Origin of the sequence: Inquilinus sp. YAF38 (genome assembly GCF_052113205.1) — a bacterium.
Lineage (GTDB): Bacteria > Pseudomonadota > Alphaproteobacteria > DSM-16000 > Inquilinaceae > Inquilinus.
The window spans coordinates 1-55678 of record NZ_JBFRCU010000020.1 but is presented as its reverse complement, the minus strand read 5'-3'; the positions used below and the strand labels follow the sequence as shown (position 1 = coordinate 55678).

General features: G+C 69.5%; 54 protein-coding genes (1 of these 54 cut by a window edge). 29 read left to right on the top strand and 25 right to left on the bottom strand.

Annotated features, from left to right (window positions below):
- Window positions 1–52, top strand: the 3' portion of a protein-coding gene (locus AB4Z01_RS11755; protein ID WP_441693650.1) for an ABC transporter substrate-binding protein. It extends 1046 nt beyond the left edge of the window; 52 of the gene's 1098 nt are visible here — the last part of the coding sequence; its start codon lies beyond the left edge, outside the window; its stop codon occupies window positions 50–52.
- On the opposite strand, the gene AB4Z01_RS11750 is transcribed toward AB4Z01_RS11755, so the two are convergent.
- A complete protein-coding gene (locus AB4Z01_RS11750; RefSeq protein ID WP_441693648.1) occupies window positions 49–960 on the bottom strand; it encodes a dihydrodipicolinate synthase family protein in 912 nt (303 codons plus the stop codon). The genes AB4Z01_RS11755 and AB4Z01_RS11750 overlap by 4 nt on opposite strands.
- Window positions 961–1285: 325 nt before the next feature.
- Here AB4Z01_RS11750 and AB4Z01_RS11745 point away from each other — a divergent pair, with 325 nt between their 5' ends.
- From AB4Z01_RS11745 to AB4Z01_RS11735, 3 genes are all read left to right on the top strand, one after another.
- Window positions 1286–1588: a hypothetical protein gene (locus AB4Z01_RS11745; protein ID WP_429232007.1), complete on the top strand. Its 303-nt coding sequence runs from the start codon at window positions 1286–1288 to the stop codon at window positions 1586–1588.
- A gap of 207 nt (window positions 1589–1795) precedes the next feature.
- Window positions 1796–3814 carry a 4-alpha-glucanotransferase gene (gene malQ / locus AB4Z01_RS11740; protein WP_441693646.1) on the top strand — a complete coding sequence of 673 codons (2019 nt, stop codon included), beginning with the start codon at window positions 1796–1798 and terminating at the stop codon, window positions 3812–3814.
- A 252-nt stretch (window positions 3815–4066) separates the two neighbouring features.
- On the top strand, window positions 4067–4996 hold the full coding sequence (locus tag AB4Z01_RS11735; protein ID WP_441693644.1) for a hypothetical protein: 930 nt from the start codon (window positions 4067–4069) through the stop codon (window positions 4994–4996).
- Between the two features lie 315 nt (window positions 4997–5311).
- On the opposite strand, the gene AB4Z01_RS11730 is transcribed toward AB4Z01_RS11735, so the two are convergent.
- From AB4Z01_RS11730 to AB4Z01_RS11720, 3 genes are all read right to left on the bottom strand, one after another.
- Window positions 5312–5878, bottom strand: a complete 567-nt coding sequence (locus AB4Z01_RS11730; protein ID WP_441693643.1) for a type 1 glutamine amidotransferase domain-containing protein — start codon at window positions 5876–5878, stop codon at window positions 5312–5314.
- A gap of 79 nt (window positions 5879–5957) precedes the next feature.
- Complete coding sequence (locus AB4Z01_RS11725) at window positions 5958–7532, bottom strand: 5-guanidino-2-oxopentanoate decarboxylase (protein WP_441693641.1); 1575 nt, start codon at window positions 7530–7532, stop codon at window positions 5958–5960.
- A 111-nt stretch (window positions 7533–7643) separates the two neighbouring features.
- Window positions 7644–8933: an MFS transporter gene (locus tag AB4Z01_RS11720; protein WP_441693639.1), complete on the bottom strand. Its 1290-nt coding sequence runs from the start codon at window positions 8931–8933 to the stop codon at window positions 7644–7646.
- Window positions 8934–9051: 118 nt separating this feature from the next.
- On the opposite strand from AB4Z01_RS11720, the gene AB4Z01_RS11715 reads away from it, so the two are divergent.
- Window positions 9052–9669: a TetR/AcrR family transcriptional regulator gene (locus AB4Z01_RS11715; protein ID WP_441693637.1), complete on the top strand. Its 618-nt coding sequence runs from the start codon at window positions 9052–9054 to the stop codon at window positions 9667–9669.
- 6 nt (window positions 9670–9675) lie between these two features.
- On the opposite strand, the gene AB4Z01_RS11710 is transcribed toward AB4Z01_RS11715, so the two are convergent.
- The gene (locus AB4Z01_RS11710) at window positions 9676–10221 is read right to left on the bottom strand and encodes a DinB family protein (protein ID WP_441693635.1); all 546 of its coding nucleotides are present in this window, start codon (window positions 10219–10221) and stop codon (window positions 9676–9678) included.
- A gap of 170 nt (window positions 10222–10391) precedes the next feature.
- Between AB4Z01_RS11710 and AB4Z01_RS11705 the strand changes: the two genes are divergently transcribed.
- Entirely contained in the window at window positions 10392–10847 is a 456-nt protein-coding gene (locus AB4Z01_RS11705) for a thiol-disulfide oxidoreductase DCC family protein (RefSeq protein ID WP_441693633.1), read from the top strand.
- 22 nt (window positions 10848–10869) lie between these two features.
- Here AB4Z01_RS11705 and AB4Z01_RS11700 read toward each other — a convergent pair whose 3' ends face one another.
- The 8 genes from AB4Z01_RS11700 to AB4Z01_RS11665 form a co-directional block, all read right to left on the bottom strand.
- Window positions 10870–11712: an alpha/beta hydrolase gene (locus AB4Z01_RS11700; RefSeq protein WP_441693631.1), complete on the bottom strand. Its 843-nt coding sequence runs from the start codon at window positions 11710–11712 to the stop codon at window positions 10870–10872.
- A gap of 5 nt (window positions 11713–11717) precedes the next feature.
- Window positions 11718–12134, bottom strand: a complete 417-nt coding sequence (locus tag AB4Z01_RS11695; RefSeq protein WP_441693712.1) for a RidA family protein — start codon at window positions 12132–12134, stop codon at window positions 11718–11720.
- A 2-nt stretch (window positions 12135–12136) separates the two neighbouring features.
- Window positions 12137–12604 carry an acyl-CoA thioesterase gene (locus tag AB4Z01_RS11690; protein WP_441693629.1) on the bottom strand — a complete coding sequence of 156 codons (468 nt, stop codon included), beginning with the start codon at window positions 12602–12604 and terminating at the stop codon, window positions 12137–12139.
- Window positions 12601–14241, bottom strand: a complete 1641-nt coding sequence (locus tag AB4Z01_RS11685) for a benzoate-CoA ligase family protein (protein ID WP_441693627.1) — start codon at window positions 14239–14241, stop codon at window positions 12601–12603. Before AB4Z01_RS11685 ends, AB4Z01_RS11690 begins: the two co-directional genes overlap by 4 nt.
- Before the next feature lie 25 nt (window positions 14242–14266).
- Entirely contained in the window at window positions 14267–15436 is a 1170-nt protein-coding gene (locus AB4Z01_RS11680; RefSeq protein WP_441693625.1) for an acyl-CoA dehydrogenase family protein, read from the bottom strand.
- A gap of 3 nt (window positions 15437–15439) precedes the next feature.
- Window positions 15440–16270, bottom strand: a complete 831-nt coding sequence (locus AB4Z01_RS11675) for an enoyl-CoA hydratase family protein (protein WP_441693623.1) — start codon at window positions 16268–16270, stop codon at window positions 15440–15442.
- A 153-nt stretch (window positions 16271–16423) separates the two neighbouring features.
- On the bottom strand, window positions 16424–17197 hold the full coding sequence (locus AB4Z01_RS11670; RefSeq protein WP_441693621.1) for an SDR family NAD(P)-dependent oxidoreductase: 774 nt from the start codon (window positions 17195–17197) through the stop codon (window positions 16424–16426).
- Between the two features lie 191 nt (window positions 17198–17388).
- The gene (locus AB4Z01_RS11665) at window positions 17389–18027 is read right to left on the bottom strand and encodes a TetR/AcrR family transcriptional regulator (protein WP_441693619.1); all 639 of its coding nucleotides are present in this window, start codon (window positions 18025–18027) and stop codon (window positions 17389–17391) included.
- Between the two features lie 93 nt (window positions 18028–18120).
- Here AB4Z01_RS11665 and AB4Z01_RS11660 point away from each other — a divergent pair, with 93 nt between their 5' ends.
- The 3 genes from AB4Z01_RS11660 to AB4Z01_RS11650 are packed head-to-tail and all read left to right on the top strand — an operon-like array spanning window position 18121 to window position 21062.
- On the top strand, window positions 18121–19122 hold the full coding sequence (locus tag AB4Z01_RS11660) for an efflux RND transporter periplasmic adaptor subunit (protein WP_441693617.1): 1002 nt from the start codon (window positions 18121–18123) through the stop codon (window positions 19120–19122).
- A 3-nt stretch (window positions 19123–19125) separates the two neighbouring features.
- Window positions 19126–20373: an ABC transporter permease gene (locus AB4Z01_RS11655; RefSeq protein ID WP_441693615.1), complete on the top strand. Its 1248-nt coding sequence runs from the start codon at window positions 19126–19128 to the stop codon at window positions 20371–20373.
- A complete protein-coding gene (locus AB4Z01_RS11650; protein WP_441693613.1) occupies window positions 20370–21062 on the top strand; it encodes an ABC transporter ATP-binding protein in 693 nt (230 codons plus the stop codon). The genes AB4Z01_RS11655 and AB4Z01_RS11650 overlap by 4 nt, the downstream gene beginning before the upstream one ends.
- Window positions 21063–21140: 78 nt before the next feature.
- Here the strand turns inward: AB4Z01_RS11650 and AB4Z01_RS11645 are convergent, their stop codons facing one another.
- A complete protein-coding gene (locus AB4Z01_RS11645) occupies window positions 21141–21491 on the bottom strand; it encodes a winged helix-turn-helix transcriptional regulator (RefSeq protein WP_441693611.1) in 351 nt (116 codons plus the stop codon).
- Between the two features lie 104 nt (window positions 21492–21595).
- Here AB4Z01_RS11645 and AB4Z01_RS11640 point away from each other — a divergent pair, with 104 nt between their 5' ends.
- From AB4Z01_RS11640 to AB4Z01_RS11630, 3 genes are all read left to right on the top strand, one after another.
- Window positions 21596–22345, top strand: coding sequence for an SDR family NAD(P)-dependent oxidoreductase (locus tag AB4Z01_RS11640; protein ID WP_441693609.1), 750 nt, complete (start codon window positions 21596–21598; stop codon window positions 22343–22345).
- Between the two features lie 332 nt (window positions 22346–22677).
- Window positions 22678–24864, top strand: a complete 2187-nt coding sequence (locus AB4Z01_RS11635) for a hypothetical protein (protein ID WP_441693607.1) — start codon at window positions 22678–22680, stop codon at window positions 24862–24864.
- A 5-nt stretch (window positions 24865–24869) separates the two neighbouring features.
- Window positions 24870–26912: a glycoside hydrolase family 5 protein gene (locus AB4Z01_RS11630; RefSeq protein WP_441693605.1), complete on the top strand. Its 2043-nt coding sequence runs from the start codon at window positions 24870–24872 to the stop codon at window positions 26910–26912.
- 21 nt (window positions 26913–26933) lie between these two features.
- On the opposite strand, the gene AB4Z01_RS11625 is transcribed toward AB4Z01_RS11630, so the two are convergent.
- Complete coding sequence (locus tag AB4Z01_RS11625; RefSeq protein WP_441693603.1) at window positions 26934–27506, bottom strand: TetR/AcrR family transcriptional regulator; 573 nt, start codon at window positions 27504–27506, stop codon at window positions 26934–26936.
- A 101-nt stretch (window positions 27507–27607) separates the two neighbouring features.
- Between AB4Z01_RS11625 and AB4Z01_RS11620 the strand changes: the two genes are divergently transcribed.
- From AB4Z01_RS11620 to mctP, 6 genes are all read left to right on the top strand, one after another.
- Complete coding sequence (locus AB4Z01_RS11620; protein WP_441693601.1) at window positions 27608–28423, top strand: oxidoreductase; 816 nt, start codon at window positions 27608–27610, stop codon at window positions 28421–28423.
- A gap of 65 nt (window positions 28424–28488) precedes the next feature.
- Entirely contained in the window at window positions 28489–29490 is a 1002-nt protein-coding gene (locus AB4Z01_RS11615) for an NADP-dependent oxidoreductase (protein WP_441693599.1), read from the top strand.
- A gap of 86 nt (window positions 29491–29576) precedes the next feature.
- Window positions 29577–30503, top strand: coding sequence for an ABC transporter ATP-binding protein (locus AB4Z01_RS11610; protein WP_441693598.1), 927 nt, complete (start codon window positions 29577–29579; stop codon window positions 30501–30503).
- Window positions 30500–31261 carry an ABC transporter permease gene (locus tag AB4Z01_RS11605; protein ID WP_441693596.1) on the top strand — a complete coding sequence of 254 codons (762 nt, stop codon included), beginning with the start codon at window positions 30500–30502 and terminating at the stop codon, window positions 31259–31261. The genes AB4Z01_RS11610 and AB4Z01_RS11605 overlap by 4 nt, the downstream gene beginning before the upstream one ends.
- 112 nt (window positions 31262–31373) lie before the next feature.
- Window positions 31374–31571, top strand: a complete 198-nt coding sequence (locus AB4Z01_RS11600; protein WP_441320272.1) for a DUF3311 domain-containing protein — start codon at window positions 31374–31376, stop codon at window positions 31569–31571.
- Complete coding sequence (gene mctP / locus AB4Z01_RS11595; protein ID WP_441693594.1) at window positions 31561–33036, top strand: monocarboxylate uptake permease MctP; 1476 nt, start codon at window positions 31561–31563, stop codon at window positions 33034–33036. The genes AB4Z01_RS11600 and mctP overlap by 11 nt, the downstream gene beginning before the upstream one ends.
- 18 nt (window positions 33037–33054) lie before the next feature.
- Here mctP and AB4Z01_RS11590 read toward each other — a convergent pair whose 3' ends face one another.
- Window positions 33055–33558, bottom strand: a complete 504-nt coding sequence (locus tag AB4Z01_RS11590; RefSeq protein ID WP_441693592.1) for a MarR family winged helix-turn-helix transcriptional regulator — start codon at window positions 33556–33558, stop codon at window positions 33055–33057.
- Between the two features lie 114 nt (window positions 33559–33672).
- Here AB4Z01_RS11590 and AB4Z01_RS11585 point away from each other — a divergent pair, with 114 nt between their 5' ends.
- The 3 genes from AB4Z01_RS11585 (at window position 33673) to AB4Z01_RS11575 (ending at window position 37707) form a co-directional block, all read left to right on the top strand.
- Window positions 33673–34914 carry a dienelactone hydrolase family protein gene (locus tag AB4Z01_RS11585; RefSeq protein WP_441693590.1) on the top strand — a complete coding sequence of 414 codons (1242 nt, stop codon included), beginning with the start codon at window positions 33673–33675 and terminating at the stop codon, window positions 34912–34914.
- 99 nt (window positions 34915–35013) lie between these two features.
- Window positions 35014–37020 (top strand): tetratricopeptide repeat protein, encoded by a 2007-nt coding sequence (locus tag AB4Z01_RS11580; protein ID WP_441693588.1) that lies wholly within the window; start codon window positions 35014–35016, stop codon window positions 37018–37020.
- A gap of 81 nt (window positions 37021–37101) precedes the next feature.
- Complete coding sequence (locus tag AB4Z01_RS11575) at window positions 37102–37707, top strand: hypothetical protein (protein ID WP_441693586.1); 606 nt, start codon at window positions 37102–37104, stop codon at window positions 37705–37707.
- Window positions 37708–37725: 18 nt separating this feature from the next.
- Here AB4Z01_RS11575 and AB4Z01_RS11570 read toward each other — a convergent pair whose 3' ends face one another.
- Complete coding sequence (locus tag AB4Z01_RS11570) at window positions 37726–38757, bottom strand: AI-2E family transporter (RefSeq protein ID WP_441693584.1); 1032 nt, start codon at window positions 38755–38757, stop codon at window positions 37726–37728.
- Window positions 38758–38900: 143 nt separating this feature from the next.
- On the opposite strand from AB4Z01_RS11570, the gene AB4Z01_RS11565 reads away from it, so the two are divergent.
- Window positions 38901–39314, top strand: a complete 414-nt coding sequence (locus AB4Z01_RS11565) for a hypothetical protein (RefSeq protein WP_441693582.1) — start codon at window positions 38901–38903, stop codon at window positions 39312–39314.
- Between the two features lie 136 nt (window positions 39315–39450).
- On the opposite strand, the gene uxaC is transcribed toward AB4Z01_RS11565, so the two are convergent.
- From uxaC to AB4Z01_RS11530, 7 genes are read right to left on the bottom strand one after another with little or no spacing between them, the layout of a single operon-like run.
- Window positions 39451–40854: a glucuronate isomerase gene (gene uxaC, locus AB4Z01_RS11560; protein WP_441693580.1), complete on the bottom strand. Its 1404-nt coding sequence runs from the start codon at window positions 40852–40854 to the stop codon at window positions 39451–39453.
- On the bottom strand, window positions 40851–41933 hold the full coding sequence (locus AB4Z01_RS11555; RefSeq protein WP_441693578.1) for a Gfo/Idh/MocA family protein: 1083 nt from the start codon (window positions 41931–41933) through the stop codon (window positions 40851–40853). Before AB4Z01_RS11555 ends, uxaC begins: the two co-directional genes overlap by 4 nt.
- Window positions 41934–41935: 2 nt before the next feature.
- Window positions 41936–42952 carry a Gfo/Idh/MocA family protein gene (locus tag AB4Z01_RS11550; RefSeq protein WP_441693576.1) on the bottom strand — a complete coding sequence of 339 codons (1017 nt, stop codon included), beginning with the start codon at window positions 42950–42952 and terminating at the stop codon, window positions 41936–41938.
- A gap of 13 nt (window positions 42953–42965) precedes the next feature.
- On the bottom strand, window positions 42966–43829 hold the full coding sequence (locus tag AB4Z01_RS11545; protein ID WP_441693574.1) for a carbohydrate ABC transporter permease: 864 nt from the start codon (window positions 43827–43829) through the stop codon (window positions 42966–42968).
- The gene (locus AB4Z01_RS11540) at window positions 43822–44754 is read right to left on the bottom strand and encodes a carbohydrate ABC transporter permease (protein WP_441693572.1); all 933 of its coding nucleotides are present in this window, start codon (window positions 44752–44754) and stop codon (window positions 43822–43824) included. Before AB4Z01_RS11540 ends, AB4Z01_RS11545 begins: the two co-directional genes overlap by 8 nt.
- A 4-nt stretch (window positions 44755–44758) precedes the next feature.
- A complete protein-coding gene (locus tag AB4Z01_RS11535) occupies window positions 44759–46054 on the bottom strand; it encodes an ABC transporter substrate-binding protein (protein ID WP_441693570.1) in 1296 nt (431 codons plus the stop codon).
- 58 nt (window positions 46055–46112) lie between these two features.
- Complete coding sequence (locus AB4Z01_RS11530; RefSeq protein WP_441693568.1) at window positions 46113–47411, bottom strand: ABC transporter substrate-binding protein; 1299 nt, start codon at window positions 47409–47411, stop codon at window positions 46113–46115.
- A 221-nt stretch (window positions 47412–47632) separates the two neighbouring features.
- Between AB4Z01_RS11530 and AB4Z01_RS11525 the strand changes: the two genes are divergently transcribed.
- The 7 genes from AB4Z01_RS11525 to AB4Z01_RS11495 all read left to right on the top strand — a co-directional run bounded on the left by AB4Z01_RS11525 (window position 47633) and on the right by AB4Z01_RS11495 (window position 55281).
- A complete protein-coding gene (locus tag AB4Z01_RS11525; RefSeq protein ID WP_441693566.1) occupies window positions 47633–48313 on the top strand; it encodes a TetR/AcrR family transcriptional regulator in 681 nt (226 codons plus the stop codon).
- A 111-nt stretch (window positions 48314–48424) separates the two neighbouring features.
- Window positions 48425–49576, top strand: a complete 1152-nt coding sequence (locus AB4Z01_RS11520) for a Gfo/Idh/MocA family protein (protein WP_441693565.1) — start codon at window positions 48425–48427, stop codon at window positions 49574–49576.
- A gap of 3 nt (window positions 49577–49579) precedes the next feature.
- On the top strand, window positions 49580–50749 hold the full coding sequence (locus AB4Z01_RS11515) for a dihydrodipicolinate synthase family protein (protein WP_441693563.1): 1170 nt from the start codon (window positions 49580–49582) through the stop codon (window positions 50747–50749).
- Between the two features lie 6 nt (window positions 50750–50755).
- Window positions 50756–52171, top strand: a complete 1416-nt coding sequence (locus tag AB4Z01_RS11510; RefSeq protein WP_441693561.1) for an enolase C-terminal domain-like protein — start codon at window positions 50756–50758, stop codon at window positions 52169–52171.
- Window positions 52172–52174: 3 nt separating this feature from the next.
- Window positions 52175–53005: a sugar phosphate isomerase/epimerase family protein gene (locus tag AB4Z01_RS11505; RefSeq protein WP_441693559.1), complete on the top strand. Its 831-nt coding sequence runs from the start codon at window positions 52175–52177 to the stop codon at window positions 53003–53005.
- A 33-nt stretch (window positions 53006–53038) separates the two neighbouring features.
- Window positions 53039–54268 carry a Gfo/Idh/MocA family oxidoreductase gene (locus AB4Z01_RS11500; protein WP_441693557.1) on the top strand — a complete coding sequence of 410 codons (1230 nt, stop codon included), beginning with the start codon at window positions 53039–53041 and terminating at the stop codon, window positions 54266–54268.
- A gap of 92 nt (window positions 54269–54360) precedes the next feature.
- Window positions 54361–55281, top strand: a complete 921-nt coding sequence (locus tag AB4Z01_RS11495; protein ID WP_441693555.1) for a DMT family transporter — start codon at window positions 54361–54363, stop codon at window positions 55279–55281.
- Window positions 55282–55496: 215 nt separating this feature from the next.
- Here AB4Z01_RS11495 and AB4Z01_RS11490 read toward each other — a convergent pair.
- Window positions 55497–55678: hypothetical protein (locus tag AB4Z01_RS11490; RefSeq protein WP_441693553.1), on the bottom strand; the 182-nt coding region annotated here is incomplete at its 5' end.

The window sequence follows — 55678 nt, the reverse complement described above, 5'->3', positions numbered from 1 at the left end:
CGATCGGGATCCGGCAGACCCCGATCGCCTCCGGCTCCTCCGCGCCGGCTAGACCCCGTACTTCGCCAGGTCCGGGCGCTTGGCCAGGGCGGTGCGGACGATGGTTTCGACCCGGTCGCGCTCGGCCCCCTGCAGTTCCAGCCGCGGCTGGCGCACCACGGTCGAGGTGCCGCGCACGATCGCCTCGGCCAACTTGACGTTCTGGACGAAGCGCAGCGACACGTCGAGGTGCAGCAGCGGCATGAACCAGCGGTAGATCTCGAGCGCCTCGGGGATCCGGCCGGCCGCGACCAGCTTGTGGATTGCCACCGTCTCGCGCGGGAAGGCGCAGACCAGGCCGGCGACCCAGCCGACCGCGCCCAGCATCAGGCTTTCCAGCGCCAGGTCGTCGACGCCGGTGAAGATGTCGTAGCGGTTGCCGACCGTATTCAGGATATCGGTGATGCGGCGGACGTCGCCCGAGGATTCCTTGATCGCGACGAAGTTCTTCTCGTCCGCCATCTCGGCGAACATCTCCGGCGTGACGTCGACCGAATAGGCGATCGGGTTGTTGTAGACCATGATCGGCAGGCCGGACGAGCGCGCCACGGTGCGGAAATGCTGGATCGTCTCGCGCCGGTCGGAGACGTAGCGCATCGCCGGCAGCAGCATCAGCCCGTCCATCCCGGCGGCCGCGGCCCGTTCCGCCAGCGCCGCCGCGGCCCGGGTCGAATCCTCGGCCACGGTCAGCAGCACCGGGCGGCCGCCCGCCGTTTCCTTGACCGCGCCGGCGATCGCCATCTTCTCGTCGGCGGTCAGGGTGCTGGCCTCGCCGATCGAGCCGCAGCAGATGATGCCGTCGACCCCGGCCTCGATCTGGAACGCGACATCCGCGCGCACCCCGGCCAGGTCGACCTCCTGCCGCGCATCCATCTTGGTGGTGATCGCCGTGTAGACCCCGGTCCAGCGCTGCCCCGCCATCGCTCTGCATCCCTTGTGTTTCCGCCGCCGATCCGCTTGCGGCCGACCCAGAATACCAATTGTATTTAATTTGTCGACAAACTTCGAAAAGGTGGCCGAGCCCCTCGCCGACTGCATTGCACCGCAGCATTTCCTGCAGATCTATGTTGCACCGCAATATCGTATGATTATTCTCATCAAGGTGCAGAGAGACGAGGCGACGCCCGATGGGCGGCTTGGTCCCGCCCTCTTTGGACCACATTTTACGGGCATTTGACCGGCCTTCCGACACGAGGCCGTGATCGAATGATCCGACCCAACAGGTGAAGGTTTACGGGAGCGATCCATGCCTGCCGTCAAGAATGTCCGCTACGTCACCAAGCGCGAACTGCCGACGATGGAAGACGCGCTGTATGCCGCCGAAGGGCTGACCGCCGACTTCGAGGAGCGGCTGCAGATCGCCGCCGAGCTGAGCGGCCAGTCGCTGGACGACGTGCGCGCCGCGGCCGACGCCCAGGCGGCGGAGATGGCGAAGAAGTCGACCCTGCGCATCACCTCGACCATCCGGTCGAACACCGGCAGCGCCGTGGTGGTGGAGCGCCGCCGCACCCGCAGCGTGGCGATGCCGCGCTCGCTGACCCTGGCCTGATCCGCCATATCGGGAGGCCGGGCCCTTCCGGGCCGCGGCCGATGGTTTCGATCCCGTGCTCCGCACGGCGCCAGGCGCCGCTGCGGACGCGGGATTTTGAGTCCGAGGGACCGTTTCCCCCGGCATAGCCTTTCCCATCCGAGATCCGGCTCCATATGATCACGGCCGTGCCATCGGACCGGCGCGCTCAATGGAAGGGTCTTGCTCTTGGATCTCGCGGACGCCCTGCGCGACCGGGCCCGCCGGGCCGGCATCGCGCCCGACTGGACCGACGTCACCGGCCAGACCCGCAGCGTGGCGCCGGAGACGCTGGAGCGGCTGCTGGCGCTGATCGGTGCCGACGAGCCGGCCGTTTCCGTGCCGCCGCTGGTCACCGGTGTGACCGGCCAGTCGATCCCCCTGTCGCCAGCGGCAGGCACCGGCGCCGCCATCCTGGTCCTGGAGACGGGGGAGCGAGCCGAGATCACCGTATATCCGGGCGATGACGGACGCTGCTGGGTGCCGCCGATCGACCGGGCCGGCTATCACCGGCTGCAGCTGCGCGACCGCGAGATCACTCTTGCGGTGGCACCGCCGCGCTGCTTCGGCCTGGACCAGGTCGCCCGCGGCGGCCGGATGTGGGGCTTGGCGGCGCAGATCTACGGGCTGCGGCGGAATGGTTCCGATGGACTTGGCGACGGCGGCATCGGCGACAGCCGCGGCATCGCCGATCTGGCCCGGGCGGCCGGCCGCGCCGGTGCCGACGCGCTGGCGCTGAGCCCGACCCACGCCCTGTTCACGGCCGAGCCGGAGCGCTTCGGCCCCTACTCCCCGTCCAGCCGCCTGTTCCTGAATCCGCTGCTGGCCGATCCCGCCGCGCTGTTCGGCCAGGGCCGGGTCGACGCCGCCATCCGGACGGCCGGCGTCGCCGAGGTGATGCGGCAGGCCGAGGCCGCGGCGCTGATCGACTGGCCGGAGGCGGCGCGGGCCAAGCTGGCGCTGTTCCGGGCCCTGTTCGACGGCTTCGACCCCGCCGTTGGCAGCGGTCTGGCCGAGGATTTCGCCGGCTTCGTGCAGGCCGGCGGAGACCTGCTGCAGGACCATGCCCGGTTCGAGGCGCTGCAGGCCGCCCGCCTGGCCGCCGATCCCACCGACCGCGACTGGCGCCGCTGGCCGGCGGCGCTGCGCGAACCCGCCGGCGCCGCGGTGGCGGAGTTCGCGGTGGCGCATGACCGCGAGGTCCGCTTCCACCTGTTCCTGCAGTGGCTGGCCGACCGCGCCTTTTCCGCCGCCCAGGCCGGGGCCCGCTCGGCCGGGCTGCGCATCGGCCTGATCGCCGATCTGGCCGTCGGCATGGACGCCACCGGCAGCCATGCCTGGAGCCGCCCGTCCGACGTGCTGGGCGGCGCCAGCATCGGGTCGCCGCCCGACGCCTTCAACGCCGATGGCCAGAATTGGATGCTCGCGGCGATCTCGCCGCGGGCGATGGTCGAGACCGGCTTCGCCCCGTTCCTGGACACGCTGCGGGCGACGCTGCGCCATGCCGGCGGCATCCGCATCGACCATGTCATGGGCTTGGCCCGGCTGTGGCTGGTGCCGGACGGGATGTCGCCGACCGAGGGCGCCTATCTGACCTATCCGGTGGAGGACCTGCTGCGCCTGGTGGCGCTGGAATCGCATCGCCATCGTGCCGTGGTGATCGGCGAGGACCTTGGCACCCTGCCCTGGGGCTTCGCCGACACGCTGGCAGACCATGGTGTCGCGGGCATGCGGGTGCTGCCGTTCGAGCGCGACGGCGACGGCTTCAAGCCGGTCGAGCGCTGGGACGCCGGAGCGGTGGCCATGAGCTCGACCCACGACCTGCCGCCGGTAGCCGGCTGGTGGCGCAACACCGACATCGCCGCGCGGGCGGAACTCGGCCAATACGAGGATGGCGGCGCGGCGGAGAGGGCGCAGCGCGCGGCCGACCGCGGCCGGTTGTGGCAGGCAATCGGCGCCGGTCCGGTGCCGGAAGAAGCCGGCCCGGTGGTCGATGCGGCGCTGCGCTTCGTCGCCCGCAGCCCGTCGCGGCTGGCGCTGGTGCCGCTGGAGGATGTGCTGGGGCTGGAGCAGCAACCGAACCTGCCCGGCACGATCGACGAATACCCGAACTGGCGCCGGCGGCTGGACCGGCCGGCCGGCGAGGCGCTGGCCGACCCTGCCGTGGCCGCGCGCCTCGCTGCAATCCGCCGCGAACGGCAGCGATAGTTCTCATATTGCCTCTCCCGCGGGGCGGGACCTTCTCACAACAGCGACCTCTCCTCTCATCGTCATTCCCGCGGAAGCGGGAATCTCTTTCCGGTCAAAGCGTTACGAGATCCCCGCTTGCGCGGGGATGACGACTTTTGGGGGTTGTTCTCACGGGGCGGGAGAGGTCGGATAGCCCCGACCTTGCCATGATGATTCAATCGGGAGGTGATTCCTCTTGACTATATGTTCTTCTTTTGTTCTAATTCAGGAATGGTCGATCCCTCCTCAGCCGAGACTCCCTCCGCCGCTTCGCCGTCCACGGACGAGCGGGAGACCGAGCTGCTGTCCGGGCTGACCAAGCTCGCTTTGGAGCTGGCCCGGACCTTACAGTCCGAGGCGATCGCCGCCCTTGCAGCCGGCGATCTCGACCGCGCCGGCAAGGCCGAAAGCCGCTTCAGCACTCTCTTCCTCGCCATCCGCCGCGCCGTCGCGCTCAAGCTGCGCCGGTGGCCGGGTGCGATCGAGGCCGACGCCGCGATGCTGACCGAGCTGATGGCGCTCGCGGAGGAGTTGGCCCGCGGCTTTCACGCCCTGGCCCTCGCCGCCCTCACGGCTGGCGATCTGGATCGCGCCGGGGACGCCGAGACCCGCTTCAGCAGCCTGTTCCTCGGCATCCGCCGCGCCATCGCGCTCAAGGCCAGGCTGCGCCAGCAGCGGGAGCAGGCCCAGCGCGAGGCCGAAGCCCGGCGGAAGACCCGGCAGGACGAGAAGGACGATCGGCGCCAAGCCATCGCCCAGGGCGTCGCCGCCGCCATCGCCGCGGTTCCCGACGCCGACGCCCAGGAGCGGCTGACCGCCGAGCTCCGCGAAAAACTGACCGAGGACGAGCGCATCGACGTCGACCTCGCCGACACCGCCCTGCCGATCGAGGCCCTGATCGCCAGCCTGTGCCGGGCCCTCGGCCTCCCGCCCTCCGGGACTCCTCCGGCCGGTGGGCCTGCCGCCGCGACGAAGTCCGGGACTGATGATTCAGGCGCCGGCCCGAAGGGCGGGCGCCGCATGCACACCCTCGCCACCGGCGAGTCTTCAACCGGAACCGGGAACTCGTCCCGGCGCCCGGGGACGATCGGCCGGCCACCGCCACCGGCCCGCCCGCCACGGCCGCGCCCGATCCCGCTCCGCCCCCGCGGCCCGCCCTGATCGGCCGATGTCGGACGAGCCGAACGCCGCCGCCAGGACAACGAGCGCAACGCCTGGCAGACCACCTGCAGATGCTCGCCCACATCCACCGGCACGGCTGACCGGAGCACCGGTCGCCGTGGCCGGAGCCGTGTGCGTGGTGTTCCCCGCATGCCAGGGCGTTTCAGAATTCCCCAACCCGTCATCCCCGCGAAAGCGGGGATCTCGTCACGCTTTGACCGGAAGGAGATTCCCGCTTTCGCGGGAATGACGGCAAAGGGATGGATCGCTGTTCTGAACAGGTTCTCGCAAGCGGGAGAGGCAATGCACGGCCTCTCAGCCGGCCATCCGGCCGCTGTGCTCGCCCTCGGCGAATTCCTCGACCATCCTGGCGTTGAAGGCCGGGAGGTCGTCCGGCGACCGGCTGGTGACCACGCCCTGGTCGACCACCACCTCGCGGTCATAGACCGTGGCGCCGGCATTGCGCAGATCGATCTGGATCGCCTTGTACCCGGTCATCTCGCAGTTCTCGACCACCCCGGCGCTGATCAGCAGCTGCGGCCCATGGCAGATCGCCGCCACCGGCTTGCCGGCTTCGAAGAAGGCGCGGACGAAGCTGAGCGCCTTCTTGTCGGTGCGCAGCCGGTCCGGGCTGTGCACGCCGCCCGGGATCAGCAGGCCGTCATAGCCCTCGGACGCGGCCTGATCGAGCGGCACGTCGACCGGGAAGCTGTCGCCCTTGTCGAGATGCTTGTGGCCGGTCACCTGCACGGCTTCCGGGCTGACGATGTCGACCCTGGCGCCGGCCTGCTTCAAGGCCTTGACCGGCTCGGTCATCTCCACCTGCTCGAAGCCGTGGGCGACGAGCACGGCGATCCTGCGTCCGTCGAGACGTTCGGTCATGCCGCTCTCCCTGGTCAGATGGACGGCCGCGGGACGCGGACCATCTATTCGGGGAACGGCCGGCGGCGAAGGCTGGTTCCTATCCGGCCGCGACCTCGATCAGGGTCGGCTTGCTGTCCTCGAAGGCGGCGGCCAGGCGCTGCGGCAGGTGGCGCGGGTCGTCGACCGCGGCATAGCCGCAGCCATAGGTCGCGGCCATGGCGTCGAAGGCCGGCGGGTCGATGTCGACGCCCAGCCGATCGATCCCGGCCTTGTCCATGCCATAGGCGATCTGGCCCAGGCCGCGGTTGTTCCAGACCACGACCGGCAGGCCGAGACCGAGATCGGCGGCCGTCCCCAGCTCCTGGCAGGTGAAGCCGAGCCCGTAGTCGCCGGCCAGCGCCACCACCTGCGCATCCGGCCGCGCCAGCTTGGCCCCGATCGCCGCCGGCAGGGCATAGCCCAGCGTGCCGAAGCCGACCGGGTGCAGCCAGCCGCGCGGCTGCCGCGCCGGGAACACGACATTGCCGGTATAGGCGATCTGGGTCATGTCCGAGACCACCACCGCGTCGTCCGGCAGCGCGTCGCGCAGCGTGGCCAGGAACGCCAGATGGCCGGGCTTGTCGCCGAACTCAGCCGTGTCAGCGGCCTGCCGCACCGGCCCGAGGTCGCCAGCCCAGACGGCACGGCCGCGCAGGTCGGACAGCGCCGCGGCCAGCCCCTCCAGCGCCTGCCCGGCGTCGCAGAGCAGCGGCACCGCCGGCCGGTGATCGCGCACCAGAACGTCGGGGTCGAGGTCGACCCGGATCAGCGCGGCCGGCAGGCGCAGCGGCGACCAACGGTCGTTCAGCGCCAGCTCGGTGCCGACGGCGAGCACGACATCGGCCTCGCCGATCAGCCGCTGCCCCTCGCCCGTGCCGATGCGCGAGCCGATCGAATGCGGATCGTCGTCGGGCACGATTCCCTTGCCGGCKATCGAGCAGGCGACGACGGCGCCCAGGCTCGCCGCCAGGCGCCGGGCCGCGGCAGACGCCCCGACCGCACCGCCGCCGAGCAGGATCAGCGGCCGCTCGGCGCCGCGCAGCAACTCGGCCGCCTGGACCAGCGCCGCCGGGTTCGGGGCCGGCAGCGGCAGCGCCGGCAACCCGCCGGCATCCGCGGGCGCCTCGGCCGTGGCGATGTCGAGCGGCAGCTCGATATAGACCGGCCGCGGCCGGCCCAGACTCATCCGGGCCAGGCTGAGATCGGCCACGGCGCGGGCCTGGGACGGATCGATCACGGTGAGGGCGGAGGCGACCAGCCCCTCCATCGCCAGGCGCTGGTTGCGCATCTCGTGCAGCTCGCCGCGGCCGAGGCCGAGATCCGGGCGGGCGTTGACGGTGGACAGCACCACCATCGGCACGCTGTCGGAATAGGCCTGGCCGATGCCGGTGGCGGCGTTGAGCAGGCCGGGGCCGGTGATCAGCACGCAGATCGCCGGGCGGCCGCTGGCCCGGGCATGGCCGTCGGCCATGAAGGCCGCCCCCTGCTCGTGCCGCACGGCGACATGGCGCAGCCCGTTGCGGCCGAGGGCGCGGTATAGTTCGAGCGTGTGCACGCCGGGGATGCCGAAGGCGGTGTCCACGCCGCTGCGGGTAAAGGCGTCGATGATCGCCTGGGCGCAGTTGTCCGCCATGAAGCCTCTCCCCGAACACCGATTCGTTGCCGGAGAGACTGCCGCGGGCCGCGGCGGATGACCACCCCTCGAACCGCCGGGACAGGGCTTCCCCCGCCCCGGCGGCCCGGATCAGGCGGTGGCTTCGACCAGCCGGCCCGTGGCCGGGCGCTGGCCGCGGCCGATCGCCAGCACCATGAAGGCGGTGCCGACGCAGATCACCCCGGCGACCAGGAAGGCCAGGAGATAGCCGTCCATGGCGGTGCGGACCACTCCGGCGCCGAAGGCGGCGGTGGCGGCCCCGACCTGGTGCGACGCGGCGATCCAGCCGAACACCACCGGCGCGTCGTCCTTGCCGAAGGCGTCGTTGGTCAGCTTCAACGTCGGCGGCACGGTGGCGATCCAGTCGAGGCCGTAGAACACGGCGAAGACCGACAGGCCGTAGAAGCTGAAGCCGGAGAAGGGCAGGTAGATCAGCGACAGGCCGCGCAGCCCGTAATACCAGAACAGCAGCTTGCGGCTGGAATAGCGATCCGACAGCCAGCCCGAGGCGGTGGTGCCGATCAGGTCGAAGATGCCCATGGCGGCCAGGAGGCCGGCGCCGGTGGTGGCCGGAATGCCCTGGTCCATGCAGGCGGCGATCAGATGGGTGCCGATCAGCCCGTTGGTGGTCAGGCCGCAGACGAAGAAGCTGCCGGCCAGCAGCCAGAAGTCGCGCTTCTTCGAGGCCCGGCCGAGGATGCGGAAGGCGGTGAGGATCGGGTTGCCGGTGGCCACCGCAGGCGCCGCGCCCGGCGCCTCGCCCAGCCGCGACAGGCCGACATCCTGCGGCCGCTCCGGCAGCAGCAGGAAGACCACCGGAATCATCGCCGCGACCGCACCGGCCACCACCCAGGCCACCGACTGCCAGCCGTAATTCTCGGCCACCGCGGCCAGGATCGGCAGGAACACCAGCGACCCGGTGGCGGTGCTGGCGGTCAGCAGGCCCATGACCAGGCCGCGCCGCTCCTGGAACCAACGGTTGACGATGGTGGCGCCGAACACCATCGCGGCGATGCCGCTGCCGAAGCCGACGAACAGGCCCCAGGTCAGCACCAGCTGCCATTCCTGCGTGACCAGCGTCGAGCCGGACACGGCGGCGGCCAGCACTGCCAGGGCGAAGATGATCACCGGGCGGATGCCGAAGCGCTGCATCGCCGCCGCGGCGAAGGGTCCCATCAGGCCGTAGAGAAAGATGTTCACGCCGATGGCGAAGGAGATGGTCTCGCGGCTCCAGCCGAAGGCCTGCTCCAGCGGCACGATCAGCACGCTGGGCGTGGCCCGGACGCCGGCGGCGGCGAGCAGTACGAAGAAGGCGACCGCCGCGGCGATCCAACCGTAATGCGCTCGGCCTGACAGCAGGCGCGCGACAAGGGCGGTCATCGATGATCCCTTTCCGGATCCGGGTGGACAAAGGCCGCGCTCAGGCCCAAATGTAACCGATCGGTTCGTCGGTTGTGAAGAGGTACGAACCGATCGGTTACATGTCAAGGGTTCCGCGATGACGGAGACGAGCACCACCCCGATCCCCGAGGCTGCGCCGAAGCGGGCGCGCGACCGGATCTTCGCAGCGGCCGACGACCTCTTCTACCGCCAGGGCATCCGCGCGGTCGGGGTCGACGCGATCGCCAAGGAGGCGGGGGTGGCGAAGATCAGCCTGTACCGCGCCTTCCCGTCGAAGGACGACCTGATCGTCGCCTATCTCGAGGATCGCAATGCCGCCTATTGGCAGCGCTGGGATCGCGCCTTCGCCAAGCATGAGGGCGATCCGCGGGCGCAGCTGCGGGCGATGATGGAGTACCTGGCCGACCGCACCACCGCACCGGATTATCGCGGCTGCCCCTTCACCAACGACGCCACCGAGTTCCCGGAGCCGAGCCACCCCGGCCGCCGCGTGTCGGAGGAGAACAAGCGCGAGCTGCGCCGCCGGATGCTGCGCCTGGCCGAGGCGCTCGGCGCGCCCGATCCCCAGTCGCTGGCCGACGGGCTGGTGCTGCTGGTCGAGGGCGCCTATGCGATCAGCCAGACCCTGCCCGGCCGCGCCGGCCCCGGCCGCGCCATCGTCTGGGCCGCCGAGGCGCTGGTCGAGGCGCAGCTGGGCCGGGACGCCAGCGCCTGATCCGGCCTATCGCCGCTCCAGCCCCAACCGCCTCAGCTCGGCCTCGCGCCGCGGCGCGTCGGAGGCGAGGAAGAACTCGTCGAGCTGCGGCGGCGCCACCCGGGTGCCGGACAGCATGGCATGGGCCTGGCCGCGATGGTGGATCTGATGCTGGAACAGGTGCGCCAGGATGGCGCTGACCGTCTCGCGATAGGCGACCCCGTCGCGGCGGTCGATCGGTACCACCCGGTCGAGGCCGGCCTCGTCCAGCCCGTCGCAGAATTCCACCAGATCGCGGTCGATCCGGGCTTGGGCCGCGGCCAGGTCGACCGCATCGGGATAGGGGACCGGGTCGACCGGATAGCGCCGGCCGGCGCCCGTCAGATCGGCCAGGTAGGAACGATCGACGATCAGGATGTGGTTCAGGGTCCGCCGCAGCGACGGGAAGAAGCCGGTGCGCGGCGCCGCGAACTCCTCCGGCGTCAACCGCAGGCAGGCCGCGTGCAGCCGGGCATTGGCCCAGGCGTTGTTGCGGGCCATCTGGCGGACATAATCGGCCAGCGACGTCGCCATGCAGTCCTCCCGATCAGTTTTGCGGATAGTCGACCCGTCCTTCCGCTTCGGATCAAGGAAATATCGTCCAGTCCGCCTCGCCTTGATCCGCCGACAATCCGCCGCAGCGCGCCCGCCCGGCCGATGCCCTAGCCTTTCTACCCGGCAGCAATCAGGCGGGCCGGAGCGGCATGATCGAGCGCGAACCTTATAGCTGGCGGCAAGATCCGGCGGTGCCGGCCTTCCCCGACGACCGACCGGTGATCATCTTCGACGGCCATTGCGTCCTGTGCTCCGGCTGGGCCCGGTTCATCCTGAAGCACGACACGGCGAAGCGGTTCCGGCTGCTGCCGGCGCAGTCCCGCACCGGCCGCGCGCTGTATGTCCATTACGGGCTCGACCCCGAGGATTTCGAGACCAACATCCTGCTGGCCGACGGCGTCGCCTGGCTGAAGTCGGAAAGCGTGATCCGGACCGCGCTCGGCCTCGGCTTCCCCTGGTCGCTCGTGTCGGCGCTGCTGGTCCTGCCCTTCGGCTGGCGCGAACGGCTGTATGGGCTGCTGGCGCGCAACCGCCTGCGCCTGTTCGGCCGCAGCGACAGCTGCATGCTGCCGGTGCCGGGTCAGGAGGACCGTTTCCTGACATGAGCGGCGATCAGCCGATCTCCAGTTAGCGCGCCAGCCGCAGCACCGCGTCGAAGACCGGGTTGCCGTGATGGCCGATCTGCTCGACCACGTCGAAATGGTGCCGGCCCGGCACCGCGGTCGGCGCGCGGGCGAGGCCCGGCCAGGCCGCCGCCATCAGCGCCGACTGGCGGTGGAACTCCGCCGGCTCGTCGCCGCCGACCAGCAGTTCCAGCGGCGCGCCCGACGCCGGCTGCGGCGTCTCGTGCAGGCTCCAGCCAGAGGCCTGCTCCGGCGTCAGGCGGATCAGCTCGTTCATGCTGGTGCGCAGCAGCGGCCGCAGGTCGAACACGCCGGAGATCGACAGGCCGCCGGCGAAGGGCGCCACKGGCAGGCCGCGCACCGGCCAGTCGGTCGCCAGCATCGATGCCGTCAGGTAGCCGCCGGCGGAATGGCCGCTGACGATCAGGCAGCGCCGCTCGGCCTCGCCCAGCAGAGTGGTCCAGGCGAAGGCGATGGCCCGGCGGCAGCTTTCGGCGATGCCGGCGACCGTGGTCTGCGGGCACAGCGGATAGTTCAGCACCACCGTGGTGAAGCCGGCCGGCACCAGCGCCGCGGCGGCCCAAGACACCTCGTCTTTGGAGGAGGCACGCCAGTAGCCGCCATGGATGAACACCACGGCGCCGCGCGGCCGGTCGGCCCGAAACAGGTCCAGCGTCTCGCGCGGATCCGCGCCATAAGCGATGCCCGTCTGGTGCGGCAGCCGCGCCCGCGTCGCCGCGGCGGTCTCGAGCCAGCGGCCGAAGACGACGGCCATGTCCGGCACGGTGACCCGCGGGTTGTACTCCCGCTCGCACCAGTCCGGGTCGCCATAGCGGAGGGCGGCCATCCCCATCACTCCGGCAGCACGGCGGTGGCTTCGATCTCGACCAGCGCCTCGCGCTCCACCAGCTCGACCACCCGCATCACCGCCATCGCCGGGTAATGCGCGCCCATCACCTCGCGATAGGCGCGGCCGAGCGGCTTCAGGTTGGCGCGGTAGGCCTCCATGTCGGTGACATACCAGGTCAGCCGGGCGATGTGCTGCGGGCCGGCGCCGGCCGCGGCCAGCACCGCCAGGATGTTGCGCAGCGCCTGGGCGATCTGGCCGACCATGCCGTCGGCGAAGCGGCCTTCCGCATCCCAGCCGATCTGGCCGCCGACGAAGACCACCTGGCCGCGCCCCATCATACCGTTGGCATAGCCCTTCGGCGCCGGCCAGCCTTCCGGCTGCAGCGTCACCAGGCCGTCAGCGGCCGGCTGATCGATCATCGTCACGTCGCGCATCTCCGCTGATAGGAGTCCACCGCGTCCCGGATGTCCGCCGGGATCGGGATCGACGCCGTCTCGTTGATATCCGTGGTCACCAGCACCAGCCGCCCCACCAGCACCGGCTCGCCGACGCGATGGCCGTGAAAGGCCAGGCCGATCGAGCTGCGGCCGACCCGCTCGACCAGCAGGGTCAGGCTCAACACATCGCCCAGCCGCGCCGGCTTCACGTAATCGCATTCGGCCCGGACATAGCCGAGGCCGACCCGGTGGTGCTGGATGATGTCGGCATAGTCGAGGCCCAGCTCGGCCGCGAACCATTCCTCCACCGCGCCCTGCATCATGGTGAAGTAGCGGGCGAAGAAGACGATGCCGGCGGTGTCGCAATGCTCGAACCGGATCGGCTGCCGGGCGGTGAAAGCTGCGGCCGGCAGGTCGCCGGCAGGGAGCGGGGCGCGGCGGGTGTCGTTCATGAGACCTTCGCTGGAGCTTCGGTGGCCATGCGGCGCAGCTGGAAGCGCTGCAGCTTGCCGGTCTCGGTGCGCGGCAGCCGCTCCAGGAACTCGACCGCGCGGGGGTATTTGTAGGGCGCGATCTCGGCCTTCACATGGTCCTGCAGCGCCTTGCGGGTCGCGGCGTCGGGCGCGTGGCCGGGCTTCAGCACGACATAGGCCTTCACGACCTGGCCGCGGTCCGGGTCGGGCACGCCGACCACGCCGCATTCCTGCACCGCCGGATGGGTCAGCAGCGCGTTCTCCACCTCCGGCCCGGCGATGTTGTAGCCGGAGGAGACGATCATGTCGTCCGACCGCGCCTGGTACCAGAAATAGCCGTCGGCATCGCGGCGATAGGTGTCGCCGGTCAGGTTCCAGCCGTCCTGGACATAGGCGCGCTGGCGGTCGTCGGCGAGGTAGCGGCAGCCGGTCGGGCCGCGCACCGCCAGCCGCCCGGCCTGGCCCGCCGGAACCTCGTTGAAATCGTCGTCGACGATCTTCGCCTCATAGCCCGGCACCACCGTGCCGGTCGATCCCGGCCGCACCGCGCCGGGGCGGGAGGCGATGAAGATGTGCAGCATCTCGGTGGCGCCGATGCCCTCGGTGATCTCGATGCCGGTGGCGTCGCGCCAGGCCTCGAAGGTGGCGGCGGGCAGCGCCTCGCCGGCCGAGACGCAGCGGCGCAGGCTGGTCAGGCCGCGCCCCGGCCGCTGCGCCAGCATGGCGCGGTATGCGGTGGGGGCGGTGAAGCAGATGGTCGGGCGGAAGCGCTCGATGCCGTCCAGCAGCTCCGCCGGCGACGCGCGCTCCAGCAGCACGGTGGAGGCGCCGGCCCGCATCGGGAACAGCACCAGCCCGCCCAGCCCGAAGGTGAAGGCCAGAGGCGGGCTGCCGATGAAGCGGTCGGACTCGTTCGGCTGCAGCACCTGGCGGGAATAGGCGTCGCAGATCGCCAGCAGGTCGCGGTGGTTGTGCATCGTGCCCTTCGGCACCCCGGTGGTGCCGGAGGTGAAGCCGATCAGGCAGATATCCTCCGCCGCCGTGTCGACCGGCGCGAAGCCGCCCGGCGCCATGTCCATGCGGGCCTCGAGGTCGGAATCGGTGCCACCGCCGAAGGCCACGATGTGCTCCAGCACCGGGGCCTGGGTTCGCGCCGTCTCCAGATCAGGCAGCAGCCGGGCGTCGCAGATGGCGACGCGAACGCGGGCCTTCTCGATCATGAAGGCCAGTTCCTTGGCGCGCAGCAGCGGCATGGTGGCGACCACCACCGCCCCGGCCTTCAGCGCCGCCAGGTAGCTGGCGACCATCATCGGGTTGTTGGCCGACCGCAGCAGCACGCGGTCGCCCGGCACCAGGCCGGAGTCCCGCACCAGCACCCGGGCGATCCGGTCCACCCGGTCGAGCAGCTCGGCATAGGACCATTCGACGCCCGGCGCGATCAGGCAGGGCCTCTCGCCATGCCCCTCGGCGACGTGCCGGTCCAGCAGCTCGGCGACGCAGTTCAGCCGCGCCGGGTATTGCAGCGCCGGCAGGGTGAAACGGAACTCCGGCCATTGCTCCCGCGGCGGCAGGTTGTCGCGGGCGAAGCTGTCGACATGCGCGCTCTTCGTCTCCATCTCGCCTCTCCCGTTTCTTCGGCCGTCATTCCGTTTCCGCCAGCAGTTGGCGGGCGATGACGATCTTCTGGACCTCGGTGGCGCCCTCATAGATGCGCAGGGCGCGGATCTCGCGGTACAGCTCCTCGACCTTGACGCCGCGGGTGACGCCGAGGCCGCCGAACAGTTGCACCGTCCGGTCGATCACGCGCTGCGCCGCCTCGGTGGTGAACATCTTGGCCATCGCCGCCTCGCGCGTGACCCGCGCGGCGCCGCGGTCCTTGGCCCAGGCGGCGCGGTAGACCAGCAGCGCGCTGGCGTCGATCTCGGTCGCCATCTCGGCCAGCGCCGCCTGGCTGAGCTGCAGGTCGCCGAGCACCCCGCCGAACATCCTGCGGCCGCGGGCCCGGCCCAGCGCCTCGTCCAGCGCCCGGCGGGCGAAGCCCAGCGCCGCGGCGCCGACGGTGGAACGGAACACGTCCAGCGTCGCCATCGCCACTTTGAACCCCTCCCCCGCCCCGCCGATGCGGTCCTCCAGCTTCACGCGGCAGCCCTCGAAGCGCAGCCTGGCCAGCGGGTGCGGCGCGATCACCTCGATCCGCTCCGCCACCGTCAGGCCGGGCGCCGTGGCCGGCACCAGGAAGGCGGACAGGCCGCGGGCGCCCGGCGCCTCGCCGGTGCGGGCGAAGACGACGTAGTGATCGGCGATGCCGCCATTGGAGATGAAGGTCTTCTCGCCATCGATCCGCACCGCGTCGGGCCCGTCCGGCACCGCCGTGGTGCCGGTGGCGGCGACGTCGGAGCCGGCCTCGGGCTCCGACAAAGCGAAGGCGGCGATGGCGCGGCCGTCGCGGACCGGCGGCAGGATCCGGTCCTTCAGCGCGTCCGAACCAAACAGCGTGACCGGGCCGGTGCCTAGCCCCTGCATGGCGAAGGCGAAATCGGCGAGGCCCTCATGCCGGGCCAGGGTCTCGCGGATCAGGCACAGGCTGCGCACGTCCAGCCGCTCCGACGCGCCGCCATGGCTGGCCGGTACCGCATGGCGCAGCCAGCCGTCCCGGCCCAAAGCCGCCACCAGCCGGCGGCAGGAGCCGTCGACGTCGTAATGGTCGACCAGCCCGGGCAGCGTGGCGCCGGCCCAGGCGTCGAGTTCCGCCGCCAAGGCGCGGTGGCGATCCTCGAAGAACGGCCAGTCGAGGAAGCTGCGGTCCGGCATCGCCTAGTTCCCCTCGAACACCGGCCGGGACTTGGCGGCGAAGGCCTCATAGGCGCGGCGGAAGTCGCGGGTCTGCATGCACACCGCCTGGGCCTGGGCCTCGGCCTCGATCGCCTGGTCGACGCCCATGTCCCATTCCTGGTGCAGCATCCGCTTGGTCATGGCGTGGGCAAAGGTCGGGCCGTCGGCCAGCGACCGGGCCAGCGCCGTCGCCTCGCCCAGCAGCGCCTCGGGCTCGACCAGCCGGTTCAGGAAGCCCCAGCGCTCGGCCTCCGCCCCATCCATGCTGCGGCCGGTGTACAGCAGCTCCGACGCCCGTCCCTGGCCGATGATGCGGGGCAGGATGGCGCAGGCACCCATGTCGCAGCCGGCCAGGCCGACCCGGGTAAACAGGAAGGCGGTGCGGCTGCGCGCGGTGCCGAGGCGCAGATCCGACGCCATCGCCAGGATCGCCCCGGCCCCGGCGCAGACGCCGTCGACCGCGGCCACGATCGGCTGCGGGCAGGCGCGCATCGCCTTGACCAGGTCGCCGGTCATGCGGGTGAATTCCAGCAGCCCGGCCATGTCGCGGTCGAGCAGTGGCGCGATGATCTCGAACACGTCGCCGCCGGAGCAGAAATTGCCGCCGGCCCCGGTGACCACCACCGTCTTGATTTCGGTATCGGCGGCCAGGGCGCGGAACAGCGCCACCAGCTCGGCATAGCTGTCGAAGGTCAGCGGATTCTTCCGCTCCGGCCGGTTCAGGGTAATCGTCGCCACCTTGCCCTCGACCGACCACAGGACGTGCTGCGCCCGGTAGGTCGCCAAGGGGGAAGCAACGGCGATGGCTGTCATCACGGCCTCAGTCACGAGAAAATCCAAAAACCGTCGTCATCCCCGCGAAAGCGGGGATCTCCCTCCGGTTCGGGCCGGTGACGACGACATCGAGATTCCCGCTTTCGCGGGAATGACGAAGAAAAGAATGGTTCGAAACCCACATGTCCGGCCTCACATGACCTCGCCGCCGGCGACCGGCAGCGCGATGCCGTTGACGCTCGCCGCCTCCGGCCCGGCCAGCCAGGCGACGGCGGCCGCCACCTCCTCCGGCTGGATCAGGCGGCCCTGCGGGTTGCCGCGGATCAGCTCGGCCCGGATCTCGTCGGGGCTGCGGCCGGTCTTGCCTTCGATCCGGGCGACGGCGCCCTGCACCAGTTCGGTGTCGGTGTAGCCCGGGCAGACGGCGTTGACGGTCACGCCCTTGGTCGCGAATTCGCGGGCCAGCGCCCGGGTCAGCCCGATGACGCCGTGCTTGGCGGCGCAATAGGCGGCGACATAGGGGAAGCCGGTCAGCCCGGCGATGCTGGCGATGCTGATCACCCGGCCCCAGCCGCGCTCGGCCATGCTGGGCAGCACCAGCCGCGTGGTCTCGTACACCGCGCCGAGGTTGAGGCCGATCATCCGGTCCCACAGCGCCCGGTCGGTGCGGGCGAAGGGCGCGCTTTCCGCCGCCCCGGCATTGTTGACCAGGATGTCGACCGGGCCGTGCTCGGATGCCAGCCGCGCGATGGCGGCTTCAAGCTTATCCGGCTTGGTGACGTCGGCAACGGCATAGGCGCCGGCCTTGCCGGCGGCGACGGTCCCGGCCAGACGGGATTCGGTCCGGCCCAGCACGGTCACCGTTGCGCCCCGCGCCGTCAGCGCCGCCGCGACCGCGGCGCCGATGCCGCTGCCGCCGCCGGTGACCAGGGCGTGCCGCCCGTCCAGGGATGCCGTTATCGTCATGCCGTCCCTCCTGTGAGATACTTTAAGCTTGAAGCATCTGACGAGCAAGGACCTGTCGGGATGTGGAGATCCTTTCAGAATCCAACACCGTCATTGCGAGCGCAGCGAAGCAATCCAGGGCCGCTCGCACCGGCTCCTGGATTGCTTCGTCGGCTTCGCCTCCTCGCAATGACGGTGAGGAACCGTCAGCCCTACCCCTTCGCCTCCGTCAGCCCGAGCTGCTGCAGCAGCCGGGCGAGATAGGCGCGCAGATCCTCGGCGGTCGGCGGGGCCGGGTCGATCAGCAGGCGGTGCAGCATGGCGCCGCCCATCATGTCCTGCAGCATGGCGGTGTCGGCCGAGGCCGACAGCTCACCGCGCATCTTCGCCTGGTCCAGCATCACCCCGAAGGCCTCGCGCCGCGGCCGCAGATAGGTCTCCCAATAGATCGCCAGCAGCCGCGGATGGCTCTGCACCGAGCCGATCAGCCGGGCCAGCAGCTTGCGGTTGTCGTCGCTCGCCATCAGCTCGGCGCCCGCCTCCATCATCCGATGCAGCGTCGGGCCCAGCGGCAGCTCGGCGAAGTCGCGGAAATCGGTGACGCCCATGTCGCGCTCGGCATCCTCGCGCACCCGGCCGATCGCCTGGGCCAGCAGCTCCTCCTTGGACGACCAGCGCCGGTAGATCGTGGTCTTGCCGACCCCGGCCCGCTTGGCGATGCGCTCGATGCTGGCACCCTCGACGCCATGATCCAGGAACAGCGCCAGCGCCGCCTTCAGGATCGCCTCCTCCGCCGCCCGGCTGCGCGGCCGCCCCGGCGCCCGCCTGTCCCCGGATTTCGCTGTCGTCACATCGAGCCCTCCATGCCTTCGCTCGAATCATATATCGAAACGATACTGTCTCGTATATATATTCTCGCCGACTCGCCGCTTCCGGAGCCGCAGTTGAAGACCGTCCGCATCCTGTCCGCCGTCCTGGTGCTCGCGCTGATCGCCGGCGCCGCTTTCTGGCTGTTCGGCCGCCCCGCCGCGGTCGCGACCGTTACGCTCAAGCGTGGCGAGGCGGCGCAGATCGTCTACGCCACCGGCGTGATCGAGCCGCGCATCTGGGCGAAGGTGACGCCGATGGTCCAGGAGCGGATCACGGCGATGTGCGACTGCGAAAGCGAGCCGGTCGAGCCCGGGGCCGAGCTGGCCCGGCTGGACAGCCGCGAGGCCGAGGCGACGCTGGCCGAGCTGAAGGCACGGCACAAGCTGGCCTCGGCCGAGCACGAGCGGCAGCTGGTCCTGGCCGGCCGCGCCGTCGCCAGCGTCCAGGCGCTGGACCAGGCGCGCAGCGAGCTGTCGCAACTGGAGGCGCTGATCGCCGGCCAGACCGCGAAGCTGGAGAACTACGTCCTGCGCGCGCCGATGCGCGGCCTGGTGCTGCGCAAGGATGGCGAAGTCGGCGAGATCGTCGACCCCGGCACCATCCTGTTCTGGGTCGGCGAGCCGAAGCCGCTCTGGGTCATCGCCGACGTCAACGAGGAGGACATCCCCCTGGTCGCCGTCGGGCAGAAAGCGCTGCTGCGCGCCGACGCTTTCCCCGGCAAGGCGCTGCCGGCCACGGTCGACAGCATCACGCCGAAGGGCGATCCGGTGGCCAAGACCTATCGCGTGCGCCTGGCCCTGCCGGACGACACGCCGTTGCGGATCGGCATGACGGTCGACGTCAACATCGTCAACCGCACGGTGCCGAACGCGCTCCTGGTCCCGACCGAGGCCACCAACGGCGACGCCGTCTTCGTGGTCGATGGCGACAGCCGGGCCCGGCGCCGGACGATCGCGGCCGGCATCCGCGGCATCCGCGACATCGAGGTGCGGTCCGGCCTGGCCGAGGGCGACCGGGTGATCACCCCCTTCCCCGAGGCGCTGGCCGACGGCGCCCGGGTGGCGCCGGGGGGCTGAGCCATGCGGCTGCTGCTCGACCTCGCCGTCACCCACATCGTCGGCCGCGGCCGGCAGACGCTGGTCGCGATCCTGGGCACGGCGCTGGGCGTCGGCTTCTCGATCGCCATGGCGGCGCTGATGCAGGGCGGCGAGGATGATTTCGTCGCCCAGCTGATCGACACCATGCCGCATGTCCAGGTCACCGATGAGCGGCGCACGGCGGCGCGCCAGCCGGCCGAGGACGAATTCGACGCGGTCGCGATCGCCGGCCTGCGGCCACGGGACGACCGGCGCGGCATCCTGAACCCGACCGCCGCGGTGGCGGCGCTGAACGCCTGGATCCCCGGAAAGATGTCCAAAAGCCTGAAGACCCAAGCCGTGGTCCGCTATGCCGGGCAGGACATCGGCATCAGCATCTTCGGCGTCGAGCCGCGGCAGGAAGCGCGAATCTCCTCGATCGCCCAGGATTTCCGCCAGGGCAGCTTCGATTCGCTGATCGCCGGCGGCAACAACATCGTGGTCGGGGACAGCCTGGCGAAGCGGCTGGGCGCCGATCTCGGCACCACCGTCACCCTGGTCTCCGCCACCGGCCAGAGCCGCGCGGTCAAGATCGTCGGCCTGTTCCACACCGGCGTCACCGCCCGCGACGAGGGCGAGGGCTATGTCCTCCTGAAGATCGCGCAGATCCTGAGCGAGCGGCCGAACGCGATCAACGAGATCCGGCTGAAGCTGGACGACCCGAACGCGGCTCCGGCGGTGGCCAAGCGGGCCGAGGCGCTGATCGGCTACAAGGCGGTGGCCTGGCAGGAGGCGAACGAGTCCCTGCTGGAGGCCTTCGTCATCCGCAACATCATCATGTACACGGTGGTCGGCGCCATCCTGCTGGTGGCCGGCTTCGGCATCTTCAACATCGTCTCGACCATCACCCATGAGAAGGCGCGCGACATCGCCATCCTCAAGTCGCTCGGCTTCGAGGCGCGGGACATGCGCCGGCTGTTCCTGCTGGAGGGGCTGGCGCTCGGCCTCGCCGGGTCGCTGGCCGGCTGGCTGCTGGGCTTCGCCCTGTGCTTCGGCCTGTCGCAGGTGGAGCTGCACATCTCCGGCGGCACGGTGGGGCGCGAGATCACCAAGCTGCCGCTGACCTGGAGCCCCTGGCACTATCTGATCGCCGCCGGCTTCGCCCTGGCCGCCGCCGGGATCGCCGGCTACCTGCCGGCCCGCCAGGCGGCCAAGCTGAACCCGGTCGACATCATCCGGGGGGCGACATGAGCGCGCTCATCGAGGCCAAGGGCCTGACCCGGGTGCTGCCGGAGACGGTGCCGGTGACGCTGGTCAAGGACGTGTCGCTTGCGATCGGCGAGCGCGAGCTGGTCGCGGTCACCGGCCCTTCCGGCTCCGGCAAATCCTCGCTGCTCTACCTGCTCGGCTTGCTCGACCGGCAGACCGGCGGGACCTTGAGCATCGCCGGGAAGGATGCATCGGCGCTGGGCGAGCGGGACCGCGCCCGGCTGCGGCTGGAATCGATCGGCTTCGTCTTCCAGTTCCACTTCCTGCTGCCGGAATTCACGGCGCGGGAGAATGTCGAGATCCCGATGCGCAAGCTCGGCCGCCTCGGCGCCCGGGAGATGCGCGAGCGGGCGGATGCCCTGCTCGACGCGCTCGGCCTCGCCGACCATCGCGGCAAGCGGCCGGACCAGTTGTCCGGCGGCCAGCGCCAGCGCGTGGCGGTGGCGCGGTCGCTGGCCAACGACCCGCCGCTGCTGCTGGCCGACGAACCGACCGGCAGCCTCGATTCCCACAGCTCGGAGCAGGTCTTCGCCATCCTCTCGGCGCTGGTGCATGAGCGCGGCAAGACGGTGGTGGCGGTGACCCACGACATCGACCTCACGGCCCGGATGGACCGGCGGGTTCATCTGGTTGATGGTGTGGTCACCAGCGATGAACGGAATGGGGGGTAAGGATGCCTCCAGGCCCGGACGATCGTGACGCCGAACCTCGATCTGCCAATGCCCGTCGCCAGCTCGGCTGAGCGGAGTCTAAGCCGACAGCCGCTGAAGCCGGGGAATCCGCTCGATCTCGGCCCGATGCGCGTCACCCCAGGCGCAGAGCGGAACCAGCGTCGCGGCGAGGGATCGGCCGAACTCCGTCATCGCGTATTCGACGCGCGGCGGGACCTCGTGGTGATCGGTCCGGGTCAGGATTCCGTCCTGCGTCAGCTCCCGCAGCTGCTGGATCAGCACCTTCTCGCTGATCCCGGCGACGAGCTTCCTCAGTTCCCCGAAACGGCGCGGCGCGCCGTTCAGATGGAACAACACCAGCGGCTTCCACTTGCCGCCGAGCACGGCGAGCACCGCATCGAGCCCGCAGGAAAACGGCCGCTGATCCATGATTCATCCATACTTACCAACAGGTAGGTTCTAGCACGATGGAAAGTGCCAGACCATCTCCTCGGCTCGAGCGCATCGCTCGCCTCCAGCAACCAGGACAAAACATGGACAGGCTCAAGGACAAGGTCGCCGTGGTCACCGGCGCGAACAGCGGCATCGGCCTCGCGATCGCGAAGCGTTTCGTGCGGGAAGGCGCCCGAGTCTTCATGACGGGCCGGCGGCAGGCGCAACTCGATACTGCCGTGCGCGAGGTCGGCACGAATGCCCGGGGCGTACAGGGGGACGTCGGCAATCTCGCCGATCTCGACAGACTCTACACCATCATCGGCGAGGAGGCCGGAACGATCGACATCCTGGTCGCCAATGCCGGACATGGCGAGTTCCTGCCCCTGCAGAACATTACCGAGGCCCATTACGACGCGATCTTCGCCAGCAATGTGAAGGGCACGCTGTTCACCGTGCAGAAGGCCTTGCCGCTGCTGCGCGACGGCGCCTCGGTCATCCTCACCGGCTCCACCACGGGCGTCACCGGCGCGCCGGCGATGAGCGTCTACAGCGCCAGCAAGGCCGCGATCCGGAACTTCGCGCGGAGCTGGATCCAGGACCTGGCGCCGCGCCGGATCCGGGTGAACGTCCTGGTGCCGGGCGCCACCTCGACGCCGGGGTGGAATGGTCTGACGGCCACCGAGGAGCAGCGGCAGGAGATGCTGCGCTACTCTGAAAGCGTGGCGCCGCTTGGCCGCCTCGGCGATCCGAGCGAGACCGCCGCCGCGGCCCTGTTCCTGGCGTCGGACGAGAGCAGCTACGTCACCGGCAGCGAGCTGTTCGTCGACGGCGGATCGGCGCAGATCTGAGCAGGCTTCGATACGCCTGCGGGACATGTGGCACGGAGCGGCCGCCCGGCGCGGCGGCCACCCGCGTGAAATTCATATGAATTTTGTCGGCTTTGCACGATCAGAACTTGCGCCTGTTGCAAGAATATGTCGGCGTGGAACGACATATAGGAAGTGATTCGCGGCGGGGATTCCGAGCCCCGCCCTCCAGCAGGCCGGATTGGTTTGGCGGCGCTGGATCCAACAGAGATTGTTTCGTGCGGAGGGGCGTTCGGGGCCGCGGCTGCGTGTAGCCTTTCTGCGCATGCGGGCGCGTGACGGTCCCGATCGACACATAACGGGAGGGGGACCCGGTGAAGCATAGACTCATGGCCGTCCTGCTGGCGGCGCTGTTCCTGTTCATGCCTGGCCTCGGCCACGCGCAGCTCACCTGGAAGCCGGGCAATCCCGGCGGCGGCGGCGCGTTCAACTCCCCCGTGGTGACCAGCGAAGGGTACTGGGCCGTCGGCTCGGACCTCGGCGGCGTCTATCTGAGCCAGGATGCCGGCGCCACCTGGACCGCGATCGGATCGGCCCAGGGGCTGACCGTCACCCATATCGCGTCGCTGGCGGCGCGCCCGGGCAAGCTGCTGGTCGGCACCGATGGCGGGCTGTTCGTCGGCAACAGCAACGGCACCGGCTTCAGCCGGAAATACGCCACCGGCTACATCGCCGCGATCGCCGTGTCGGCCGATCCGAACATCATCTACGCCGCGGTGCATCCGCAGTGGGACAGCCTGAGCCCCTACATCATCCGCTCCAACGATGCCGGCCAGACCTGGAGCGCGACGGGGTCCAACCTGCCCGCCAATCTGCGCATCACCGGGCTGCGCACCCATCCGGTGGATCCCGACGGCGTCTGGGCGGTCAGCGGCCGCGGGCGGTTTCCGGACACGCCGGAAAGCTCGGTGGTCTACCAGGCCCATTTCTCCGCGGATGGCGGCGCCACCTTCGCCCGGATGGATCCGCAGCAGGGCAAGCTGGTCGACATCGCCTACGGCCAGGACCCGTCGAACCTGAACCTGATGTATGCGACGGTCGCCGCGACCGGCAACGCGCCGCGGGTCTACAAGTCGCTGGAGACCGGATATTCCTGGACGCTCGTGACCTCCGGCACCCAGGCGCCGTCCGGCATCATCCTGGCCGACCCGGCCAATTCCAGCCATGTCCGGGTCGTCGGCCTCGACGATCAGGCCCTGCGCCCCGCCGGGACCTATGGCAGCTTCCTGTGGGAGAGCAGCAACGCCGGGACGAGCTGGACCAAATACACCCTGAGCGTCAGCGGCGGCTGGTCCCAGGCCGATGAGGTCTGGGGCATGGGCTTCAGCTACCAGGGGCTGGGCCAGACCATCGGCACCAATCCGGCGAATGCGAACACCGTGCTGTGGACCAACAACCAGTTCCTCTACGGCAGCGGCGATGGCGGCAAGACCTGGAGCGACCGCGTCTCCACCGCCGTCAGCGGCAAGTGGCGCTCGCGCGGCATCGACAATGTCGTCCCGATCGTGATCGAGCAGAGCGCGGCGGACGCCAACACGGTCTATGCCGGCTACATGGATCTCGGCCTGTGGCGCTCCGACGACGGCGGTCTCGGCTGGACCAGCCTGAACGCGACGGCCTACACCGGCGGCTGGGCCGGCAAGGGCGGCAACAGCCTGAGCGTGGCGGCGGATCCGAGCCGCGCCAATGTGGTCTGGGCCCAGCTGGGCGGCAATATGGAGAATTGCGGCACGCCCTGCGACGAGCCGCTGTACCTGGTGAAGAGCGCGGACAAGGGCGCGACCTGGCAGAACATCACCCAGGGCCTGCCCAGCCCGATCCGGCGCCTGGAGGGGCTGACCGTGGCGCCCGACAGCACCGCCAACTTCCGCTGGGTCTACGCCGCCGTGAATGGCGACGTGTATCTCAGCGAGGATGACGGCGTGTCGTGGGCAAAGGTGCTGGACTGCCCGAACGACGACTGCTTCCGGATCTATTACACCGACACCAACGGCGTGCTGGCCCTGTCGGCCGGCACGGTCTACCGCTCGTGGCAAGGCGGCAGCGCCGGCACCTGGAGCGCGTTGACCCTGCCCGCCGCCATGACCAGCGGCTGGACCCCGGGTCAGCACTGGCTGCACGACGTCTGGACCTATAGCGGCCCGATGGACCTGGCCAGCCGGGGCGGCAACATCTGGGTCGCGGTCAAGGGCACCGGCAAGGGCCTGTACCGGTCGGCGGATTACGGCCAGAGCTGGACCCGGGTGCGGGCCGACGACCAGGGCCGGACCGTGACGGTCAATGCCAGCACCGGCCGCGTCTATTTCGGCAGCTCCAGCGCGGTGCATGCCGGCGGCTACGCCACCACCAGCCAGGGCGTGGTCACCAGCGCCGACGGCGCCACCGGCTGGACGGCGCAGAACCAGGGCCTGGCGTTTCCGTTCGCGCTGTTCGCCAGGGTCGCGGCCAATGGCGCGTTGTGGCTGACCTCGCCCGGGCAGGGCGTGATGAAGTGGCGGTGACACCCATGCGCAATCGCTTGCTCCATGGGCTGGTCCTGCTGCTGGGACTGCTCGGCGTCCTGAGCTTCGGCAGTGCCCGCGCCGCCGACCCGGTCGCGATCTACGCCGATGCGCTGCACGCCGGCTGGCAGGATTGGAGCTGGTCGTCCGGCCAGAGCCTGACCAACGGCACTACGGTGCATGGCGGCAGCCGGTCGATCCGGGTGGTGCAGAGCGGCTGGGGCGGCCTGTATCTGCACACCGCCTCACTCAACACCACCGGCTATGGCGCCTTCACCTTCTGGGCGCATGGCGGGACGGCCGGCGGCCAGCAGCTGCAGCTGCAGGCCCGCGACACCGCCGGCAATCCGATGGTCAGCGTGCCGCTGGCGCCGCTGCTGGCCAATCAGTGGCGGCAATATTCGGTCGACCTGTCGGCGCTCAACGCGCAGGACCGGCAGATCACCGGCTTCGTCATCCAGAACGCCACCGCGTCCACCCTGCCGGCCTATTTCGTCGACGACATCGGGCTCAGCGTCGCGCCGACCCGGCAGGTCCTCTACGACGACCAGTTCCGGAACGGCTGGACGCCGGGCAACGGCTGGAACATCAGCAGCAACACCGCCACCACCAGCCCGGTGCATGCGGGCACCAAGTCCATCGGGATCACGCCGACCGGAGCCTGGGGCCAGTTCTATTTCGACAAGGAGGGCTTCAGCACCGCCGGCTTCGACACGCTCGAGCTGTGGGCCCATGGCGGCACCGCCGGCGGCCAGGTGGTGTCGGTCGACGCCTTCCGCGCCGGGACCTTCCTGGGCACCGCGGTGCTGGCGCCGATGACCGCGGGGCAATGGACCAGGTTCGAGGTGCCGCTGGCCGATCTCGGCATCGCAAACACCACGATCGACACCCTGGCGATCAAACACTATTCGGATCAGGCTGGCCCCCGGTTCTACCTCGACGACCTGGCCATGACCGGGCCGGGCACCGGCCCGTCCAACGTACCGATGAGCGGCCTGCATGTGCAGGGCAACAAGCTGCTCAACGGCGAGGGCCAGACGCTGTTCATCCACGGCGTCAACCGCGGCACCACCGGCTTCGAATGCGTGCAGGGCTACGACGCCACGCCGCGCGACCAGGCCTTCGTCGACGCGGTCAAGTCGTGGAACGCCAACGCCGTGCGGGTGCCGCTGAACGAGCAATGCTGGCTGGGCATCAACACCACCAGCGCCAACGCCCCCTATATGGGCGCGACCTACCGGCAGGCGATCATCGACTACGTCAACCTGATGACCGCGAACAACCTGGCCGTCATCGTCGACCTGCACTATGCGATGCCGGGCACGCTGTCGACCATCGGCCTGAACTTCCAGCCGATGCCGAACGCGGACCATTCCGTGACGTTCTGGACCAGCGTCGCCAACGCGTTCAAGACCAACAGCGCGGTCATCTTCGACGTCTACAACGAACCCTATCTGCTGAACGACCCGCCCGTGGCCCAGGCCTGGACCTGCTGGCGCGACGGCGGCAGCAGCTGCTCGGTGAAGGTCGCGGAGGGCTATGTCGACACCAGCACGCCATACACTGCCGTCGGCATGCAGACGCTGGTGAACACGGTGCGCGCCACCGGGGCGGAGAACGTGCTGATGGTCGGCGGGCTCGGGCTCGCCGGCGACCTCAGCCACTGGCTGACCTACAAGCCGACCGACCCGGAGGGCAACATCGTCGCCTCCTGGCACCAGTACAACTTCGCGACCTGCACCAGCGAGCAGTGCTGGGAAGACGAGGTCGGGCCGGTGATGGACCAGGTGCCGCTGATCGTCGGCGAGTTCGGCATGGCCGATCACTTCGGCGCCAGCTGCGACACGAACTACCTGGACCGGCTGTGGGCCTTCGTCGAAAGCAAGCAGCAGGGCTTCATGGCCTGGAACTTCAACACCTGGCCGGGCACCTGCGGCACCAGCGACTTCAACATCGGCCTGATCACCGACGAAGCCGGCACCCCGTCGGACTACGGCTCCCAGTACCGCAACCACCTGAGCGGGCTGACGAGCATCTACCCGGACTGACGCCGGCATCTCTCACCGCGATCACGGAGGCGGCTGGACCAGCATCCGCGCCGCCTCCGCGCCTGCCGCCAGGATGCGATCCGACAATGCGCTCCCTTCGACGGCGCGGGCGAGCTGAAGCGTGCCGATGAGCGTCGCGAAGACGCCCAGCACGACGTCCTCCCGATCCCGGGTCTCCGGCGGCAGCGCCGCCGCCACCTCGCGCACCAGGGCGAGGAAGCGCTCGGCATAGACGCTGCGCGTCTCCGGCGGCTGACGCGCAAGCTCCGGCAGCAGCGCCGCCGACGCACAGCCGGTCGCCGGATTGTCCCGATGCTCCGCCGACAGATAGACCGCGATGGCCGTCTCCAGCCCGCCAGCGGCCAGGACGTCGCGCAACTGGCTCAACTGCGCCTCCAGCGCTGCCGCCACGGTTTCGCGGACAAGCTCCTCCTTGGACTGGAAATGCGGATAGAAGGCGCCGTTCGTCAGCCCGGCGTCGCTCATGATGCTGGCGACTCCGGACGCGGCGATGCCGCCGGCCCGGAACCGTTCGGAGGCGACCTCCGTGATCCGCCGGCGCGTTGCGTCCTTTCGGCCCTTTTCGTAGCGCATGGCTTTTCCTTCGGCGATCCATTGAATTATGATCATAAGGTGATTAACTAAACATAATGCAATCGGCCGCCACTGGCAGGCTTTGTGAGTTTGGAGCATCRATGACCGCACATTCGGGAAAGACCGCGATCGTGACCGGAGCCTCCTCCGGCATCGGTGGTGCCATCGCCGAGGCGTTGGCGCGGGCGGGGTTCACCGTGTTCGGGACGAGCCGCCGGACGTCCGGCAACGGCCCGGCCGGTGTGTCGATGCTGCCCTGCGACGTGACCGACGACGACTCCGTCGCCGCCCTGGTGGCGACCGTGATCTCGCAGACCGGGCGGATCGACGTTCTGGTCAACAACGCCGGCATGGGCCTGATCGGCGGCGCCGAGGAATCCTCGATCGCCCAGGTCCGCGCCCTGTTCGACGTCAACCTGTTCGGCACCATGCGGATGACCAATGCGGTGCTGCCGTCGATGCGGCAGCGCGGCCTGGGGCGGATCATCAATATCGGCTCGATCGTGGGGCTGGTCCCCGCGCCCTATTCCACCCATTATTCGGCGACCAAGCATGCGCTCGAAGGCTATTCGGAATCGCTCGACCATGAGGTCCGCGCCTTCGGCATCCGCATCTCGCTGATCGAGCCGGCCGGCACGCGCAGCAGCTTCGAGCAGAACGCCCTCGTGCCGGATGTCATGCTGCCGGACTATGACCGGGCTCGGGCCGATGCCAATGCTCAGATGAAGGAAATGTTGGGCGCGGGCGACGACCCGAAGGTGGTGGCCGACGCGATGCTCAAGGCCGTAAGCGACGCCCGCCCGCGGCGGCGCTACACCGCCGGCAAGGTCGCGCGTCAGGTCAGCCTGCTGCGCCGGTTCGTGCCCGCGGGAATGTTCGACAAGAGCCTCCGCAAGCAGCTGCGCCTGCCGGCCTGATCCATACGGCGGCCGAAGCGCGAACGGCTTCGCCGTACCATCCGAGAACGGCAGGAAACAGTGTCATGAAGGCCTTCATCGTCGATCGCTACGGCCCCGCGGATGGCGTGCGGGCCGGCGAGATGCCGGAGCCGGAGCTGCGCGAGGACGACGTGCTGGTTCAGGTCCACGCCGCCGGCGTGAACGCCTTGGACAACAAGATCAGAAGCGGCGAGTTCAAGCTGCTCCTGCCGTTCCGCCTGCCGCTGATCCTGGGCAACGACGTGGCCGGAATCGTGGTCCGGGTGGGATCCCGGGTGCGGCGCTTCAAGGCCGGCGACGAGGTCTATGCCCGGCCGCATCACAACCGGATCGGCTCCTTCGCGGAATTGATCGCGATGAACGAGGCCGACGTGGCGCTCAAGCCGAAGACCCTGACCATGGAGGAGGCGGCCTCGATCCCCCTCGTCGGCCTGACCGCCTGGCAGGCCTTGATCGAGAGAGCCGGCCTGAAGCAAGGGCAGAAGGTTCTGATCCACGCCGGCTCCGGCGGCGTGGGCACCTTCGCCATCCAGCTGGCCAAACATGTCGGCGCGACCGTGGCGACGACGGCGAGCGCCGCGAATGCCGATCTGGTGAGACGGCTCGGCGCCGATATCGTCATCGACTACCGGAAGGACGATTTCGCCAGGATCCTGAGGGATTTCGATGTCGTGCTCGACACCCAGGGCGGAGCGGTGCTCGAGAAATCCCTGCAGGTGCTGAAGCCCGGCGGCAAGGTGATCGGCCTCGCCGGCCCGCCCGACCCGGAGTTTGCGAGATCCTTCGGATCGAACCCGCTCATCGGGCTGGTGATCCGCTTCCTGAGCCGCAGGATCAGGAAGGACGCACGGCGTCGTCACGTCAGCTATTCGTTCCTGTTCATGCGGGCCGACGGCGACCAGCTGCGCGAGATCGCCGCTCTCATCGAGGCCGGCCTCATCCGCCCGGTGGTGGATCGGGTCTTTCCGTTCGAAGCGACCAAGGAGGCCCTGGCCTATGTCGAAACCGGCCGGGCGAAGGGCAAGGTCGTGATCAAGGTGCGGTAGGGACAACCTCCGCCCATCGCCGGCGTGGCCGCCGCCGGTTCACGATCCAGCATCGACTCACCCCCGGCATCGGGTATGGTCGCGCCATGTCGCCGATCATCACCATCTCGAACCTGTCGAAGACCTATGCCTCCGGCTTCCAGGCGCTGAAGGGCGTCGACCTGGAGATCCGGCGTGGCGAGATCTTCGCCCTGCTCGGCCCCAACGGCGCCGGCAAGACCACGCTGATCAACATCGTCTGCGGCATCGTCCGGCCCGGCGGCGGGACGGTGTCGGTGGACGGCCACGACATCGTCGGCGACTACCGCGCCGCCCGGTCCCGCATCGGGCTGGTGCCGCAGGAGCTGACCACCGACGCCTTCACCACCGTCTGGGCCACCGCCAGCTTCAGCCGCGGGCTGTTCGGCAAGCCGGCGAACCCCGCCCATATCGAGAAGGTGCTGAAGGACCTGTCGCTGTGGGACAAGAAGGACAGCAAGATCATGACGCTGTCCGGCGGCATGAAGCGCCGGGTGCTGATTGCCAAGGCGCTGGCGCATGAGCCGCAGATCCTGTTCCTCGACGAGCCCACGGCCGGGGTGGATGTCGAGCTGCGCCAGGACATGTGGCGGCTGGTCCGTGTGCTGCGGGACCAGGGCGTCACCATCATCCTGACCACCCACTACATCGACGAGGCCGAAGAGATGGCCGACCGCATCGGGGTGATCCGCAAGGGCGAGATCATCCTGGTCGAGGACAAGGCCGAGCTGATGCGCAAGCTGGGCAAGAAGCAGCTGGCGCTGCAGCTGCAGGCGCCGCTGGACAGCCTGCCGGAGGCGCTGGCCGCGCATCAGCTGTCGCTGTCGTCCGATGGCACCGAGCTGGTCTATACCTACGACTCGCAGGGCGAGCGCACCGGCATCACCGCGGTGATGCAGGCTCTCGCCGATGCCGGGATCCGGTTCAAGGACCTCCGCACGAGCCAGAGCTCGCTGGAGGAAATCTTCGTCAGCCTGGTGAGCGAACGGCGATGAACCTCTACGCGATCCGCGCGATCTACATGTCGGAGATGGCGCGCACCGGCCGCACCCTGATGCAGAGCATCCTGTCGCCGGTGATCTCGACTTCGCTGTACTTCGTCGTCTTCGGCGCGGCCCTCGGCTCGCGCATCGAGCAGATCGACGGGGTCGGCTACGGCGCCTTCATCGTGCCCGGGCTGATCATGCTGTCGCTGCTGACGCAGAGCATCTCCAACGCCTCGATGGGCATCTACTTCCCGAAATTCATCGGCACGATCTACGAGCTGCTGTCGGCGCCGGTCTCCTATCTCGAGATCGTGGTTGCCTATGTCGGGGCGGCCGCGACCAAGTCGATCGTCCTCGGCGCCATCATCCTGGCCACGGCCGGGCTGTTCGTACCGCTGCAGGTCCTGCACCCGTTCTGGATGCTGCTGTTCCTGGTGCTGACGGCCGTCACCTTCAGCCTGTTCGGCTTCATCATCGGCATCTGGGCCGACGGGTTCGAGAAGCTGCAGGTGATCCCGCTCTTGATCATCACGCCGCTGACCTTCCTGGGCGGCAGCTTCTACTCGATCTCGATGCTGCCGCCCTTCTGGCAGACCGTGGCCCTGTTCAACCCCGTGGTCTATCTGGTCAGCGGCTTCCGCTGGAGCTTCTACGGGATCGCCGACGTCAACATTGCCGTCAGCCTGGCCATGACCCTGACCTTCCTGGCGGCCTGCCTGGCCGTCGTGGCCTGGATCTTCCGGACCGGGTACCGGCTCAAATCCTAGGCGGCCATCCGTGGCAATGCCGCCATGACTTAATTGGGGTTAACATATCCGGGGACGATGGCAGGGTGACCGCAATCGGGCCGGGGGAAGGCCCGCGTCGGAAGGATTGGTCATGCCTGAGCGTTCACGGCGGCCCGTGCTGTGGCTGCTGCTCCTGCCCTATATCGGGCTCCTGTGGGTGCCGTTCTACAATGCGCGGGAGCCGGAGATCCTGGGCTTCCCGTTCTTCTACTGGTACCAGTTCGCCTGGGTGCCGCTGACCGCGCTGATCATCTGGATCGCCTATCGGAGCGTGCGTCATGACGACTGAGCTGGATGTCGTCGCCCTCGCCGTCTTCGCTTTCTTCTTCATCCTGGTCACCGTCATGGGCTTCATGGCCGCCCGCTGGAAGCGGGGCGAGACGCTGGCCCATATCGACGAATGGGGGCTGGGCGGCCGGAAGTTCGGCACCTGGGTCACCTGGTTCCTGGTCGGCGGCGACTTCTACACCGCCTACACCGTGATCGCGGTGCCGGCGCTGGTCTATGCCGTCGGCGCCTATGGCTTCTTCGCCCTGCCCTACACCATCATCGTCTACCCCTTCGTCTTCCTGGTGATGCCGAAGCTGTGGAAGCGGGCGAAGGAGCACGGCTACGTCACCGCCGGCGACGTGGTGTTCGGCCAGTATGGCTCGCGCGGGCTGGAGCTGGCGGTGGCGATCACCGGCGTCCTCGCCGTGATGCCCTACATCGCGCTGCAGCTGGTCGGCATGGCCGCGGTGATCAAGGCGCTGGGGCTGAAAGGCGAGCTGCCTCTGGCGATCGCCTTCATCATCCTGGCGCTCTACACCTATTCCGCAGGCTTGCGGGCGCCGGCGCTGATCGCCTTCGTCAAGGACATCATGATCTACATCGCGGTGCTGGCCGCGGTGGCGCTGATCCCGTGGGAGCTGGGCGGCTACGGCGCGGTGTTCCAGGCGGCCGACGACGCCTTCAAGGCCAAGGGCGCGGGCGGGCTGCTGCTGGGCGACAGCCAGATGGTGGCCTATGCCACGCTGGCGCTGGGCTCGGCCCTCGCCGCCTTCATGTATCCGCACACCCTGACCGGCATCTTCGCCTCGGCCAGCGCCAACACCATCCGCAAGAATGCGGCGCTGCTGCCCGCCTATACGCTGCTGCTCGGCCTGCTGGCCCTGCTCGGCTATATGGGCCATGCCGCGCATCTGCAGGTATCCAGCCCGAACGACATCGTGCCGGCCCTGTTCCAGACGCTGTTCCCGAGCTGGTTCGCCGGCTTCGCCTTCGCCGCCATCGCCATCGGCGCGCTGGTGCCGGCAGCGGTGATGAGCATCGGCGCCGCCAACCTGTTCACCCGCAACTTCTGGAAGGCCTATGTCGACCCCGGAATCAGCCATGCCGGCGAGGCGCAGGTGGCCAAGGTCACCTCGCTGGTGGTCAAGGTCGGGGCGCTGCTGGTGATCGTGTTCCTGCCAACCCAGTTCGCGCTCGACCTGCAACTGCTCGGCGGTGTCTGGATCCTGCAGACGCTGCCGGCGCTGGTGTTCGGCCTCTATGTCGGCTGGTTCCGGGCCCCGGCGCTGCTGGCCGGCTGGGCGGTCGGCTTCTTCGGCGGCAGCTGGATCGTCTGGCAGGACGGGCTGAAGCCGCTCCACGCGCTGAGCTTCGGCGGCAGCACGGTGACGATCTATGCCGGGCTGCTGGCGCTGGCCGCCAACATCGTGGTCGCGGTGGTGGTCAACCTGGTGGCGGCGCCGCGAGTGGCGCGGACGGCCTGATCGTCGGGCGGGGCCGGGCTACTCGGCCTTGCTCCGCCCCCGCGGCCGGGTGGCTTCGGCCACCGACACCTTGGTGCGGCCGAGCAGCTCCATCAGGTGCTCGATCTCGCCGGTTCCCAGCCCAGCCGTCATCTCCGCCACCCAGTCGCCATGCGCCGCGGCCATGGCGGCGAACTGGCGCTCGCCCTCCTCGGTCAGGCGAATGACATGCTTGCGCCGGTCCGCCTGCGACTGCTCGCGCGCCACCAACCCGCCTTCGACCAGCCGCTCGACCAGCCCGGTCATGTTGCCGTTCGAGACCATCAGCCGCTGGCTCAGCTCGCCGAGGGTCAGGCCCTGGCGCATCTTGTACAGCTGCGCCATCAGGTCGAAGCGCGGCAGCGTGGTGTCGAAGCTCTCGGCCAGGCGGCGGCGGACTTCGCGCTCGATCATGGTGGTGCAGGTCAGCAGCCGCAGCCACAACCGCAGCTCGACGCGATGGTCCTTGGGCCGGTCGGTGACCGCGGTCTCGGCATCGATCATTCTGCGTCAGTCCTGAACACGGCCGTTGGCCACCCTATCTGCTTTAAGTTTAAACTATAGCCGCGGACGGCGCCCGGAAGAAGGGTGCCACGCAGGAGCCAGCGGAGATCAGCGATGACCAGCAGATGGGTCGACATCACGGCCGATGACGGCGGCCGCTTTCAGGGCTATGTCGCGGTGCCGGCCAGCGGCTCCGGCCCCGGCATCCTGCTGCTGCAGGAAATCTTCGGCGTCAACGCGCATCTGCGGGAGGTCGCCGACCTCTATGCCGAGGAAGGCTATGTGGTGCTGGCGCCGGACCTGTTCTGGCGGCTCGAGCCGAAGGTCGACCTCGGCTATGGCGAGGCCGATGTGGCCCGCGCCCGCGACCTGCTGGGCCGCCTCGACATCGATCGCGCGGTGGCCGATTGCGGTGCCGCCCTGACGACGCTGCGGCGGCTGCCGGAATGCCGCGGCAAGGTCGGCGCACTGGGCTTCTGCCTGGGCGGACGCCTGGCCTATCTGACCGCCGCGCGCCACCATGTCGACGCCGCGGTCAGCTATTACGGCACCGGCATGGAGCCGCTGCTGGGCGAGGCCGGCGCGATCCGCTGCCCGATGGTGTTCCATTGCCCCGAGAAGGACCGCCACCTGCCGCCGCCGGTGCGCGAGGCGATCGCCGCCGCCTTCGCCGGGCGCGCGGACGTGCAGATCTTCGTCTATCCCGGCACCGATCACGGCTTCAACGTGCCGGCGCGGGCGGCCTACGACAAGCCGGCCTCGCTGCTGGCCCATTCCCGCAGCTTGGCCGTGCTCCGCCAGGCGCTGGGGCCGCATTACGACCTGCCGGCCTTATGGGAGCGGCACACGGAGCTGGAATTCGCCACTCGCGATGCCCGCGCCACCATGGCGACGATGGTGGCCGAGCCCTATGTCAACCACATCCCGACCATGACCGGCGGGGTCGGCCAGGACGACCTGCACCGCTTCTATGCCAACCACTTCATCCCGAAGACGCCGGCCGACACGAAGCTGATCCCGATCAGCCGCACCATCGGGGTCGATCGTCTGGTCGACGAGATGCTGTTCTGCTTCACCCATGACGTGGAGATCGACTGGATGCTGCCCGGCATCCCGCCGACCGGACGCTATGTCGAGATCCCGCTGGTCGCGATCGTCCGCTTCCGCGGCGACAAGCTGTACAACGAGCACATCTACTGGGACCAGGCTTCGGTGCTGGTGCAGATCGGCCTGCTGGACCCGAAGGGGCTGCCGGTCGCGGGAGTCGAAACGGCACGGAAGCTGGTCGATGAAAACCTGCCCTCCAACACCCTGATGGCCCGCTGGGCGGACAGCGCAGCGCAGCGGAACGCCTAGAAAAAATCGACCGGCCCCGGAACAATCGGGCATCGACAGCGGGGCCGGTTTCGATAAGGATGGGGGTGAACAGGGGGATTTCAGGCACCGTCATTTAAGATGCGCATTCATGGTTTCGTGCTCGGGCTGATGCTGGCATCGCCGGCCGCCCTGGCCTCCCCGTCGCCCCTCATTCCCGCGGCGCCGGTCCACTCCGACATCCTGGCCATCACCGCGGCAGACGCCGAGGCCGAGTTGCGCGGCCTGCGCCTGACGGCGGAATCCGGAGACGCCGAGGCGCAGATCCGGCTCGGCTATCGCTACGAGGCCGCCGACGGAGTCGACCGGGATCTGGTCGAGGCGGTCACCTGGTACCGGCGGGCCGCCGAGCAGGGCAGCGCCCGCGGCCAGTCCTATCTCGGCGACATGTACCGGGACGGCGCCGGAGTCGCCCAGGACGACGCCGAGGCGGTGCGCTGGTACCGCCTGTCGGCCGCCCAGGGCTACGACCGCGGCCAGACCTATCTCGGCTACATGTACCAGGACGGGCGCGGCGTCGAGCGCAGCGAGGCCGCGGCTGTGCGCTTGTACCGCCTGGCCGCCGAGCAGGGCTACACCCCGGCCCAGAGCAGCCTCGGCTACATGGCCGAGAACGGCCGCGGCGGGCTCCTGGATTATGCCGCCGCCGCCTATTGGTACGGCCGCGCGGCCGGGTCCGGTTCCGCCGTCGGCCAGCGCCTGCTGGGCAACCTGTACTATTCCGGCCGCGGCGTGCCGCAGGACGATGCCGAAGCGGTGCGCCTCTATCGCCTGGCCGCCGATCAGGGCGATGCCGAGGCCCGCACCAATCTCGGCTGGATGTACGAGGTCGGCCGCGGCGTGGCCGAGGACGATGCCGAGGCCGCCCGCCTCTATCGCCTTGCAGCCGATCAGGACCTGGCCCGGGCACAGACCAACCTGGCTTTCCTGTATGCCGGCGGCCACGGCGTGGCCCGGGACGATGCCGAGGCGGTGCGCTGGTATCGCCGGGCGGCGGCGCAGGGCCATGCCCGCGCCGAGGCCGAGCTCGGCGCCATGTACGATGCCGGCCTTGGCGTGGCCGAGAACGACGCCAAGGCGATGCGCTGGTACCGCCTCGCGGCGAAGCAGGGCTATGCCGAGGCGCAGAACAGCATCGGCATCCTGTACGACCTCGGCAAGGGCGTGGCCGAGGACGATGCCGAGGCCGCGCGCTGGTACCGGCTGGCCGCCGATCGGGGCTATGGCCATGCCCAGAGCAACCTCGGCTGGATGTATGAGAGCGGCCGCGGCGTGGCGAAAGACCTGGCCGAGGCGGCCCGCCTGTATCGCCTGGCCGCCGACCAGGGCATCGCGCGAGCCCGGACCAATCTCGCCGATCTCTACCGCGACGGCCAGGGCGTGCCGCAGGACGACGCCGAGGCCATCCGCTGGTACCGCCTGGCCGCCGACCAGGGCGAGGCCCGCGCCGAGGCCAACCTCGCCTGGATGCATGAGCGCGGCCGCGGCGCGCCCGAGGATGATGCCGAGGCGGCGCGCTGGTATCGCCGTTCGTCCGAGCGCGGCTACGCCTATTCGCAGACCCATCTCGGCCTGATGTACGAGCAGGGCCGCGGCGTGGCGCAGGACGACGTCAAGGCACTGCGCCTGTACCGCCTGGCCGCCGACCAGGGCGATGCCGAGGCCGCCTTCCATCTCGGCTCCCATTTCAAGACCGGACGCGGCGTGGCCCAGGACGATGCCGAGGCACTGCGCTGGTTTCGCATCGCCGCCGAGAAGGGCAACCCCGAGGCGCAGGGCGAGCTGGGCATCGCCTACGAGACCGGGCGCGGCGTGGCCCGCGACGAGACCGAGGCGGTGATCTGGTTCGCGCGGTCGCTGGCGGAGGCGGACGACGTGCCGCGCTACGCCGCCGCCCTGCTCGGCGCCCGGTCGCCGACCGCCAAGATCGCGGCGGCGCTGCGGCTGCTGGCGACGCTCGGCTATGCGTCAGACGATGCGACCGAGGCCTTCCGCCGCGCCGAGGGGCTGCCGTCGTCCGGCGGCGTCGACGACGCGCTGCTGATCGCCCTGGCGCGGAAGGCACGGCAGGCCGGCCCCGCGTCCTGACGCGGAATTCATGTAACCGCCGGCCGGGTGCGGGCGTATCGATCTCGCGAGGGGACGACGACGCTCCAGCGAGGACACATCATGAAGCGCAGCGCGATTGCGGGCCTGGCCCTGTTCGCAGCCCTGTCGGCCCTGCCGGCGGCGGCCGAGACCCAGCCCCCGCAGCGCATCCGCGGCACCATCGCGGCGATCGATGGGCCGGTCATGACCATCACCGCCCGCGGCGGCAGCACCGCGACCGTCACCCTGGCCGACGACGCCACGGTGCGGACGATCGCCCCGGCCGACATCCGCGACATCAAGCCCGGCAGCTATATCGGCAGCGCCGCGATGCCTCAGCCCGACGGCAGCCTGCGGGCGCTGGAGGTGCAGGTGTTTCCGGAAAGCATGCGCGGCGTCGGCGAAGGCCAGCACCCGTTCGACCTGAAGCCCGGCAGCACCATGACCAACGCCACGGCCGGCGATGTCGAAGGCACCGACGGGCGGGTGGTGACGCTGCGCTATCAGGGCGCCGAGACCAAGCTGACGGTGCCGCCCGACGTGCCGGTGATCACCTACGAGCCCGGCAGCCGCGACCAGCTGACCAAGGGCGCCCATGTCATCGTCAGCGCGGTCAAGGCCGCCGACGGGTCGCTGGTCTCGCACGCGATCCAGGTCGGCAAGGACGGACTGGTGCCGCCGATGTAGCCGGGGCGGGGCGGAGCCTCAGATCAACTTGCTCCGCCCCAGCTCGGCCTTCAGATAGGCGTAGAAGACCGGCGCCGCGATCACGCCCGGCACGCCGAAGGCGGCCTCCATCAGCAGCATGGAGATCAGGATCTCCCAGGCCCGGGCATGGATCTGGGTGCCGACGATCTTGGCATTGATGAAGTATTCCAGCTTGTGGATGATCACCAGGAACGCCAGCGACGCCGCGGCAGCATAGACCGACAGGCTGAGGCTGATCACCACGATCACGGTGTTCGAGATCAAGTTGCCGATCACCGGCAGCAGGCCGACCACGAAGGTGACCACGATCATGGTCTTGGTCAGCGGCAGGTGGACGMCGAAGGAGGGCAGGATCACGACCAGGTAGATCGACGTCAGCACCGTATTGAGGGCCGAGATCCGCACCTGGGCGAAGACGACGCGATGGAACGACAGGGCCAGCAGCCGGGCCCGTTCCGCCAGCGCCCGGGCCAGCGGCCCACGGCCCGGCTTCTCGGTCAGGTCGGCGATGGCGATCATGCCCCCGATCACCAACCCGATGATGATATGGACTAGGACGCGCCCGACATCGGTGGTGAGCCGCAGCAGGTCCCGCGAATGCTCGCGCAGCGACTGCGCCAGCATGGTGTCGAGGTCCTGCCCGCTGGCCGGGATATAGGCCACGATCCAGGGCGGCAACTGCTGGCTGGCCTCCTCCACCGCCTCGGCCATCTTGCGCATCACCGCGACCAGCCCCTCCTGGCGGGTGGTGAGGAGCGAGATCAGCTCGATCACGCCGAAGATCACCGCCAGGCTCAGCACCGCCGTCATCAGGCCGAGGGCGATGATGCGGCCGATATTGGGCAGGGCCCCGAAGCGGCGGAACACCGGCGCCACGGCATGCACCAGCTCATGGATCAGCAGCCCCGCCAGCAGGGCGGCGAGCAGGCCGAACCACAGGCTGCCGAGCAGGCCCAGCCCGGCCAGGATCTGGGCGGAAATCTCGATGCGGCGCTCCCGGGGGGCGGGATGCACGGCCGCAGGGACCACGGCCGGAACGTCCTCGCTTCGGCCGGGCTGAAAATTCATGATGGGAAAGCCTGCTCTCGACGGATGCGCGCGCAATGGGTACCGCCCAGACTCCGGACCTTTATCGGACAAAAGTCAATCAAACGCTGTGGACGAGGCCCGACATGAACGACCCGATCGGCGACCGCTGCCTCGGCGAAGTCGAGCGGCTGCACCGGTTCTTCGAGCGCTGGCTGGGCGATGCCGCGACCGATCCGGCGGAGTTCGCCCGGGCCGAGCCGGCCTGGCCCTCCGACTTCACGCTGATCGCCCCGGACGGCGCAGTGCTGGACCGGGCCGCGGTGACCGGCTGGCTGCGCCAGGCGCGCGGGGTGCATGCCGATCCGGCCGCACCGTTCCGGATCGAGATCCGCAACGCCGCGGTGCGCCTTGTCCTGCCCGGCGGCTTCCGCCTGTGCACCTATGACGAATGGCAGAGCGTCCATGGCGTCGAGAGCCTGCGGCGGTCGACTGCCCTGCTGGAGGCGCGAGGCGATGTTGTGCTGTGGCGGCACCTGCAGGAGACCTGGGCCGGCTGATACCGACGGTCCACGACTTCATCGTCATTGCGACCCCGGTCTTGAGCCGGGGGAAGCAATCCAGGGCCGCTCGCACCGGCCCTGGATTGCTTCGTCGGCTTCGCCTCCTCGCAATGACGGCTCTTTAGGCTGGTCCTTACAGCCTATATGCCGTCTTCGGCAGCCGGTACGCCAGGTCGACCGCGACCTCCGCCGCCTCGTCCTCGTCCAGCCGGTGCTCGGCGACCAGCTGGGCCAGGTAGCGGCAGTCGATGCGGCGGGCGACGTCGTGGCGGGCCGGGATCGAGGGGAAGGCGCGGGTGTCGTCGTTGAAGCCGACGGTGTTGTAGAAGCCGGCCGTCTCGGTCGCCAGCTCGCGGAAGCGCAGCATCCCCTCGGGGCTGTCGAAGAACCACCAGGGGGGGCCGAGCCGCAGGGTCGGATAGTGCCCGGCCAGCGGCGCCAGCTCGCGCGCATAGGTGCTCTCGTCCAGCGTGAACAGGATCACCGACAGCTCCCGCTCGTTGCCGAAACGGTCGAGCAGCGGCTTCAGCGCCCGGACATAATCGGTGCGGGTCGGGATGTCGGCGCCCTTGTCGCGGCCGAATTCGCGCTGCAGCGTCGGGTTGTGGCTGCGGAACGAGCCCGGATGGATCTGCATCACCATCCCGTCCTCGAGACTCATCCGCGCCATCTCGGTCAGCATCTGGGCGCGGAACAGCTCGGCGTCGTGCGGCTCGAAATGGCCGGTGACGATCTTTTCGAACAGCGTCACCGCCGGCACGGGGTCGAGATCGGCCGTCGCCGCGGTCGGGTGGCCGTGATCGGTCGAGGTCGCGCCCATCTCCTTGAAGAAGGCCCGGCGCTGCTGCAGGGCAGCGAGATAGCCGCGCCAGGAATGCGTGTCCTCGCCGGTGATCTCGCCCAGCGTCTGCAGCCCCTCGCGGAAGCCGTCGAATTCCGGGTCGACCACCGGATCGGGGCGGAAGGCGGTGATCACCCTGCCCTTCCAGCCGCTATCGCGGATGGCGCGGTGGTGGTCGAGCGGGTCGAGCGGCGATTCCGTGGTCGCGATGACTTCGAGGTTGAAGCGCTCGAACAGTGCCCGCGGCCGGAACTCCGGCCGGGTCAGCCGGTCGGCGATGCGGTCGTAGATCCGGTCGGCGCTGGCCGGATTCAGCCGCTCCTCCACCCCGAACAGGGTCTCGAAGGTGTGATCGAGCCACATCCGGGTGGGGGTGCCGCGGAACAGATGCCAATGCTCGGCGAAGCGGCGCCAGATCGCCCGCGGATCGGCCTCGACCGGGCCGCCGTCGCGCCGCGGCACGCCGAGATCCTCCAGCTTCACGCCCTGGCTGTAGAGCATGCGGAAGATGTAGTGGTCCGGGATGATCAGCAGCGACGCCGGATCCGGGAACGCTTCGTTCTTCGCGTACCAGGCCGGATCGGTGTGGCCGTGCGGGCTGATCAGCGGCAGCCCGGCGACCTCGGCATAGAGGCGCCGGGCGATGCCGCGCTGGGTTGGTTCCGGTGAAAAGAGACGGTCCGGGTGCAGGCTCATGCCACGGCTTTCGGCTGCGGACGCCAATCGGCGTATTTGGGATGGTCGCGGCCGATCGGAAGGTCGACGGCCACGCCGGTCTCCGCAGAATGGAACAGCGCCGTCGCCAGTTCCAGCGACCGGCGGGCGTCGTCGAGCGTCACCGGCAGCGGGCCATCGGTCTCCAGCGCCTTGTGGTAGCGGCCGAGCTGGCCGGCAAAGCGCGACGGCACCGGCTCCCAATCCGCCAGCGCGCCTTCGATCCGCTGCGCGATCTCCGGCGAGGCCGGGGTGATCTGCCAGGGGCCGTCGCCCGGGGCATAGGGCTTCAGCCCGCTCTCGAAGGTCACGTTCTCGAAGCAGAAGCGCAGCCGGCTGATCTCGACCTGCGAGCCGAGGGTGGCGGCCAGCGAGACCAGCGCGCCGCTCTGCATCACCACGCTGGCGACGGCGCAGTCCTCGACCTCGATCGGGTTCACTCGGGTCGCGGTCTGGCAATAGACCGAGGCCACCGGCCCCATCAGCCAGGTCATGATGTCGTGCGAATGGATGGCATGGGTCAGCAGCACGCCACCCAGCTCGGTGTCGAGCCGGCCGCGCCAGGGCACCGAATAGTATTTCGCGCCGCGATTCCAGTGCGTCTCCACCGTGGCGAGGTAAGGCTTGCCGGCGATGCCGGCCTCGACGATACGCTTGGCCTGCTGCAGCCCGTCGCCATAGCGGTACTGGAAGATCGGCATCACCCGGCCCGGCGCCTCGGCCTCCGCCTTCACCACGCGGTCGAGATCGGCCAGCGACCCGACCAGCGGCTTCTCGCAGATCACCTGCTTGCCGGCCTCCAGCGCCGCCAAGACCTGTCCGATATGCACGGTCGGCGGGGTGCAGATGTCGATCACCTCGATCTCCCGCATGCGCAGGATCTCGTCGAAGCGGGTGGTCCGCACCGGGATGTTGAACTCGTCGCCGATCTCGGTCAGGCGGTCCGGGTTCAGGTCGCAGATCGCCTCGACCCGGAACTTGTCCGGATGGGCGGCGTAGCCTTCGGCGATGTGGCCACGGCCGACGCCGAGACCGATCACGGCAACGTTACGAACCGCCATTCCTATGCCCTCCGTCCGGCGGTCGCTTCCGCCATCGCCTGCGCCGTCAGCGCCAGCTCCATCGCCTTGAAGCAATGCTCCTGGGTCATCGCCGTCTCCGTCCGCTCCAGCACGTCGGCGACCAGCTGCCGGCCGAAGGGCAGCTCGACATTGCTGCAGTCGATCCGCTGCATCCCCTTGCCGTCGACCAGGATCAGGTGGTCGGTCCCCGGCTGGCCGGTCGGGTCGACATATTTGCGCAGCTCGATATAGCCCTCGGTGCCGAGGATGGTCAGCCGCCCGTCGCCCCAAGTCGGCAGCCCGTCCGGCGTGAACCAGTCGATCCGGATGTAGCCGGTGGCGTCGGGGGTGCGCAGCAGCGCCTCGCCGAAATCCTGCAGCTCCGGCGTCCCCGGGTTGCCGCGGTTGGCGACCGCGGCCGAGGCGACCTCAACATCGAGCGTGCCGGCGAAGAACAGGAACTGCTCGAACTGGTGCGAGGCGATGTCGGTCAGGATGCCGCCGTAGCGGGCCCGCTGGAAGAACCAGTCCGGCCGCGTTTTGGCGTTGAGGCGGTGCGGCCCCAGCCCGACGGTGTTGATCACCTTGCCGATCGCCCCGGCCTGCACCAGCTCGCCCGCCTTGACGGTCGACCGGGTCTGGAAGTGCTCGGAGTAGCAGATCGAGTAGATCCGGCCGGTCTCGGCCTGCACCCGCCGCACCTCGGCCAGCTGCTCCAGCGAGGTCATGCCCGGCTTGTCGGAGAGATAGTCCTTGCCGGCCCGCATCACGGCGATGCCGAGCGGCGCCCGGTCGGCCGGGATGCCGGCCGAGGTGACCAGCTTGATCGACGGGTCGTCCAGGATGGCGCGCGGGTCGGAGACGCGCTTCGCCTGCGGGTAGCGGGTCTGGAACGGGCCGGCGAGGTCGTCTTCCGGCGCATGGAAGGCGACGAACTCGCCCCCGGCGCCGAGCAGCGCGTCGACCTGCCCGAAGATGTGGTTGTGATTGATGCCGATGGCGGCGAAGCGGATGGTCATTCGGGGTCCCGGTTCAGCGTTTCATGCCGGTGGTGGCGACGCCCTCGATCAGAAGGCGCTGGAAGAACAGGAAGAACACGAACACCGGCAGCAGGGTCAGCACGGACATGGCGAACAGCGCGCTCCAGTCCGACTTGCCGGTGGAATCGACGAAGTTCCTGAGGCCGAGCTGGACCGTGTAGGAACCCATGTCGTTCAGGTAGATCAAGGGCGCGAAGAAATCGTCCCAGGTCCAGATGAAGGAGAAGATCGCCGCCGTGGCCAGCACCGGCTTCGACAGCGGCATGATGATCTTCCAGTAGATCTTCCACGGGCTGCAGCCGTCCATCATCGCCGCCTCGTCCAGCTCGCGCGGCAGGCCCCGGAAGAACTGCACCATCAGGAAGATGAAGAACGCGTCCGAGGCCAGGTATTTCGGCACCACCAGCGGCAGGAAGGTGTCGACCCAGCCGAGCTGCAGGAACAGCACGTATTGCGGGATCAGGGTCACGTGATAGGGCAGCATCAGCGTGCCCAGCATCAGCGCGAACCAGAAGCCGCGGCCGGGGAAGCGCAGCCGGGCGAAGGCGAAGGCGGTCAGCGAGCAGGCGAAGACGTTGCCGACCACCGACAGCCCCGAGATCACCGCCGAGTTCCAGAAGAACTGGCCGAAGCTGATGTCGAGCCCGCTCCAGCCTCGGACATAGGCGTCGAGGCTGAAGCTCTCCGGCCACAGCGAGGCCGAGGAGAAGATCTGGCTGTCGTCCTTGAACGAGCTGGCCAGCATCCATAGCAGCGGATACAGCATCGCCAGCGAGCAGAGGCAGAGCGCGACGTGGATCAGCAGCGACCGCGACAGCGGCCGGCGGACCGGATCGCCGAGGGCCATATCACTCATCGTAATGCACCCAGTAGCGTGCCGAGAGGAAGGAGAAGGCGGTGAACAGCGCGATGATCACCACCAGCACCCAGGCCAGCGCCGAGGCGTAGCCCATGCGGAAATTGCTGAAGGCTTCCTGGTAGAGGTACAGGGTGTAGAACAGGGTGGAGTCGATCGGCCCGCCCGTGCCCTCGCTGATGATGAAGGCCGGGGTGAAGGCCTTGAACGCCTCGATCGTCTGGATCACGGCGTTGAAGAACACCACCGGGGTCAAGAGCGGCAGGGTGATCCGCCAGAACCGGTTCCAGGGCGTGGCGCCGTCGATCGCCGCCGCCTCATACAGGTCCCGCGGGATCTGCCGGAGGCCGGCGAGGAAGATGATCATCGGCGACCCGAACTGCCAGACGCTGAGGACGACCAGCGTCGACAGCGCGTAGTTCGGGTTGGAGATCCAGCTGGGCCCGTGGATGCCGACCAGCGCCAGGGCCTGGTTGATCAGCCCGTTGCCGGCGAAGAGCTGCCGCCACAGCACGGCGATGGCGACGCTCGCGCCCAGCAGCGACGGCAGGTAGAACAGGGCGCGGTACACCGGCAGCCCGGCGATGCCCTTGTTCAGCAGCATCGCTACGCCGAGGGCGAAGGCCAGCTTCAAGGGCACCGCGAACAGCACGAACAGGAAGGTGACCTTCATCGAGGACAGGAACTTCGGATCGGCCGTGGCGATCCGGACATAGTTCGCCGCCCCGACCCAGTTCGGACTCTGCAGCAGGTCGAAATCGGTGAAGGACAGGTAGAGCGAGACCAGGATCGGCCCGGCGGTCAGGCCGATGAATCCGATCAGCCATGGCGTCAGGAACATGTAGCCCGAGAGGGTGCGGGACGTGATCCGCCGCCTCCCCCGCGCCCGTTCCACCCTGCCTGAGGCCTGCACCGCAACGGTCATGGCGTCACCCGCGATCGAGAATGCTGTTGGCTTCGTCGACGAACTGCTTGGCGGCATCGGCCGGGGCCGCCTGGTCGAAGCCGACCTGCTCGTTGACCCGCTTCAGCAGGAAGTTGATCTCACCCGCGCCCTTCGGCGGCGACGGCGGCAGGTCGCCGACCTTGTCGGTGATGAAGGAGACGTAGTCGAGCATCGCCCGGCTGAGCTCGTCGAGCGTCGGCRCCACCGCCTCGCGCAGCGTCTTCGACGCCGGCACGCCGCGCTCGACGCCGAGCACCTTACCGGCCTCGACATCGGTGACGTAGAAATTGGCCACCCGCACCGCCTCCTCGGCGACCTGGCTGCGGGCGGCGATGCTGAACAGCATCGACGGCTTCAGATACTGGCCGGGCTTGGCTCCCGGGCCGCCGCTCGGCTGCATCGTCATCTTCAGCTTGGTCTTGCTGAGCACCTGATGCGCCACCAGCTGGTTCGAGTTGGTGATGATCGCGGCGGAATGGAGCAGGGCCAGCATGCTGGTCTCCGGCGACTGCTTGTCCAACGCCTGGATATCGGCCGGTGGGATCGCCTTCTTCTGCCGCAGCTCGTGCCAGAAACCGAACCATTCGGTCATGGTGTCGACGTCGAAACCGAGACGACCTTCGGCAGTGTACAGCGCCTTGCCTTTCTGCCGCAGCCAGCAATCGAGCGCCGGCTCGATGCCACCGCAGTCGCCGATGCCCCAGAACCCGTCGCGCTTCGAGGCCTCGGCGACCTTGAGCGACCAGTCGCCCCATTGCGCCCAGCTCCACTCCCAGCTCGGCTCCTCGACGCCGATCTGCTGCAGCGTCTCGGCATCGTAGACGATGGCGGTCGAGTTGTTGCCGAGATTGACGCCGTAGAGCTTGCCCTCGACGCGACCGCAATCGATCGCCGGCTTGGCGAAATCCTCGATCTTCAGGACCGACGGCAGGTACTCGTCGAGCGGGAGCAGCGCGCCGCGCCGGGCATATTCGACGATGTAGCGGTAATCCATCTGGATCACGTCGGGCGCGTTGCGGCCGGCGGTCTGGGTGGCCAGGCGCGGCCAGTAGTCGGGCCAGCCCAGCGTCTCGCCGTTGATCGCCGTGCCGGGATGGGCGGCCTCATATAGCTTGTTGACCTTGGCGGTGCGGTCGGCCCGCTCCTTCGAGCCCCACCAGAACATGCGCACGCGCTTGTCCTGGGCCAAAGCCGGCATCGACAGTCCGGAGGCGGCCATTCCGCCCAGGGCGGCGCCCAGCTTCAGCACCTGTCTGCGGTTCGTGATCAGTCTCGCCATCTCGTGTTCCTCCTGTCGTTCGCGCCTCTTCTCTCCGAAGGCGCTGGTGGTGTCGGGTTCAGCTGCGGCCGAGGATGGCGGCAGCCTCGGTGATGAACTGGCGGCCGGCCTCCTCCGCCGAGATCTGACCGAAGCCGACCTGCTCGTTGATCCGCCGCAGCAGGATGCCGACCTCACCGGTGCCCTTGGGCGGCGACGGCGGCAGCGGCGCGACCTTGTCGGCGATGAAGTCGACATAGTCGAGCATGGCCCGGTCCAGCGCCTCCAGCCCCGGCGCGATCGCGGCGCGCATCGCCGCCGAGGCCGGGATGCCGCGCTCGACCCCCAGCAGCTTGGCGGCCTCGCCGTCGGCGACGTAGAAGCTCGCCACCCGCACCGCTTCCTCGGCCTGCTTGCTGCGGGCAGCGACGCTCCACAGCATCGACGGCTTCATGAACTGCCCGGGCTTGGCGTCCGGGCCGCCGCTGGGCTGCATGGTCAGGCCGAGCCTGGTCGGCACCAGCGCCTGATGCGCGACCAGCTGGTTCGAGTTGGTGGAGATCGCGGCGGCATGGCCGAGGGCCAGCATCGAGGTCTCGGTCGCGCCGCCCTTGTCGAGCGCCTGGACATCGGCCGACGGGATCGCGCCCTTCTGGCGCAGTTCGTGCCAGAAGCCGTACCAGCCGGCGGCCTCGGCCGCGCCGAAGCCGAGCTGCCCTTCGGCCGTGTACATCGCCATGCCCTGCTGCCGCAGCCAGCACTCCAGCGACGGCGCCAGGCCGCCGGCATCCTGCAGCCCCCAATAGCCGTCGCGCTTCGAGGCCTGAGCGACCCGCAGCGACCAGGCGCCCCACTGGTCCCAGCTCCAGTCCCAGGCCGGGATCTCGGCGCTGATGCTGCGCAGCGTCTCCTCGTCATAGATGAAGGCGGTCGAGTTGAGGCCGAGATTGACGCCGTACAGCTTGCCGTCGACCCGGCCGCAATCGATTGCCGCGGCGCCGAAATCCGCGATCGTCAGGACCGACGGCATGTAGTCGTCGAGCGGCAGCAGCAGGCCGCGCCGGGCGTATTCGACGATGTAGCCGTAATCCATCTGGATCAGGTCGGGGGCGTTGCCGCCGGCCGCCTGGGTGGCGAGCTTGGGCCAGTAGTCGGGCCAGCCCATGGTCTCGCCCTTGATCGACACCGCCGGATGCGCCGCCTCATAGAGCCGGTTCGCCGCGGCGGTGCGGTCGGCCCGCGCCTTCGAGCCCCACCAGGCCATGCGCAGCTGCGCCTCCGCCGCCCTTGCGGGACGGTCCAGCCCGGCTGCGGCGAGACCGGCGACGCCGATCCCGACCTTCAGGGCGTGCCTGCGGGTCAACCGCGGCGGCGTCATCGCGTTCCTCCTGATGCCCCGCCCCGTCGGTCGGCCCGTCGGTCGGCGAGACGTTGCAAGCGGTGGTCGGTTGGTGCCTGAGGCAAGCCTTCGACCGAAGGCCGGCGCGACGATTGTTATAACCAGTTGGTTACAAGCTAGATCGATGCGATGATGGCTGTCAACACGAACACCGGCAGCGACGCTGCGTCGCCACCGGCCCTGATCGAGGCCGCCCGACCGTGAGCATCAGCGACGAGACCATCGACGCCCCGACGGAAGATAAGCCGAAACGCCCCGCCACCAAGGCCGTGCGCGACCCGGAACGCACCAGCGCCGCGATCCTCGCCGCCGCGGTGAAGGAGTTCATGGAGAAAGGGTACAGCGGCGCGCGGATCAACGAAATCGCCAAACGCGCCGGCGCCAACAAGCGCATGCTGTACCACTATTTCGGCGACAAGGAGGCCCTGTACCTGGCGGTGCTGGAAGGCGCCTATGTCGCCATCCGTTCGGCCGAGAGCAAGCTGCATCTGGCCGATCACGACCCGGTCGAGGGCATCCGCGAGCTGGCGCTGTTCACCTGGCGCTACTTCATCGACCACCCGGAATTCCTGAGCCTGCTGCAGACCGAGAACCTGATGAAGGCGCGGCACCTGAAGCGCTCCGCCCGCATTTTCGACCTGCATTCGCCGCTGGTCGCCGTGATCTCCGACCTGCTCAAGCGCGGTGCCGCCAAGGGCGTGTTCCGGGCCGATGCCGACCCGGTCAAGGTCTATGTCAGCATCGCTTCGCTGGGCGCTTTCTACCTGTCGAATCGCTACACATTGTCGACCATCTTCCGGCGCGAGCTGACCGAGACGCGCGCCTTGGCCGAATGGGGCGACCACATCGCCCACATGATCCTGGCTTCGCTGCGCCCCTGATCCACGCGCCGGCCTCTTGACGCGCGGGCCCGTTCCGTGATCCGCTAGTAACCAGTTGGTTACAACAAGGCCGGGAATTGCCGCCCGTGCCGCAACGGGAGGGAAGACCGGATGGCCACCCAGCGCCTCGGCCTCATCATGCACGGCATCACCGGTCGCATGGGCTACAACCAGCACCTGGTGCGCTCGATCTGCGCCATCCGCGACCAGGGCGGCGTGGTGCTGCCCAATGGCGACAAGGTGATGCCCGACCCAATCCTGGTCGGCCGCAACGCCGAGAAGGTCGAGGAGTTGGCCAAGCGCCACGGCATCGCCCGCTGGGGCAGCGACCTCGACAAGGCCCTGGCCAACCGCGACGACACGCTGTTCTTCGACGCCGGCTCGACCCAGATGCGGGCCGAGCTGCTGACCCGCGCGATCGATGCCGGCAAGCATATCTATTGCGAGAAGCCGATCTCCGAGACGCTGGACGTCGCCGCCAAGCTGGCCCGCCATGCCGACGCCCGCGGCATCCGCCACGGCGTGGTGCAGGACAAGCTGTACCTGCCCGGGCTGCAGAAGATCCGCATGCTGCGCGATTCCGGCTTCTTCGGCCGGATCTTCGCGGTGCGCGGCGAGTTCGGCTACTGGGTGTTCGAGGGCGACTGGCAGGCGGCGCAGCGGCCGAGCTGGAACTACCGCAAGGGCGATGGCGGCGGCATCATCCTCGACATGCTGTGCCACTGGCGCTACGTGCTGGACAACCTGTTCGGCGAGGTGAAGTCGGTCAGTTGCCTCGGCGCCACCCATATCCCGGAGCGGGTGGACGAGGCCGGCAGGCGCTACGCCGCCGATGCCGACGACGCCGCTTACGCCACCTTCCAGCTCGAGGGCGGCGTGGTCGCCCACATCAACTCCTCCTGGGCCGTGCGGGTGCGGCGCGACGACCTGGTCACCTTCCAGGTCGACGGCACCCATGGCTCGGCCGTGGCCGGGCTGACCCGCTGCTACACCCAGCACCGGGTGAATACGCCGCGGCCGGTGTGGAACCCGGATCAGCCGCAGACCATGAAGTTCCTCGACCAGTGGGAAGAGGTGCCGGACAACACCGTCTACGACAACGGCTTCAAGGCGCAGTGGGAGGATTTCATCCGCCACGTCGTCGCCGGCACGCCCTGGAAGTACACCCTGTGGGAGGGCGTGAAGGGCGTGCAGCTGGCCGAGGCCGGGCTGCGGAGCTGGGCCGAGCGGCGCTGGGTCGACCTGCCGGCGCTGGAGCACTGAACCATGGCCACCCTCACCCTGCCTCGCGTCGGTGGCGGTCTCGAGAGCTACAGCATCAAGAACGCGCCGCTGCCGATGCCGGCGCCGGGCAGCGCCCCGGCCTTCAATCGGGTTGCCTATGCCGCGGCGCATGTCGTGGCCGACCCGCTGGCCGACAACGACCCCTGGTTGGACATTGCGGTCGACTGGGACCGCACCCTCGCCTTCCGCCACTATCTCTGGGATCTCGGCCTCGGCATCGCCGAGGCGATGGACACCGCCCAGCGCGGCATGGGCCTCGACTGGCCGACCGCCAAGGCGCTGATCGGCCGGGCCCTGGCCGGGGCCAAGGAGCGGCCCGGCGCGGTGATCGCCTGCGGCGCCGGCACCGACCACCTGCCGCCCGGCCCCGGCGTCACCATCGCCGACGTGATCGCCGCCTATGAGCAGCAGATCGAGGCGGTGGAAAGCCTGGGCGGCCGGGTGATCCTGATGGCCAGCCGGGCGCTGGCCGCCGCGGCCAAGGGGCCGGACGACTATGTCCGGGTCTATGGCCGGATCCTGTCCCAGGTGAAGCAGCCGGTGATCCTGCACTGGCTGGGCGAGATGTTCGACCCGGCCCTGGCCGGCTATTGGGGCGATGCCGACCACGACCGGGCGATGGACACATGCCTGGCCGTGATCCGCGACAGCGCCGCCAAGGTCGACGGCATCAAGATCTCGCTGCTGTCGAAGGAGAAGGAGATCGCGATGCGCCGCCGGCTGCCGGCGGGCGTGCGCATGTACACCGGCGACGACTTCAACTACGCCGAGCTGATCGCCGGCGACGAGCAGGGCTATTCGGACGCTCTGCTGGGCATCTTCGATGCCATCGCCCCCGCCGCCTCGGCCGGGCTGGCGCGGCTGACTGCCGGGGACGAGGCCGGGTTCCACGACATCCTGGCGCCGACCGTGCCGCTGAGCCGGCACATCTTCAAGGCGCCGACCCGCTTCTACAAGACCGGGGTCGTGTTCCTGGCCTATCTGAACGGGCTGCAGGACCATTTCCTGATGATCGGCGGCCAGCAGAGCACCCGGTCGCTGCCGCATCTGGCCGAGCTGTTCCGCCTGGCCGACGCCGCCCGCGTGCTGCGCGACCCGGACCTGGCGGTGCAGCGCATGCGCAAGGTCCTGGCCGTGGGCGGGGTGGAATAGCCGATCGTGAGCGCCCCCCGCCTGCGCGTCGCCGAGGCCCGGCTGTATGAACGGCCGGTGCGGTTCCGGCTGCCCTTCCGCTTCGGCGCCGCCACCGTCACCCGCGCACCGCAGGCCTTCCTGCGGCTGACGGTCGAGGCCGCCGACGGCCGCCGTGCCGAGGGGCAGGCGGCCGAGCTGATGGTGCCGAAATGGTTCGACAAGGACCCGGCCCTGACCGAACAGCAGAACTTCGACCAACTGCGCCGATCGCTCGCCATCGCCCAGCCCTTCTATCTCGCGGCGCCCCCGGCCTCGGCCTTCGCCCTGAGCACGGAAATCGAGCCGCGGCACCACGCGGTCTGCGTGGCCGGGGAGTTGAGCGGGCTGATCGCCTCCTTCGGCTTGGCCCTGTTCGACCGCGCCGTGATCGACGCGCTGTGCCGGATCGAGGGCATCGACGCGGTCACGGCGGTGCGCACCGACCGGATCGGCCTCACGACGGCGACCGCACCCGATCTCGGCGATTTCGACCTCGGCCGGTTCCTGGCCGGGCTGGCGCCCGCCGACCACATTCACGCCCGGCACACGGTCGGGCTGGCCGATCCGATCACCACCGCCGAGATCGCCGAACCCCTGGATGACGGGCTGCCGCAGAGCCTGGAGCAGGCGGTCGCCGCCTATGGCCACAGCCATTTCAAGCTGAAGCTGAGCGGCCAGGCCGAAGCCGACCTGGACCGGCTGCGCCGGATCGCCGCCGTGCTGGACCGGCTGCCGGAGTATCGCGTCACCCTGGACGGCAACGAGCAGTTCGCCGAGGCCGGGCCGGTGGCCGAGTTCTGGGACCGCCTCACCGCCGATCCCGCCTTGGCACGACTGCGGTCCGCGGTGCTGTTCCTGGAGCAGCCGATCGCCCGCGCCCGGGCGCTGGCCGAGCCGATCCACGCTTTGGCAAAGCGTGTGCCGGTCGAGATCGACGAGTCGGATGCGGATATCGGCGTCTTCCCGCGCGCACGTGCCCTGGGCTATCGCGGCGTGTCGTCGAAATCCTGCAAGGGGGTCTACCGCTCGCTGCTGAACCGGGCCCGGATCGCAAAATGGAGTGCCGAAGACGGTGTCCGCTACTTCCTGTCGGCCGAGGACCTGACCACCCAGAGCGGCGTCGCCCTGCAGCAGGACCTGGTGCTGGCCGCGCTGGGCGGCACCGGCCATGTCGAGCGCAACGGCCACCACTATGTCGACGGCATGGCCGGCGCCCCGGCGGCGGAGCAGCGCGCCTTCCTGGCCGCCCATCCCGACCTCTATGCTGAATCCTCTGGTCGAGCGCGCCTGTGCATCCGCGGCGGGCGCCTGGCCATCGGCTCGGTGCTGGCCGCGCGCGGCCTGGGCACCGCCCTCACCCCCGACTGGTCGGCCATGGCCGACGGATCCCTGGAGACCTGACTGATGCCCACCGAGGGCCTGTCGATCAACCTCGCCACCACCCGCATGCAATGGGACATGCGGCAGGCGGCCGAGGCCTGCCTGAAGCACGGCATCACCGCGATCGCCCCCTGGCGCGACCAGGTGCAGAAGATCGGCCTGGGCGAGGCGGCGCAGATCGTGCGCGACAACGGCTTCCAGGTCACCGGCCTGTGCCGCGGCGGCATGTTCCCGGCCGGCGACCCGGAGGCGCGCAAGGCCGCGATCGACGACAATCTGCGCGCGGTCGACGAGGCCGCCGAGCTGGGCGCCGACTGCCTGGTGCTGGTGGTCGGCGGACTGCCGGCCGGGTCGCGCGACATCGGCGCCGCCCGGCAGATGGTGGCCGACGGCATCGCCGCCATCCTGCCGCATGCCCGGGCCAGCGGCATCCCGCTGGCGATCGAGCCCCTGCACCCGATGTACGCCGCCGACCGCGCCTGCGTGAACACGCTGAAGCAGGCGCTGGACATCTGCGATCTGCTGGGCGACGGCATCGGCGTCGCTATCGACGTCTACCATGTCTGGTGGGATCCGGAGCTGATGCCGCAGATCGCCCGGGCCGGCGCCGGGGGCCGGATCCTGGCGCATCACATCTGCGACTGGCTGGTGCCGACCACGGACCTGCTGCTGGACCGCGGCATGATGGGCGACGGGGTGATCGACCTGCGCGGCATCCGCGCCGCGATCGAGGCCGCCGGCTTTTCGGGACCGCAGGAGGTCGAGATCTTCTCGGCCGAGAATTGGTGGAAGCGCCCGGGCGACGAGGTCTTGCGGACCTGCGTCGAGCGCTATCACGAGCATTGCACGCTGTAACGGGACACCCCGTAACGGGGTTGGGAGGCGAGGATGGGCGAAGGCAAGACGAGGGTCGCGCTGGTCGGGACCGGGCATCGCGGCGCCGGGACCTGGGGCCGGGAGCTGCTGGCCCAGGTCGGCGACGTGGTCGAGATGGTGGGCCTGTGCGACCAGAACCCGCTGCGGCTGGAGCGGGCGCGGGCCGCGATCGGCGTCGACGCGCCGGTGTTCACCGATCTCGGCGCCATGCTGCGCGAGACCCGGCCGGACCGGCTGATGGTGTGCAGCCGCGACAGCGCGCATGACGACCACATCGTCCAGGCGCTGGAGGCCGGGGTCGACGCCATCACCGAGAAGCCGATGACGACCACGGCGGAGAAGTGCCGCCGCATCCTGGCCGCCGAGAAGCGCACCGGCCGCCGGGTCGACGTCACCTTCAACTACCGCTACGCGCCGACCTCGCAGCGCATCAAGCAGCTGCTGCTGGACGGCGCCATCGGCGACGTCGTCTCGGTCGACTTCCACTGGTATCTCGACACCAAGCACGGCGCCGATTATTTCCGCCGCTGGCACGCCTATCGCGCCAATTCCGGCAGCCTGTTCGTGCACAAGGCGACGCATCATTTCGACCTGCTGAACTGGTACCTGGCCTCGGAGCCCGAGGAAGTGTTCGCCCGCGGCGAGCTGCGCCATTACGGCCGCAAGGGCCCGTTCCGCGGACCGCGCTGCAAGACCTGCCCGCATGCCGGCGAGTGCGATTTCCACTTCGACGTCTCGGCCGATGCCTGGCTGACCATGCTGTACGAGGACCCGTCGCGCGAGGACGGCTATGTCCGCGACGCCTGCGTATTCCGCGAGGACATCGACATCCCGGACACGATGAGCGCGGCGCTGCGCTACCGGAACGGCGTCCAGGTCTCCTACTCGCTCAACACCTTCATGCCGATCGAGGGCCACCATCTGGCGTTCAACGGCACCAAGGGCCGGATCGAGGTGCGGCAGTTCGAGCGCCAGCCCTGGACCACGCCGCCGGCCGACGAGATCCTGCTGATGCGCAACTTCGGCGCGGTCGAGCACATCTGGGTGCCGCAGGAGCATGGCGGCCATTGGGGCGGCGACCCGAAGATGCAGGCGATGCTGTTCCGCCCCGGCCTGCCGGACCCGCTGGGCCTGCGCGCCGATGCCCGCGCCGGGGCGCTGGCGGTGCTGTGCGGCGTCGCCGCGCTGGACAGCATCGACAGCGGCCGCAGCGTCGCCGTGGCGCCGCTGCTGGAGGGCTGACTTCCCCTTCCCGTCCGGCCGGATTTCCGCCACCTTGCCGGCCCGACGGGAGGAAGCATGATCGAACTCGACACCGGGCCGGACGGGCGCGCATGAGCCCGTCCGCCGACACCGTCGCCCGCACCGGCAGCGCCCCGCTGCTGGGGCTGCTGCTGCTGTGCTCCTTCCTGTGGGCCACCGCCTATCTGCTGATGAAGGTGCTGGGCGCGGACTTCGCGCCGTTGCCGCTGACCGCCATCCGCGGCGTGCTGGGCGGCGGCCTGCTGGCGCTGTGGCTGCTGGCCCGCGGCCAGGGCATCCTGCCGCGCGGCCGGGAATGGCGCGACTGGATCGTGCTGGGCATCCTGCAGGGCATCGTGCCGAACACGCTGACCGCCTATGCCCTGGCCGACACCGAGGCCGGGCTGGCGGCGCTGATCGCCGCGTCGAGCCCGCTGATGGTGGCGGTGCTGGCGCATTGGCTGTTCGCCGACCAGCGATTGACCGGCCGGCGCGCCGGCGGCGTGCTGGCCGGCTTCACCGGCATGGCGATCCTGATCGGCCCCGCCGCCGTCGGCGGCAGCGGGATGTTCGGACCGCTGGCGATGCTGGCAACGGCCGCCAGCTACGCCGTCGGCGTGATCTATGTGCGCGGCATCCCGGCGCCGCGGCCGGTGCGGCTGGCGCTGGGCCAGCAGGCCTTCTCCGGCCTGCCGACGATGGTCGCGGTGCTGGCCGTCACCGGCCCGTCCGCCTTCGCCGCGGCGCCGGCGCATGGGCTGGAGCTGGTGGCATTCGGCGTGTTCTCGACCGCGGTGCCGATCGCGCTGTACATGCAGATCCTGCGCCTGGCCGGGCCGACGCTGGGGTCGATGAACGCCTATCTGACCCCGGTCTGGACCGTGCTGCTGGGCGTGCTGGTGCTGCACGAGACCGTCGGCCCGCGCGAGATCGTCGGCGGCCTGGTGGTGCTGGGCGGCATCGCCATCGCCTCCTCTGCCAATCGGCGCCGCGGCGCTGCGGCCAACCGCTGACCGAGCCGGCTTCCAGAACGCCGGGGGTTGGCACAACGTCACGTCCGGCGCCGGCCCCCTCACCCTCCCGTCGCCAACGCGACGGGCCCTCCCTCTCCCCTTCCTTGGATGTCATTCCCGCGAAAGCGGGAATCTCTTTCCGTCGGGGGCTGGGACGAGATCCCCGCTTTCGCGGGGATGACGAGGTTTTTTGAGGGGAGACCGGCCACGTCCGCTCACCCGGTGTCGGGTGCGGTTTTGGTGTGGAGCCAGGGATGGGGGTCGATGCCGAGGGAGCGTGAGAGGCGCTCGGCGATGGTGTAGGTGGTCTCGGTATCGAACCATTTGATGACGTCGGCTTCCTGCAGCCGGACCGCCAGCCCGGCCTTGAGCCCCGGGATGCGGGCCGGGTCGAGCG

Coding starts and splice junctions, on each gene's coding strand:
- AB4Z01_RS11735 (WP_441693644.1), top strand. CDS start 4,067: ATGGTCGATCCCTCCTCAGCCGAGACTCCCTCCGCCGCTTCGCCGTCC.
- uxaC (WP_441693580.1), bottom strand. CDS start 40,854: ATGAGCCTGCACCCGGACCGTCTCTTTTCACCGGAACCAACCCAGCGC.
- AB4Z01_RS11715 (WP_441693637.1), top strand. CDS start 9,052: ATGACGGAGACGAGCACCACCCCGATCCCCGAGGCTGCGCCGAAGCGG.
- AB4Z01_RS11515 (WP_441693563.1), top strand. CDS start 49,580: ATGGCCACCCTCACCCTGCCTCGCGTCGGTGGCGGTCTCGAGAGCTAC.
- AB4Z01_RS11695 (WP_441693712.1), bottom strand. CDS start 12,134: ATGATCGATCAGCCGGCCGCTGACGGCCTGGTGACGCTGCAGCCGGAA.
- AB4Z01_RS11710 (WP_441693635.1), bottom strand. CDS start 10,221: ATGGCGACGTCGCTGGCCGATTATGTCCGCCAGATGGCCCGCAACAAC.
- AB4Z01_RS11575 (WP_441693586.1), top strand. CDS start 37,102: ATGAAGCGCAGCGCGATTGCGGGCCTGGCCCTGTTCGCAGCCCTGTCG.
- AB4Z01_RS11550 (WP_441693576.1), bottom strand. CDS start 42,952: ATGACCATCCGCTTCGCCGCCATCGGCATCAATCACAACCACATCTTC.
- AB4Z01_RS11620 (WP_441693601.1), top strand. CDS start 27,608: ATGACCGCACATTCGGGAAAGACCGCGATCGTGACCGGAGCCTCCTCC.
- AB4Z01_RS11555 (WP_441693578.1), bottom strand. CDS start 41,933: ATGGCGGTTCGTAACGTTGCCGTGATCGGTCTCGGCGTCGGCCGTGGC.
- AB4Z01_RS11585 (WP_441693590.1), top strand. CDS start 33,673: ATGACCAGCAGATGGGTCGACATCACGGCCGATGACGGCGGCCGCTTT.
- AB4Z01_RS11630 (WP_441693605.1), top strand. CDS start 24,870: ATGCGCAATCGCTTGCTCCATGGGCTGGTCCTGCTGCTGGGACTGCTC.
- AB4Z01_RS11610 (WP_441693598.1), top strand. CDS start 29,577: ATGTCGCCGATCATCACCATCTCGAACCTGTCGAAGACCTATGCCTCC.
- AB4Z01_RS11655 (WP_441693615.1), top strand. CDS start 19,126: ATGCGGCTGCTGCTCGACCTCGCCGTCACCCACATCGTCGGCCGCGGC.
- AB4Z01_RS11680 (WP_441693625.1), bottom strand. CDS start 15,436: ATGCCGGACCGCAGCTTCCTCGACTGGCCGTTCTTCGAGGATCGCCAC.
- AB4Z01_RS11720 (WP_441693639.1), bottom strand. CDS start 8,933: ATGACCGCCCTTGTCGCGCGCCTGCTGTCAGGCCGAGCGCATTACGGT.
- AB4Z01_RS11640 (WP_441693609.1), top strand. CDS start 21,596: ATGGACAGGCTCAAGGACAAGGTCGCCGTGGTCACCGGCGCGAACAGC.
- AB4Z01_RS11745 (WP_429232007.1), top strand. CDS start 1,286: ATGCCTGCCGTCAAGAATGTCCGCTACGTCACCAAGCGCGAACTGCCG.
- AB4Z01_RS11605 (WP_441693596.1), top strand. CDS start 30,500: ATGAACCTCTACGCGATCCGCGCGATCTACATGTCGGAGATGGCGCGC.
- AB4Z01_RS11565 (WP_441693582.1), top strand. CDS start 38,901: ATGAACGACCCGATCGGCGACCGCTGCCTCGGCGAAGTCGAGCGGCTG.
- AB4Z01_RS11505 (WP_441693559.1), top strand. CDS start 52,175: ATGCCCACCGAGGGCCTGTCGATCAACCTCGCCACCACCCGCATGCAA.
- AB4Z01_RS11545 (WP_441693574.1), bottom strand. CDS start 43,829: ATGAGTGATATGGCCCTCGGCGATCCGGTCCGCCGGCCGCTGTCGCGG.
- AB4Z01_RS11625 (WP_441693603.1), bottom strand. CDS start 27,506: ATGCGCTACGAAAAGGGCCGAAAGGACGCAACGCGCCGGCGGATCACG.
- AB4Z01_RS11540 (WP_441693572.1), bottom strand. CDS start 44,754: ATGACCGTTGCGGTGCAGGCCTCAGGCAGGGTGGAACGGGCGCGGGGG.
- AB4Z01_RS11615 (WP_441693599.1), top strand. CDS start 28,489: ATGAAGGCCTTCATCGTCGATCGCTACGGCCCCGCGGATGGCGTGCGG.
- AB4Z01_RS11685 (WP_441693627.1), bottom strand. CDS start 14,241: ATGGAGACGAAGAGCGCGCATGTCGACAGCTTCGCCCGCGACAACCTG.
- AB4Z01_RS11645 (WP_441693611.1), bottom strand. CDS start 21,491: ATGGATCAGCGGCCGTTTTCCTGCGGGCTCGATGCGGTGCTCGCCGTG.
- AB4Z01_RS11600 (WP_441320272.1), top strand. CDS start 31,374: ATGCCTGAGCGTTCACGGCGGCCCGTGCTGTGGCTGCTGCTCCTGCCC.
- AB4Z01_RS11500 (WP_441693557.1), top strand. CDS start 53,039: ATGGGCGAAGGCAAGACGAGGGTCGCGCTGGTCGGGACCGGGCATCGC.
- AB4Z01_RS11590 (WP_441693592.1), bottom strand. CDS start 33,558: ATGATCGATGCCGAGACCGCGGTCACCGACCGGCCCAAGGACCATCGC.
- AB4Z01_RS11670 (WP_441693621.1), bottom strand. CDS start 17,197: ATGACGATAACGGCATCCCTGGACGGGCGGCACGCCCTGGTCACCGGC.
- AB4Z01_RS11650 (WP_441693613.1), top strand. CDS start 20,370: ATGAGCGCGCTCATCGAGGCCAAGGGCCTGACCCGGGTGCTGCCGGAG.
- AB4Z01_RS11530 (WP_441693568.1), bottom strand. CDS start 47,411: ATGACGCCGCCGCGGTTGACCCGCAGGCACGCCCTGAAGGTCGGGATC.
- AB4Z01_RS11750 (WP_441693648.1), bottom strand. CDS start 960: ATGGCGGGGCAGCGCTGGACCGGGGTCTACACGGCGATCACCACCAAG.
- AB4Z01_RS11690 (WP_441693629.1), bottom strand. CDS start 12,604: ATGAACGACACCCGCCGCGCCCCGCTCCCTGCCGGCGACCTGCCGGCC.
- AB4Z01_RS11705 (WP_441693633.1), top strand. CDS start 10,392: ATGATCGAGCGCGAACCTTATAGCTGGCGGCAAGATCCGGCGGTGCCG.
- AB4Z01_RS11495 (WP_441693555.1), top strand. CDS start 54,361: ATGAGCCCGTCCGCCGACACCGTCGCCCGCACCGGCAGCGCCCCGCTG.
- AB4Z01_RS11730 (WP_441693643.1), bottom strand. CDS start 5,878: ATGACCGAACGTCTCGACGGACGCAGGATCGCCGTGCTCGTCGCCCAC.
- AB4Z01_RS11675 (WP_441693623.1), bottom strand. CDS start 16,270: ATGACAGCCATCGCCGTTGCTTCCCCCTTGGCGACCTACCGGGCGCAG.
- AB4Z01_RS11580 (WP_441693588.1), top strand. CDS start 35,014: ATGCGCATTCATGGTTTCGTGCTCGGGCTGATGCTGGCATCGCCGGCC.
- mctP (WP_441693594.1), top strand. CDS start 31,561: ATGACGACTGAGCTGGATGTCGTCGCCCTCGCCGTCTTCGCTTTCTTC.
- AB4Z01_RS11520 (WP_441693565.1), top strand. CDS start 48,425: ATGGCCACCCAGCGCCTCGGCCTCATCATGCACGGCATCACCGGTCGC.